A 46,593-nucleotide genomic window follows, 5' to 3' on the forward strand; every position below is an offset into this window, starting at 1 on the left:
CGGTCGGTAACGATATTGAAACACGTAGCAATATACAGTGTGGTTCTGTATTACTGCCGGAAATGAAAATTGCCGGCCAGTAATACCCGAAAAGCGTTTTAATAATAAAAAAGGAAGTGAGCAATGCGTAAACACCTGTTAGCGATCGTCGCGGCTTCAACGCTGGTTCTTGGCTCTTCTGCGTTTGCTGCCGATCTCGAAGACAACATGGACATCCTCAGTCAAAACCTGAAGGTCGTGCAGAAAACGGACAATGCGGCAGAAATGAAAAGCGCATTGACCAAAATGCGTGAAGCGGCGCTGGACGCGCAAAAAGCGACGCCGCCAAAGCTGGAAAGCAAAGCGGCAGACAGCGCAGAGATGAAGGACTATCGCCACGGCTTTGACGTGCTGGTCGGTCAGATTGACGGCGCGCTGAAGCTCGCTAACGAAGGCAAAGTGAAGGAAGCCCAGGCGGCAGCCGACCAGTTTGTCGCGACGCGTAACACGTATCACAAAAAGTATCGTTAATTGGGTGCCTGAGCTGTACGTCCTTTCCCGTATGCGGGGGCGCAGTTAGCGCCCCCGCATCTTTGCTCCCTACTGGCCGGAGCGACACTCCATCCGCGCTGTCACTTCAAGCGAGCCGTTTCGAAAACGGATCTCGCACAGTGTTTTCCTCGTCACCAGCGTTAAGATGATTATTGTCAAAGCAATAATCATCAAAACCCGGATAATTGGGGATTGGCGTTTCATGGATGCCTCCTTGCTTTAAAGCGGGCGAGGTAGCGAACTCCACGGTCCGACGTGTCGTTTCGAGCCCCCGCCCTGATTTTTTATCAGGCGGGGCTTTCCACTTTCCGTCCCATGCCTGAGACGGTCAGTCTCAAGCACCCGCCGCCACTCTAGCGAATCCCCATAAGAAAACCTTATCCACGTCACATTTCTACGAGTCGGCTCGTAATCTTTTCCGCTTCGCTCTTCCCATATTTGCCGTCAGATAACGTGATATTCATCACGCAAATACAGCGATTTATCCAGATTCAGCCTATTTATGTGGCACAGATCACTGCTGCGGCTCGCCTTTCCACTTCGAAGTGGAAAACAACTCGCTACAAACCCGCCATCGCCAACGTTAGTTTTATTCCAGAGCCATTAACGGGGTAAGACCAGTGAGTAACGGAGCGGTAATGAACGACGTTGGGGATCAGGCGGAGCAAACAGAAAAGCTCGCGAACACCATGCTACAGCAGGTTTATGCCCTGCTGGCCCGGCACAACATCATCCCCAATGCAGTACAGGAACAGATGCTCACCTCCCATGTCCGCGCGATGGCGCACCGGTCCGTGACCGGCGAGCCGCTGCCGGAAGTGGAGGCAGAGCTGTTCGACGAAATTTCACCGGATTCAATGCGGCTCGCCCGTGAAGTGGTAGCGCAGTTTGGCAACCTTCCTGATGAAGAAGCCTGGCTGCTCTCCGTTCACTTTGAAGTCGCGAAAGACAACCTTTAAGGAGCAACACATGGAACAGATTACAGTCGTGATTGGCGATCGCCTGGGTAAAGGCCAGAAAGTGGCTGCCGGTGTGGAAAAAGCGGGTGGACGTGCGGTTGTCGTGCCGGGTATGGCGGCAGATATGAAACTCGGCGACGTCATGAAAGCGGAAAACGCCACCTTCGGCATCTCCTTCTGCGGCAGCGGCGGCGCGGGTGCCATCACGGCGCAAACCAAATATGGCTACAAAGCGAAATACGGCATGCGCTCCGTGGATGAGGGGGTGACCGCCATCAACGAAGGCTGCAACGTGCTGGGCTTTGGCTTTATGGATAAAGAAGAGCTGGGCGAGCGTCTGGTGCAGGCGTGGCAGAAGAAGCACGGCGCATAAGCATGAAAGAACAGTTCACAACCACGGTGAGAGTGAAGGGGAAGGGCGACGCCAAAGCGCGCGCCTTTGCCGACGCACTCAACCACGTTCAGGCCGCGGTGATGAAAGCCTCACCGCATATCTTACTGCGTATGGAGCCACAGGATGTGCAGGTCGTTCAGGCGCAAGAAGCGGTGCGTAAAGAAGCGTTTCTGTTCTTCTTTTTGCGCCGGGAAAGACGCACCTACAGCGTGGAGCTGGATGTGACCGTCAACGTGACCGCCATCAATCTCGACCAGGTGGATTTCGTCACGCAACGCTGATTATTCATAAAAGGGCAGACTGATGTTCTTAATTATATTAATAAAATCGCTCATCATTGGCGGCCTGGTAGGCGTCGGTGTTGGAGCCGGGGCTGCACGCATGTTTCATGCGCCTACCACTCAGGGTATGGGCGCGTTTCGTACGTTGGGGGAACTGAACTCCTGCGAAGGGGATCCGGCTTCTCACTTCTCCTTTGGGTTAGGCTTCTTCTTTAACGCCTGGGCCTCTTCCGTGGCCGCAGGTGCCTTCACACAGGACGTAGACCACCGCATCATCCCAAACTGGGGTGCTGCAGCCTTGATGATCAAAAACCGTAACGTCGGCGAAACGCTGCACGATCCCCGCAAGATGGCGATTGCCTGCGGCATCATCGGCATGATTGTTGTCACCTTCCTTAACCTCACTGCCTCGTCTGTTCCGGCCGCACTGCAGGTCACCGCCGTGAAGGTGCTGGTACCGGCGGCAAACCTGCTGGTGAACACCGTGATGCCGGTGATCTTCTGGCTGGCGGCCATCGACGCGGGTAAAAAATCCGGCTTCTGGGCCACCATCTTCGGCGGCGCGGCGCAGCTGATTATGGGTAACGCCGTACCGGGCCTGGTACTGGGGATCCTGATCGGTAAAGGCGTGGAAGAGAGCGGCTGGAACCACGTCACCAAAGTGATGATGGCGGCCATCGTTCTGCTCTTCGTGCTGAGCGGCTTCTTCCGCGGCTTCGACATGAAGATGATTGAATCCTTCCATCTGACCGTGCCGAACTGGCTCGACATGATCCACAACTCGCTCAGCGGTAAATAACAGGAGCCTCTACATGGAACAGAATAAAGGTTTTTGGTATGCCGACTGGTCGTTCCCGATCTTCGTTGGCCTGCTCTCCTCCGGCGTGTTTGCCGGGACGCACATGTACTACCTCTACGGCATCGGCGCGTTTAACGAAGTGGCCTTCGTGGCGATGCTGAAGGCGGGAATTGATACCGGTGTATACGGCGCAGTGGCGGCGTTCGGCGCAAGCTTCCTGTTCGCCCGTATTATCGAAGGATCGCTGGTAGGGATCCTCGACATCGGCGGGGCTATCCAGACCGGCGTGGGTCTGGGTGTGCCAGCACTGCTGCTGGGCGCGGGGATCATGTTCCCGGTGACCAACTTCATTGCCTCGCTGATTACCGGCCTGGTGATTGGTCTGGCGATCGGCTACGTCATCATCCTGGCGCGTAAGTTCACCATCAACCAGAGCAACTCCACCTACGGGGCGGACGTGATGATGGGCGCGGGCAATGCCTCCGGTCGTTTTCTGGGGCCGTTGATTATCCTCAGCGCCATGACCGCTTCTATTCCGATTGGCGTCGGTTCGCTGCTGGGCGCGCTGCTGTTCTACATCTGGCAGAAGCCGATCACCGGCGGTGCCATCCTTGGCGCCATGATTTTAGGCTGGTTGTTCCCGGTCGCCCTTTAATACCTGCGGGCGCGCTGGCGCCCGCCTTATCAGGAGAACCCCATGTTTGATTTACTCCTGCGCCGTGCGCGCCTTAGCGACGATACCCTGACCGATATCGCCATTCTGGACGGGAAAATTGCCGCAACAGGCGACATAGACGCTCCCGCCCGCAAAACGGTGGAGCTGAACGGTGACGTATTCGTCAGCGCAGGCTGGATCGACTCCCACGTCCACTGCTACCCGAATTCCCCTATTTACCACGACGAACCGGACAGCGTGGGTATTGCCACTGGCGTCACCACCGTGGTGGATGCGGGCAGTACCGGTGCCGACGACGTGGACGATTTCTACGAAATCACCCGCAAAGCCTCAACCGAGGTCTTTGCCCTGCTGAATATCTCCCGCGTGGGGCTGATTGCCCAGAACGAGCTGGCCAATATGGCGAATATTGATGCCGATGCCGTGAAGCAGGCGGTGAAACGGCATCCTGATTTTATCGTCGGGCTGAAAGCGCGCATGAGCAGCAGCGTGGTGGGTGAAAACGGTATTACGCCGCTGGAGCGCGCGAAAGCCATTCAGAAAGAGAACGGCGACCTGCCGCTGATGGTACACATCGGCAATAACCCGCCGAATCTGGATGAAATTGCCGAGCTGCTGAGCTCGGGCGACATCATTACCCACTGCTACAACGGCAAGCCAAACCGCATTCTGACGCCCTCCGGCGAGCTGCGCGCCTCCATTACCTCTGCCCTGAAACGCGGTGTGCGGCTGGACGTAGGCCACGGTACGGCGAGCTTCAGCTTTGAAGTGGCGAAACGCGCTATCGCGATGGGCATTCTGCCGCACACCATCAGCTCGGATATCTACTGCCGCAACCGCATCAACGGCCCGGTGGGCTCGCTTTCGAGCGTGATGTCGAAATTCCTCGCCATCGGCATGTCATTGCCGCAGGTGATTGACTGCGTCACCGCCAACGCCGCCGACGGCCTGCGCCTGACGCGCAAAGGGCGTATCGAACCCGGCCTCGACGCCGACCTGACGCTGTTCACCCTTAAACGTCAGCCGACGGTGCTGACGGATGCTGAAAACGACAGCCTGCAGGCTGAACACATTCTGGTGCCGCTTGCCGCGATCCGCGCGGGCAAGGGCTACATGACCGAACAAGGGAGCACGGAACATGCCTTCGATTTATGAGAAGTACCACTTAAAGCAGGTTATCAACACCTCCGGCCGCATGACGGCGCTGGGTGTCTCCACGCCACGCCCGGAAGTGGTGCAGGCGGCGATGGACGGCATGAATCACTATTTCGAGATGAAAGATCTGGTCAATAAAACCGGGGAATACATCGCGAAGCTGCTGGACGTGGAAGGCGCGACGGTGGTCTCCTGCGCATCCGCGGGCATCGCCCAGTCCGTTGCGGCGGTGCTGGTGAAAGACAGCGACTGGCTGCTGGAAAACCTGCACGTCACTCCAGTTGAGAACAACGAAATCGTGCTGCCGAAAGGCCACAACGTTAACTTTGGCGCGCCGGTGGGCACCATGGTAGCGCTTGGCGGCGGCAAGCTGGTGGAAGCGGGCTACGCTAACGAATGCTCAGCCGATCAGCTGGCGGCGGCCATCACCCCGCGCACCGCGGCGATCCTTTACATCAAATCGCACCACTGCGTGCAGAAAAGCATGCTCAGCGTTGAGCAGGCGGCGGTTGTGGCGCGCAAACACGATCTGCCCCTGATCGTCGATGCCGCAGCGGAAGAAGATCTGCATACCTATTACCGCTCCGGCGCCGATCTGGTGATCTACAGCGGCGCGAAAGCGATCGAAGGGCCCACCAGCGGCCTGGTGATCGGCAAGACCCAGTACGTTGAGTGGGTGAAGCGCCAGACGGCGGGCATTGGCCGCGCCATGAAGGTGGGTAAAGAGGGGATCCTCGGCCTGACCTGCGCCATCGAACACTACCTGACGGCGACTAAAGAGAGCGGGGCGGAGATGGTGGCGAAGATGACGCCGTTTATCGACGCGCTCAACACCCTGAACGGCGTTACCGCGCGCGTGGTCTGGGACAGCGCCGGTCGCGATATCGCGCGTACCGAGATTAAGTTTGACGAAGCCGTAACCGGCATCGGCACCGGCGAGCTGGTGAATGCCCTGAAGCAGGGGGAATACGCCATTTATTTCCGCGGCTACAAGGCCAACGAAGGGATTATCGAAGCGGACGTGCGCAGCGTGAGCGCTGACCAGCTGAACATTGTGTACCGCCGCATAAGCGAAGTGTTAGGACAGGAGAAAAAGGCATGAAACTGACCCCCAATTTTTACCGTGACCGCGTCTGCCTGAACGTGCTGGCAGGCTCAAAAGCGAACGCCAGCGCCATTTACGAGGCGGCGGAAGGTCATGTGCTGGTGGGCGTGCTCTCCAAAAATTACCCGGACGTGCCCAGCGCGGTTGCTGATATGCGCGAGTACGCGGCGCTGATTGATAACGCGCTCTCGGTAGGCCTGGGGGCGGGTGACCCGAACCAGTCGGCGATGGTGAGCGAAATCTCCCGTCAGGTGCAGCCGCAGCACGTTAACCAGGTTTTCACTGGTGTAGCCACCAGCCGTGCGCTGCTGGGGCAGAATGATTCGGTGGTCAACGGTCTGGTCTCCCCGACCGGCACCGTCGGGATGGTAAAAATCTCCACCGGCCCGCTGAGCAGCGCGGCACCGGACGGCATTGTGCCGGTTGAAACGGCGATCGCCCTGCTGAAAGATTTTGGCGGCAGTTCAGTCAAATACTTTCCGATGGGCGGCCTGAAGTGCCGTGACGAATACCTGGCCGTGGCGGAAGCCTGCGCCCGTCACGACTTCTGGCTGGAGCCGACCGGGGGAATCGATCTGGAAAACTACGAGGCGATCCTGCAGATCGCCCTGGACGCGGGCGTGAGCAAAATCATTCCGCATATTTATAGTTCGATTATCGATAAAGCCAGCGGCGATACGCGTCCGGAAGATGTGCGTACGCTGCTTGCGATGACGAAGAAGCTGGTGAAGTAAAACAAAACCTTACCCCTCACCCCAGCCCTCTCCCCAAAGGGGAGAGGGTGTAATCGTCCCCTCTCCCCTTTGGGGAGAGGGTTAGGGTGAGGGGGGAACACACCGCATAACCCCAAAGGAGCCATCATGCACACCCGTACCCTGCTTGTCGCTTCACTCTCTTTACTGGCTAACGCCGCTATCGCCCAGCCGCAGTACGCCTGGGTGGGCACCTATAACCCCAACGGGGAAGGGCTGTACCGCTTTACCGTCGACCCGAACACCGGTGCGCTCGGCGATAAAACGCTGGTGAGTCAGCTGCCGAACGCCGCGCAGCTGGCCGTCTCGCACGATGGCAAAACGCTGTATCTGGCAAGCGAAGTGGAGCAGGGCGTGGTGCAGGCGCTGCGGATAGATGATAACGGCGAGCTGAGCGAGCTGAATCAGGTCTCCTCCGGCGGTGCGGGGCCGGTGTATCTTTCGCTCACGCCGAACGGTCAGCATCTGCTGGTGGCGAACTACGTAAGCGGATCGATCGCAGTGCTGCCGATCAAAGCCGATGGCAGCCTGGGTGACGCCACGGATCGGCACCAGGATCAGGGTGAGCCAGGCGCTGCGAAACCGGAGGCGGCAGCAGAAGGCAGTTTTGCCATCAGCGATCATAATGGTCCTCATGCGCACATGATCGCCGCCGATCCGAGCGGGAAATATGTGTTTTCCACCGATCTGGGGTTGGATCGTATCTATCAGTACCGCTTTGACGATCGAACCGGCAAGCTGACGCCGAACGATCCGCCGTTTATCAGCGCCTCCTCAAAAGGGGCCGGGCCGCGGCACTTTGTCTTTACGCCGAAGGGGGATGCGCTGTGGCTGATTAACGAAGAGGCGTCTACGCTCACCCATTATACGCTGGACAGCAACGGCAGGCTGAAAGAGGGCAAAACGCTCTCCGCGTTGCCAGAAGGTTACAAAGGCACCTGTTTTGCGGCCGGACTGGCGCTGAGTGCAGATGGTAAACAGCTGTACGTGGCTAACCGTTTGCATAACAGCATCGGGCACTTTACCGTAACAGCGGAGGGCACGCTGACGCATCAGGACGATGTCTGGACGCGTGGCGACTACCCGCGCACCCTGACGCTCGATAAACAGGGGCGCTGGCTGTACGTCATGAACCAGCGCAGCGACAACATTACCCGTTTCCGCGTCGGTCAGGACGGCAAGCTAAGCTTTGAGTCAGACTATACCCCGGTCGGCAGCCCATCCCAGATGGTCATTTCACCCTGAGCAGTAAGAGGTCAACGACGTGCGATTTCCGAACCAACGTTTAGCGCAACTTTTCGATCTGTTGCAAAACGAGACGCTGCCGCAGGACGAGCTGGCGCAGCGGCTGTCGGTCTCCACGCGAACCGTCCGGGCGGATATTTCCGCCCTGAACGCGCTGCTGGCAAGCCACGGCGCGCAGTTTATTCTCAGCCGCGGCAATGGCTACCAGCTCAAAATTGACGATGCGGTACGTTATCAGCAGCTACAGGCTTCCCATCCGCGCGCGCTGCGCATTCCCCGTACCGGGCCGGAGCGCGTGCATTATCTGGTGGTGCGTTTTCTCACCTCGGCGTTTTCACTCAAACTGGAAGACCTGGCCGATGAGTGGTTCGTCAGCCGCGCCACGCTGCAGAGCGACATGGTGGAGGTGCGGGAGTGGTTCCACCGCTACAACCTGACGCTGGAAACGCGTCCACGTCACGGCATGAAGCTGTTTGGCAGTGAGATGGCGACCCGCGCCTGTCTGACCGATCTGCTCTGGGAGCTGGCCCAGCAGGACAGCCTGAACCCGCTGGTGACCGACGTGGCGCTCAATGCCGGAGTAGCAGAGCAGATGGTGCCCGTACTGCACGAGGCACTGACGCGGCATCACATCCGCCTGACCGACGAAGGCGAGCTGTTCCTGCGACTCTACTGCGCGGTGTCGGTGCGCCGCATCAGCGAGGGGTACCCGCTGCCGGAATTCCACGCCGAAGATGTGGAAGAGAACGTGCGTGACGCGGCGAAAGATATCGCGGTGACCATTCAGCAACTGGCGGGCAAAGCGCTTTCCCCTTCGGAAGAGAGCTGGCTGTGCGTGCATATCGCCGCGCGGCAGATCCAGGATATCGCGCCGAGTGCCATCAATGCGGATGACGACGAAGCGCTGGTCAACTACATCCTGCGCTATATCAACACCCACTATAACTACAACCTGCTCAGCGACGAGCAGCTGCATGCGGATCTGCTTACCCATATTAAAACCATGATCACCCGCGTGCGGTATCAAATCATGATCCCGAATCCGCTGCTGGATAACATCAAGCAGCACTATCCGATGGCGTGGGATATGACGCTGGCGGCAGTCTCAAGCTGGGGCAAATACACGCCGTATGTGATCAGCGAAAACGAGATTGGCTTCCTGGTGCTGCATATTGGCGTCGGGCTGGAGCGCCACTACAACATTGGCTACCAGCGCCAGCCGCGCGTGCTGCTGGTGTGCGATGCCGGTAATGCCATGGTACGCATGATTGAGGCGGTGCTGCAGCGCAAATACCCGCAGATTGAGGTCACACGCACGCTTACGCTTCGCGAGTACGAGCAGACGGAATCCATTAGCGAAGACTTTGTGATCTCGACTGCCCGCGTCAGTGAAAAGTCTAAGCCGGTGGTGATGATCGCCCCGTTCCCGACGGACTACCAGCTGGAGCAGATTGGCAAGCTGGTGCTGGTGGACAGAACCCGTCCGTGGATGCTGGATAAATACTTCGACGCTGCGCATTTCCGTATTCTCAACGCCCCTGTGGACCAGCAAACGCTGTTCCGCGAGCTCTGCGTCCAGCTTGAAGAGGAGGGCTTTGTGGGGGCTGAGTTCCTCGACTCGGTCGTTGAGCGTGAAGCCATCGTCAGCACCATGCTCGGCGACGGCATCGCGCTGCCGCACTCCCTTGGCCTGCTGGCACAGAAAACGGTGGTCTATACCGTGCTCGCCCCGCACGGCGTCCAGTGGGGCGACGAAACTGCCCACGTTATCTTCCTGCTCGCCATCAGCAAAAGCGAATACGAAGAGGCGATGGCGATCTACGATATTTTCGTTACCTTCCTGCGCGAACGTGCGATGTCACGGCTGTGTAACTGCGGAGATTTTGCCGAGTTTAAGGCGGTGGCGATGGAGAGTTTGAGCCGGTTTTGAGAGGCGTTATCCAGAATTCGATGTAATGCGAATGTAATGCTAAACTGCATTACACATTCGATTCGCCTGGAGGCATAATGGCTACGCTTAACGTCCGTCTGGATGACAAACTCAAAAACGAGGCTTATGCCGTGCTGGAAAAACTCAATATCACCCCAACAGAAGCCGTGCGACTCCTTTTTCAGTACGTTGCGGAGACGGGGCGCATGCCGGTGAAAACGGTCACGATTAGCGACAGCGAAGATGCGCTGATACAGACAGTCCGGGAGCGACTGGCTAATCCGCAAAAGGGAATTAAGGTTAGTCTGGATAACTTATGAACTGGAATTTGACCCGAGGGCGTTAAAAGAGTGGAGCAAGCTGGGGGAGACTGTAAAAAAGCAGTTCAGGAAGAAACTTGCCGGGGTGTTGGTAAACCCCCGGATCGAATCGGCCCGTCTGCATAATCTGCCTGATTGCTACAAAATAAAACTCAGATCCCAGGGTTACCGTTTGGTCTATCAGGTTCAGGACAACGTGGTAACGGTAGTTGTCATCGCTATTGGGAAAAGAGAGAAATTAACCGTGTATCACGATGCTAACAAACGGCTATAGCGTTCAGCGCAAATGATGCACAACCTGGTTACTGCTGCCGCGCCAGATAAGCGCCGGGTCTTTTAAATCCTGTACAAATTTGCCGTCGACCAGCACGTTAATCAGATCCACCACTTCCCTTTGCTGCGCGTTCAGCTCGTTCAGCTTATAGCCCGTCCAGACCCAGATATCTTTTCCTGCGCACTCGCGGCGAATGCGTTTTACCAGCTTCAGGATCTCCGGCACGTTTTGCGGATGCAGCGGATCGCCGCCGGAGAGCGAAATTCCCTGGCGTTTGATGCGGGTGTCGTTGAGGTCGTTAATGATCCGGTCTTCCACCTCGGCAGTAAACGGCATGCCGGAATTGAGCCGCCAGGTGCTTTTGTTGTAGCAGCCAGGGCATTCGTGCACGCAGCCTGAGACAAAAAGAGTGCAGCGGGTGCCGGGGCCGTTAACGATGTCGACGGGGTAGTACTGGTGATATCGCATAGAAATGTCCAGAGAATGTATGCGCGCTGATGCCCTCACCCCGGCCCTCTCCCACGGGGAGAGGGGGAAGAGTTCCCTCTCCCTTGAGGGAGAGGGCTAGGGTGAGGGGGAGAACACGGAACTTACCCGATCTGCCCATTCCCTAAATGCTTCACGCGGCGTTTCACCTCTTCCTGCTTACCGGCGTTGAACGGACGCGCATCCGGGCTGCCAAGATAGCCGCACACGCGGCGGGTTACCGATACGCGGGCCGCATCGTGGTTGCCGCATTTCGGGCAGGTAAAGCCTTTACTGGTACACTCAAACTCGCCGGTAAAGCCGCACTCGTAGCACTCGTCGATAGGCGTGTTGGTGCCGTAATACGGCACGTGCTGATAGCTGTAATCCCACACGTCTTCCAGCGCTTTAAGGTTGTGCTGGATGTTCGGGTATTCGCCGTAGCAGATAAAGCCGCCGCTGGCGATAGGGGGATAAGCCGCTTCAAAGTCAATCTTGTCGTACGGGTTAACCTTTTTCTCCACGTCCAGGTGGAAGCTGTTGGTGTAGTAACCTTTATCAGTCACCCCTTCCACAATACCGAACTCGGCGGTGTCCAGACGGCAGAAACGGTCACACAGGTTTTCGCTCGGCGTGCTGTACAGGCTAAAGCCGTAGCCGGTCTCTTCTTTCCACTGGTCAACGGCATCGCGCAGGCGCTGAACAATGGCGATGCCTTTCTCGCGCAGCGCGTCGCTGTCATACATATGCGTGTTGCCAAACAGGGCGTTGATGGTTTCGTGAATGCCGATATAGCCCAGCGAGATCGACGCACGACCGTTTTTGAAGATCTCAGACACGTCGTCGTCTGCTTTCAGACGCACGCCGCAGGCCCCTTCCATATAGAGGATCGGTGCCACGCGTGCCTTGACCCCTTCCAGACGGGCGATGCGGGTCATCAGCGCTTTACGCGCCAGCTGTAAACGCTCATCCAGCAGCGCCCAGAAGGCGTCTTCATTTCCTTTAGCTTCCAGCGCGATGCGCGGCAGGTTCAGGCTGATCACGCCCAGGTTGTTGCGGCCGTCATGCACCTGCTCACCATTTTCGTCCTCATACACGCCGAGGAAGCTGCGACAGCCCATCGGGGTTTTAAACGAACCGGTGACTTTCACCACCTGGTCGTAGTTCAGAATGTCCGGATACATGCGCTTGCTCGCGCATTCCAGCGCCAGCTGTTTAATGTCGTAGTTCGGGTCACCAAACTTATGGTTCAGGCCGTCGCGGATGGCGAACACCAGTTTCGGGAACACCGCCGTTTTGCGGTTTTTGCCAAGACCGGAGATACGGTTACGCAGAATGGACTGCTGAATCAGACGCGACTCCCAGCTGGTTCCCAGACCAAAGCCGAACGTGACAAACGGCGTCTGACCATTCGCGGTATGCAGCGTGTTTACCTCGTACTCCAGCGACTGGAACGCGTCATAGCACTCTTTCTCGGTGCGGGAATGGGCGTAGCCGTCAGCATCGGGGATCTGCCACTCTTCCGCCGTTTTACGGTGCTTCTTAAAGCTGGCGGTAACAAACGGGGCCAGCACTTCATCAATGCGGTTAATGGTGGTGCCGCCGTAAATGTGGCTCGCGACCTGGGCGATAATCTGCGCCGTGACGGCCGTCGCCGTGGAGATAGACTTCGGCGGCTCAATCTCGGCGTTACCCATTTTAAAACCGTGGGTCAGCATGCCTTTGAGGTCGATCAGCATGCAGTTAAACATCGGGAAGAACGGCGAGTAGTCGAGATCGTGGTAGTGGATCTCTCCGCGCTCGTGCGCCGACACCACGTCGCGCGGCAACAGATGCTGACGGGCGTAGTGTTTAGCCACGATACCGGCCAGCAGGTCGCGCTGGGTCGGGATCACCTTGCTGTCTTTATTGGCGTTTTCATTGAGCAGGGCGGAGTTGGTCTGCTCGACCAGACCCCGGATTTCCTGATTCAGACGACCGCGCTTCTCACGCTGGACGTCGCGGTCGTGGCGGTACTCAATATAAGCGCGCGCTAACTGCTTGTAAGGACCAGACATCAGCTGGTTCTCAACCGCAGTCTGGATCTCGCTGATATCCACCTGGCTGCGTTCGTTCATCTGGCGGCTAACGACGTCTGCGACGGTGGCGCAGTAATCTGCGTCATCGACTCCCGCTGCTTTAGCTGCACGCAGAATGGCTTCCTGAATGCGCTCTGATTTAAACGGCACTTTACAGCCATCACGTTTCATCACATGCGGTGTCATGATCACTCCATTTTAAAAACAGGTTATCCACAGAGGTGGGGAAGTATGCACCGGGTGGATTATCAGCCAGCCCAATGACTTCCCGCGTTCCCGACCCTTGTTATCCACAATCCCGGAGAGCGGAGTCGCCGTGTTGTTGTTGGAATAGTAGACGATAAATACAAGATGTTGGGTCGGCCAGCATTTTAAGTGCTACATATAGTGATTTGCATCAAACATGTTTGCGATTTTTTTGATTCAGAACAAAGTAAAAAGACGAGAGTACAAACGGCGGGCGCTGGAGCGAATGTAAATCCGCAAAGGAAAAATCTGATTAATTATTCAACAAAAACAGTAAAGTAAGCCGGGCGCTGCTGTCGCGCCCGGCGGGAGATTACGCCTGTAGCCACCAGACGGCTTCAAACGGACGTAGCGTGGCGGTATGTGGGGCCGGGTAATTACTCATGACGGCCTGCCACTCACCGCTGAGAACATCAGATTCCCATTCATGAGACTGATGGCTGAGGTTAGCCACCACCACCAGGGTTTTCCCCTGCCACTGGCGGCGATAACACCACAGGGACGGATGTTCCGGCAGCAGATCCTGATAATCGCCCCACGTCAGCACCGGCAGGGTTTTGCGCAGGCGAATCAGCGACTGGTAGGTATAAAACACCGAATCAGGATCGTCCAGCGCCGCGCGGGCGTTGACCGTCTCGTAGTTGTCGCAGACGCCAATCCACGGCTCACCTTCGGTAAAACCCGCATTGTGCGAGGCATCCCACTGCATCGGCGTGCGCCCGTTATCGCGCGACTTACTCGCCAGAATCGCCAGGAGTTCGTTCGGATCGCGGCCGTTAGCCCGCAGTTCGGCGAACATGTTCAGGCTTTCCACGTCGCGGTAATCGGTGATGCGGCTGAAGTGCGGGTTGGTCATGCCAAGCTCTTCACCCTGATAGATATACGGCGTGCCCTGCATCCCGTGCAGCACCATGCCCAGCATCTTCGCCGCCGGTGCGCGGTATTCGCCTTCATCGCCAAAGCGCGACACAATGCGCGGCTGATCGTGGTTACACCAGAACAGCGCGTTCCACGCTTTGTTATGCATCCCCTGCTGCCAGTGGTTGAAGAGGGTTTTCAGCGCCACGAAATCCGGTTTTGCCAGCGTCCATTTTTCGCCGCCGGGGTAATCCACCTTCAGATGATGGAAGTTAAAGGTCATCGACAGCTCGCGCCCGTCGAGAGACGCATACTGCTGGCAGTTCTCCAGCGAGGTGGAGGACATCTCGCCCACCGTCATCAGATTACGCGGCGTAAAGACGTCGCGGCTCATCTCCTGGAGATATTCATGAATGCGCGGCCCATCGGTGTAGAAGCGGCGACCGTCGCCAATATCGTCATTCGGGAAAGCCTGGTCTTTCGAAATCAGGTTAATCACATCCAGACGCAGGCCGTCCACGCCGCGATCGGCCCAGAACTCGCACACCTTTTTCAGTTCAGCGCGCACGGCCGGATTCTCCCAGTTGAGATCCGCCTGCTCCGGGGCGAAGAGGTGCAGATAATACTGCTCGCTCTCGGCGTGCCAGCGCCAGGCGTTGCCGCCGAATTTGGAGCGCCAGTTGTTGGGAAGCTGCTCCGGCGTGCCGTCGCGCCAGATATAAAACTGGCGGTACGGGCTGGCTTTATTCAGTGATTCACGGAACCAGGCGTGCTGGGTTGACGTGTGGTTAAACACCATATCCAGCACGATGCGAATGCCGCGTTCATGCGCCCGGGCGACCAGCTCGTCAAAGTCATCCAGCGTGCCGTACGCCGGGTCGATGGCGGTGTAATTCGCCACGTCGTAGCCGTTATCCACCTGCGGGGAGATGTAAAACGGCGTCAGCCAGATGGCGTCAATACCGAGGGTTTTCAGGTAGTCCAGCCGCTGCGTCACGCCGCGCAAATCGCCGGTGCCGCTGCCGGTCGTGTCCTGAAAACTTTTTGGGTAAATCTGATAGATGACTCCGTTCTGCCACCAGTGAGGAAGGGTATTCATAATGCGTTCCTGCAAATGCGAAGGGGCGCAACTGCGCCCCGAAAGATGAAGTTAAACAATCTGCAGCGCGCCCTGACGGAACTTACGCTGGTAAACCACGGTGGTGAGCGCCATAGGGACGATGATCGCGATGGCCATCGCCAGGGCAAACACCTGCCAGAAGGCGGGCTGAATGGAGAGAATACCCGGCAGGCCACCAACGCCGATGCCGTTTGCCATCACGCCGTTGAGACCACACACCAGACCCGCCAGACCCGAGCCGATCATGGCGCAGAGCATCGGGAAGCGGTATTTCAGGTTGATACCGTACATCGCCGGTTCGGTGACCCCGAGATACGCGGAGATGGCGGCCGGAACGGAAATTTCACGCTCGTTATGCTTACGGCTGACCAGAATAATGCCCGTTACGGCAGATGCCTGAGCGATGTTAGACAGCGCGATAATCGGCCAGACCGGCGTGCCGCCAAGGCTCTGGATCATCTGCATATCAATCGCCAGCGTGGTCTGGTGTACGCCGGTGATCACCAGCGGGGCGTACAGGAAGCCGAACAGCGCGGCACCAATCGGCGCGAAGCTGCCGGTCATCAGGTGACGGACGGCAAAGGCCACACCGTCGCCGATCATGCGGCCAAACGGACCGATAAAGGCGTGCGCCAGGAACACCGCCAGGATCAGCGAGCAGACCGGCACCACTACCAGATAGAGGTAATCTGGCACGATGCGTTTCAGGCGCGTCTCAATAAAGCCCAGCGCCAGACCCGCCAGCAGTGCCGGGATAACCTGCGCCTGATAGCCCACTTTGGCGATGGTGAACAGGCCAAAGTTCCACACTTCCGGCGCCTGCTGGCCAAGTAAGTAAGCGTTCATTAACTGCGGAGAGACCAGCGTTACGCCGAGTACGATACCCAGAATCGGGGTACCGCCCATTTTACGCACGGCGGACCAGCAAATCCCCACCGGCAGATAGAAGAAGATCGCTTCGCCAATCAGCCACAGGAAGTCGTAAATGGTTTTCAGCGCCGGGTACATCTGCGCCAGGGTTTTGCCGTCGCTCATCGGCACATCACCGATGACGTTACGGAAGCCTAAAATTAAGCCCCCGCTGATCAGCGCCGGCAGCAGCGGGAAGAAGATCTCTGCGAAGTGGGAGATAAGCTGCTCGTGCCATTTCATATTCTGGCGCGCGGCCTTTTTGGCCTGCTCTTTATCTGCCGCGTTGTGCCCGGTAGTGGCGAGCAGAGCCTGATAGTAATCGCCCACTTCGGTACCAATAACCACCTGGAACTGCCCGGCGTTGGTGAAGCAGCCTTTCACCATCGAAAGCGCTTCAATCGCTTTCGGATTGGCTTTGGCCGGATCGTTCAGCACGAAGCGCAGGCGGGTAATGCAATGGCTGACCGTCGCGATGTTTTCGCGACCGCCCACCAGGACGATCAGCTGATCGATATCTGCTTGTTTGACTTTACTCATCATGAAACCTCATGACAGATGGGAGGGGTGTAATGACCTGAGCGCAAGCCTACTCCTTCAGCGGGACGGCGAAAATGGGAACGTTCCCGAAATCGGGCGAAGATCACAATAAACCGATTTATGGCGGTTATGAAAGATGGACGGGAATGACGATTTGGCGGGGTTCTGCGCGCCCGTTGATCTGCTCAATCAGCTGTGCGGCGGCCTGACGGCCGGACTCAGCGTAGCCCGGATCGACGGTGATGATCTCCGGGTGCAGGAACTTCATCAGCGGGGTACTGCCTACGCTGGCAACCTGCAGCTCGTCGATGCGCTGTTCCTGTAAATATTTGCTCGCACCCAGCGCCAGGGTATCGGTCGCGCACACCAGCGCGGTGGTCTGCGGGGTCAGCACGCTGGCGACCTGTTCATATCCCTGCTTCATGCCAAGCCCGGGCAGGGAAGCCACGGCAGAGAGGTTGTGCTTTTTGCAAAACGCCAGATAGGCTTCGTGACGGCGTTTGCCGGTGGTGACGTCCGCGTGCGGTACGCCAAGATAGCTGATATGACGATGGCCTTTATCGTACAGGCGCTGCATCAGGGTAATAATCGCCCCTTCATCGTCATAGCAGACGGACGCAAATCCGTGGGCATCGCGTGCCAGCAAGACCAGCGAGGGTTGCCAGGGTTTGAGCATCTCCTCTTTAATGCCGGTAAAGCCAAACAGGACCACCCCGTCGATGTTGCGTCGCGCCAGCATCCCCAGATGCTCTTCCACCAGCTGTGGCGAGAACTGGCTCTCCATCATGATTGGATCGTAACCCTGCTCATAGAAGGCGGGCAGCATGGTCTGTACGGCGAGGTTTTCAGAGAGGGAATCCAGACGCGAGACAATAATGGCGACCACTTTATCGCTCTGTCCGCGCATGGCCCGTGCGGAACGGGAAGGGGAAAACCCGTGCTGATTCATCACCGCCTCGACGCGCTCGCGCGTGCGTTCGCTGACACCGCTCTCGTTGTTCAGCACGCGCGACACGGTGGATTTCCCCACGCCGCTTAAACGCGCAATGTCTTTAATCGTAAGGCGGTTTTGCATGCTGTATTCCCTGTAACAACGATAACGGTGTCAAATGAGCCTAATGCTATAGCGCTAATTCGCTATGGGCAAAGTCTGGTTTACGTTCGGTTTATTTGAGGGTGGGTATAATACCGCCCGACGCGCCGCTTAGGGTACGGTTAAATCCTTATACTGCGCGGCGTACCCCTTATTTTTACTTACCGGAGGCGACATGGATCCCGATCCCACACCTCTCCTGACCAGGAGAACCCCTTCTTTCCGGTAAGCCAGCCTTGTGCTGTCTCACCGGTGATGTGAGGCAGCAACGTTCTGAACGTTCCTGCTTGAAAATTTAAGTGCCTGTCAGGTACGGCTTTGCCACGCCTGCAGGAATGACTGCGTCCGCCCTGGCGGATGCGGGGGAATGACTATGTTTAAAAATATCACCCGGCAGTTGCAGGCGCTGCTGAGCCGCCATCTGCCACACCGTCTGGTTCAGCGCGATCCACTGCCAAACGGCAAAAATTTCTCCGGCGCCACTATTCCCGCCAGCCTGACCGAGCGTTGCCTCAACGTGGCGGCGATGGATGAGAACGAAGTCTGGCGTGCCTTTAACGGACACCCGGAAGGGCTGAATGCGGCTGAAGTGCAAAAAATCCGGGCCGTGCATGGTGATAACCTTATCCCGGCGCAAAAACCGGCGCCGTGGTGGGTGCATCTGTGGATCTGCTACCGCAACCCCTTCAATCTGCTGCTGACGGTGCTGGGCATTATCTCTTATGCCACTGAAGATCTGTTTGCCGCGGGCGTTATCGCCCTGATGGTGGGGATCTCCACGCTGCTGAACTTTATCCAGGAAGCGCGCTCCACCAAAGCGGCGGATGCCCTGAAGGCGATGGTCAGCAACACCGCGACCGTGTCGCGAGTCATTAACGATCTGGGTGAAAACGCCTGGGTCGAACTGCCCATCGACCAACTGGTGCCGGGCGATCTGGTGAAGCTCGCCGCCGGGGATATGATCCCGGCGGATTTACGCATCATCCAGGCGCGCGATCTGTTCGTGGCCCAGGCCTCGCTCACCGGGGAGTCCCTGCCGGTGGAAAAGGTGGCGCGGAGCCGCGATCCGCAGCAGATGAACCCGCTTGAGTGCGACACCCTGTGCTTTATGGGCACCACGGTGGTCAGCGGCACGGCGCAGGCGATTGTCACCGCCACCGGCGGCAATACCTGGTTTGGTCAGCTTGCCGGACGTGTGACAGAGCAGGAGAGCGAGCCGAACGCGTTCCAGAAAGGGATTGGCCGCGTCAGCATGCTGCTGATCCGCTTTATGATGGTGATGACGCCGATTGTGCTGCTGATCAACGGCTACACCAAAGGCGACTGGTGGGAAGCCGCGCTGTTTGCGCTCTCCGTGGCGGTTGGCTTAACGCCGGAAATGCTGCCGATGATTGTCACCTCCACCCTGGCGCGCGGGGCGGTGAAGCTGTCAAAACAGAAGGTAATCGTCAAACACCTCGACGCCATTCAGAACTTTGGCGCGATGGACATTCTCTGCACCGACAAAACCGGCACGCTGACGCAGGATAAAATCGTGCTGGAGAACCACACCGATATCGCCGGTAAAACCAGCGAACGCGTGCTGCACAGCGCCTGGCTGAACAGCCACTACCAGACCGGGCTGAAAAATCTGCTCGATGTTGCGGTGCTGGAAGGGGTGGATGAAGAGTCTGCCCGCTCACTCTCTGGCCGCTGGCAGAAGGTGGATGAGATCCCGTTCGATTTTGAGCGCCGCCGGATGTCGGTGGTGGTCAGCGAGCAGCCGGATGTGCACCAGCTGATCTGCAAAGGCGCGTTGCAGGAGATCCTCAATGTTTCCACCCAGGTGCATTACAACGGCGACATCGTGCCGCTGGACGACACCATGCTGCGCCGCATCAAACGCGTCACGGATAACCTGAACCGTCAGGGGCTGCGGGTGGTGGCGGTGGCGAGCAAATTCCTGCCTGCGCGCGAGGGGGACTATCAGCGTATCGACGAATCCGATCTGATCCTCGAGGGTTATATCGCATTCCTCGATCCGCCGAAAGAGACCACCGCTCCGGCGCTGAAAGCGCTGAAGGCCAGCGGGATCACCGTGAAAATTCTTACCGGCGACAGCGAGCTGGTGGCCGCCAAAGTATGCCACGAAGTGGGGCTGGACGCGGGTGACGTGGTGGTAGGCAGCGATATCGAACACCTCAGTGACGACGAGCTGGCTCAGCTTGCCCGGCACACCACGCTGTTTGCCCGCCTGACGCCGATGCATAAAGAGCGTATTGTCACCCTGCTGCGTCGCGAAGGGCACGTGGTGGGCTTTATGGGCGACGGCATCAACGACGCGCCCGCGCTGCGTGCGGCGGATATTGGCATCTCCGTGGACGGGGCGGTGGACATCGCCCGCGAAGCGGCAGACATCATCCTGCTGGAAAAGAGCCTGATGGTGCTGGAAGAGGGCGTGATCGAAGGGCGTCGGACTTTTGCCAACATGCTGAAATACATCAAAATGACCGCCAGCTCCAACTTCGGTAACGTCTTCAGCGTGCTGGTGGCGAGCGCGTTTCTGCCGTTCCTGCCGATGCTGCCGCTGCATCTGCTGATCCAGAACCTGATGTACGATGTCTCTCAGGTCGCCATCCCGTTTGATAACGTCGATGACGAGCAGATCCAGAAGCCGCAGCGCTGGAACCCGGCGGATCTGGGGCGTTTTATGCTCTTCTTTGGCCCGATCAGCTCCATCTTTGACATCCTGACCTTCTGCCTGATGTGGTTTGTGTTCCACGCCAATACGCCGGAACATCAGACCCTGTTCCAGTCCGGCTGGTTCGTGGTGGGGCTGCTGTCGCAAACGCTGATTGTGCATATGATCCGCACCCGTCGTATTCCGTTCATCCAGAGCCGTGCCGCCTGGCCGCTGATTGTGATGACGGGGATTGTGATGGCGCTCGGCATTGCGCTGCCGTTCTCACCGTTGGCCAGCTACCTGCAGCTGCAGGCCTTACCGCTGAGCTACTTCCCGTGGCTGGTGGCGATCCTCGCGGGCTATATGGTGCTGACGCAGATGGTGAAAGGGTTTTATGCGCGTCGGTATGGGTGGCAGTAAAAACATACCCTCACCCTAACCCTCTCCCCTTTGGGGAGAGGGCCGGGGTGAGGGGACTGGCTTTCCTCTCAAATTCAACAACCTGTGATCTCCGTCGGCGCATTCGCTTGACGACAAATTGAGCGCATGTTACCAGAATGTTTTGCCTTTATACCCTAAATAATTCGAGTTGCATGAAGGCGGCAAGGGAGTGAATCCCCGGGAGCTTACATAAGTAAGTGACCGGGGTGAACGAGTGCAGCCAACGCACAGGCAACTTGAAGTATGACGGGGATATTTGGCCCGTCAGATAAGGAACATTCATGTTACGGTACAGCCTCTTAACCGCCGGGCTGCTGTTCGGCGCGTCTGCGTTTGCCGCCCCGGCAGGCGATCTTCCCCTGATGCCCTGGCCTGCGAAGGTTGAACGCCCGACCACTCAGGGCGCGCTGGTGCTTAATAATCAACTCTCCGTAAGCGTCAGCGGAGACGATCTCGGTGACGCCGTTAACCGCCTGCGCCAGCGCATTGCCCTGCAAACCGGCTGGACGCTGCAGCCGCAGGCCGACAAACCCGAAAAACCGACCATCCGCATTGCCATCGCCATAAAAGTGAAGCCGCAGCCGCTGCCGGACAGCGACGAAAGCTACAAGCTGACGGTGGATGCCAACGGGGTGGATATCTCCGCCAATACCCGTTTCGGCGCGCTGCGTGCCATGGAAACGCTGCTCCAGCTGGTGCAAAACGGCGCGGAAAACACCTCTGTACCGTGGGTGACCATTGAAGATTCCCCGCGCTTCCCGTGGCGCGGGCTGCTGCTGGACTCGGCGCGCCACTTTATCCCGCTGGCGGATATCAAACGCCAGATCGACGGTATGGCCGCGGCAAAACTCAACGTGCTGCACTGGCATTTAACCGACGATCAGGGCTGGCGTTTCAGCTCAAAGCGCTATCCTAAGCTGACCCAGCTTGCCAGCGACGGGCTCTTCTACACGCCAGAGCAGATGCGCGAGATTGTCCGCTATGCTGCCGAGCGCGGCATTCGCGTGGTGCCGGAGATCGATATGCCGGGCCACGCCTCGGCCATTGCCGTGGCCTACCCGGCGCTGATGAGCGCGCCGGGGCCGTACGAAATGGAGCGCCACTGGGGAGTCTTAAAGCCGGTGCTGGATCCGACCAAAGAGGCCACTTACGCCTTTGCTGACGCGATGGTCAGCGAACTGGCGGCGATCTTCCCGGATCCTTATCTGCACATCGGTGGCGATGAGGTGGACGACAGCCAGTGGAAAGCGAATCCAGCCATTCAGCAGTTTATGCGCGACCACAAGCTGGCGGACAGCCACGCGCTGCAGGCGTATTTCAACCGCAAGCTGGAAACGATCCTTGAAAAACACCACCGGCAGATGGTGGGCTGGGATGAGATCTACCATCCCGATCTGCCCAAAAGCATTCTGATCCAGTCCTGGCAGGGGCAGGATGCGCTGGGGGAGGTGGCGCAGAACGGCTACAAAGGGATCCTCTCGACGGGCTTCTATCTCGATCAGCCGCAGTCCACCGCTTACCACTACCGCAATGAGATCGTGCCGCAGGCTTTAAACGGCGTGGACGTGATAGCCGACACCGATAGCGCCCAGAGCTGGGCCTTCTCCATGCCGCGTCTGAAAGGCAAGCCGGTCGAAGGCAGCTTTACGCTGGTGAAAGGGGAGTCCGGCTGGCGCGGATTTATTGATTTTGCCGGCAAGTCCCGCCGCGCGGTGGATAACATTGCGTGGCGCGATGACAATCAGGTGACGTTTACCGTTGATACCTGGATGGGCGAAACGCGCCCGGTGGTGTCGGTTGATAACGATAAGCTCACGGGTTATTTCCTGGTGGGGAATGTCCGCTACCCGATCAGCGGCACGCGTCTGGATGAGGTCCCTAAAGGCACTCCGCCGGTGGTGCCGGATATCGCGCATCAGGTTAATCTGCTTGGCGGAGAAGCCGCGCTGTGGGCGGAAAACGTGGTGGCGCCGGTGCTGGATATCCGTCTGTGGCCGCGTACCTTTGCGGTGGCGGAGCGGTTATGGTCCGCGCAGGATGTTACCGATGTCGACAACATGTACACCCGCCTGCAGGCGATGGACAGCTGGTCGACGGTCTCGGTCGGGCTGCAGCAGCACACCCAGCAGCAGGTGCAGTTCACGCGCCTTGCCGGGAATGCCGATACGCTGCCGCTGCAAATCCTCGCCCAGGCGGTGGAGCCTGCGCAGTATTACACCCGTCAGCATCTCAAATTCCAGGCCGGAAACTACCATCAGTTTGAGCCGCTCAACCGCTTCGCGGATGCGCTGAACGCTGAAAGCGCCACCGTGCGCCAGATGAACAAATGGGCCGACCTTCTGGTGAGCGACGCCGAGGATACCGAAAGTGCCGACGCGCTGCGCCATGTGTTTAACCGCTGGCAGAGCAATACCAGCGACGCGCTGGCACTGAGTGAAAACAGCTATCAGCTGAAGGCGATCAAGCCGGTGATTCAGGAGGTGGACAAGCTGGCCTCGATTGGCCTGAGGCTCACCGATCTGGTGGCGCGTCAGGGCACGCTGGACGATAAAGAGATCGCCTCAATTCAGAGCGAGCTGGATAACGCGGCGAAGGTTCAGGACGAAGTGGTGATTGCGGCGGTGTACCCGCTGGAGACGCTGCTGCGCGCGACGCGGAATCAGTAGACCCCCTCACCCTAACCCTCTCCCAGGGGGAGAGGGAATTAATACACCCTCTCCCTTTGGGAGAGGGCCGGGGTGAGGGATCAGACGACTCAGTGCTTAAGCACCCACGCCTCTTTCCAGTGTGAACCGGTGCCCGGCTCAAACTGGGTCGCATACTTGCTCCACTGCACGCAGTAGCCGCTGTACGGGAAAGGCTTACACTGGTAGGTCTTACCGTCTTTTGGCTGCAGCACCACGGTGCCTGCTTTGTACGACGCGATGTTATCCGGGAAGATGTAATCATGCTGACCGGTGCTGTTGTCCGCCGCGGCTTCCTCTTCCAGCATCAGGTTCAGCACATCCTGCGCAAACAGCGTGCCGTCTTTATTGGTGGCGTAGTACTTCAGCATGAGGTGACCCGCCTCAACGCCGGTCAGCGTCAGGGTGACGTCCTGATTCGCGTTGTTCATCTCCTGCTTCAGGTACCCTTTTTCCGCCCCGTGATGGTTCATGACGTGGGCTTCGAAATCGACGTTACCGTGAGTATTCACATGGAAGGTGACGGTCGCATTGCCGTTCTCGATTTTGCTGTAGTGCAAATTGCTGACGGCGATGGTTTCATTGACCTCTGCCTTCTGCTCTTCGTACGAAATCGCAACGGACTGCAGGGCGCTGCCCTCTTTGACGAAGACGCTGTTCGCGCCATGGACCGGGCTAATCTCGCCGCCCTCATCCTTCACGCCGACGCGAATGTCCTGGTGCGCGGTGTTAATTTTCTGCGCCAGATCGTACGACCACTGGTTGGCATCCCCCTGCGCGGCCGTGGCGATCGTTATTTCTGTGCGCAGGGACGTCACTTCACCGTGCGCATCGAAGAAGCGGGCAATGACCTTATCGCCGACGTTCAGGTTATTTCCTGCAATCTGGCCGCTGAGGACCTTGCTCCACTCTGATTCGATGCTGGCACCGTCATCCGGGGTAACATTGCCGCCGTTACCAAAATCAACGTCAATGGCCTGGTAGAAACTGTTCGAGGTATCCGCTATTTCCCAGACGCCATAAATCACCTGGTAACCCGTTCGCGCAGGTACATTACAGGTCATGGCTTTGCGCATCGCGGGGGCCTGTCCATTTCCATTCACGGTACAGAACGGGGTTAATTCAAACTGATCGCGGGTCAGGGGTTTATTCGGATCCCAGTTTTGTTTGGTGATGTAGTAACGCCAGTTGGTGGTTTTGTGCGGCGCGGTGTGATACCAGACAAACTCATGCGGGCCAGCGGTCATGGGGCTTTTCGTCCACGCGTTCAGGCTCTGTTTATCCAGCTGGGAGTAATTCGCAATCCCCGCGCTGGCAAGCTGGCCGTCTGGCGGCATCGCACCGCCCGGGAAGCCGGAGGTTTTCTCCACGCTCTGCGGTTCATACTGAACGGAGCCACAGTCAATGTTTTGACCGAGCTTGCACATATAAGCGCGGCTGGCAGGAGACTCAATATATCCGTGCGCTAAAGCGGATGAGGCAACGGTCAGGGTCGCCATCGCAAGGGCAATCTTTGATAATTTCATTGTTAGTCCATTAATAATAAATACGCAGGGTGATGTTATTAATGGCGGGTGGGGAAGGTCATGCTGTGGTGAGAGGAAAAATAACCAAAAAAAATGGACAGCCGAAGCCGCCCATTCTCTGCTGCTATCAATCAGCGACGTACGGCAATCGCTTCGATTTCAATTTTCACGTCTTTTGGCAGACGAGCCACTTCCACGCAGGAGCGCGCCGGGAAAGAGGCGTTATGCTCGGTGAAGAATGCTTCATAAGTAGCGTTAACGGTGGCGAAATCGTTCAGATCTTTCACGAAAACGGTGGTTTTCACGATGTCGCCCACTTTCAGGCCTGCGGATTCCACGATCGCCTGCACGTTTTCCAGCGACTGACGCGCCTGCGCCGCTACGTCGGCTGGCACTTCACCGGTCTTCGGGTTCACCGGGATCTGGCCAGAGGTAATAATCATGCTACCCAGATCAACGCCCTGAACGTATGGGCCGATAGCCGCTGGTGCATTTTCCGTCGCGAGTACTTTGGTCATGATTTCTCCAGAATAACAGCTGATTTAAGAGTCCCGGCCATTATAGGGAGGCCGGGATCCTTTACCAACCTCAATTAGTTGGCCAGCACCACATAATGAGAAAACTCTTTTTCGCAGTATTTGCATTTGAGTGCGATGTCATCGGCGCGTTTTTTCACTGCGAAGCTGGAGGAGACCGGCTCCGCGTGGCTGATGCAGTTGCTGTTCGGGCAAACCAGCACGCTCTCAATCCGCTCCGGCAGGCTTGGGCGTGATTTGCCCACCACGTCGTAATTGTCGATGCGGTTAACGGTGGCGTCCGGCGCGTACAGCGACAGCTGGTTAACCTGCTCGTCGGTCAGGAAGGTATTCTCGATCTTGATCAGGTCCTTGCGGCCCATTTCGCCTGACGGCAGGTTCAGGCCAATGGTGATGCGCTGGTCGGTTTCGGTCAGTTTGAACAGCGTCAGCAGCTTAAAGCCGACCTGCGCAGGGATGTGGTCAATCACGGTGCCACGTTTGATGGCTTCAACCTGGAGTTTGTTATCGTGTGTCATTGTCGTTTCCCCTTACAGAGCCAATTCGCGATTCAGAACCAGTGCCAGTAACGCCTGGCGGGCGAAGATGCCGTTTCCGGCCTGCTGGAAGTACCAGGCGTGCGGCGTTTTATCCACGTCTGTGGTGATCTCATCGATGCGCGGCAGCGGGTGCAGCACCTTCATGTTGTCGCGCGCGCCCTCGAGGTCGCTGGCGCGCAGCACAAACTGCGCCTTCACGTTGGCGTACTCGGACGGATCCAGACGCTCTTTCTGCACGCGGGTCATATACAGAATATCCACGTTGCCCATCACCTCTTCGATGCTGGCGTGCAGGCTCCACGGAATGCCTTTTTCATCCAGCATGTCGAGAATGTACTGTGGCATCGCCAGCGCGTCCGGAGCGATGAAGAAGAAGCGGTTGCCGTTGAATTTCGCCAGCGCCTGGGTCAGGGAGTGAACCGTGCGGCCATATTTCAGGTCACCTACCATGGCGATGTTCAGGTTTTCCAGACGGCCCTGGGTCTCCTGAATGGTGAACAGATCCAGCAGGGTTTGCGTCGGGTGCTGGTTGGCACCGTCACCGGCGTTCAGCACCGGAATACCGCCGGAGAACTCGGTCGCCAGACGGGCCGCGCCCTCCTGCGGGTGGCGCATTACAATCGCGTCAACGTAGGTGCTGATCACTGAAATGGTATCCGCCAGGGTTTCGCCTTTTTTACCCAGCGACGTGTTGCTGCTGTCTGAGAAGCCCACCACGCTCGCGCCCAGGCGGTGCATGGAGGTTTCAAAGGAGAGGCGGGTGCGGGTCGACGCTTCAAAGAAGCAGCTCGCAATCACCTTGTGCTTCAGCAGCTCCGGTTGCGGATTGGCCTTCAGTTTTGCCGCGGTTTCCAGAACCAGTTCCAGCTCTTCGCGGCTGAGGTCGTTTATGGAAATGATGTGTTTTTGATAAAGCGGATTCATGTTTATCTCCTGACGCCGGGCAAAAAAAAGCCCCTCAAATGAGGGGCTCTGGGAATAGGTTTAGCAACGGGAAGAAAAACGGCAGGCCAGCGTCTGATTTCAGACGCGGTAAGACGTTATGTCGAACACGCTTGACCATGCTTCCTCCCGGCAAATTGTCGGGCATTATACGCACCCCGATGTCCGGATCAAGCAATTTAATGCACGCTTTACTCAATGCAAACGGTTCTTTATGAATATTTATGCGTTCTGAGTAAATAATTAATTTGCTTATGCACCAGCGCGGTACGTTTCACCACCCGGGGGGCGACCCAGACAATACTGCTTCCGGCAACCACGCCTAAAATTTCCGGTAACTGGTGATAATCCAGAATGCGCGCCACCGCGCGGCCATATCCGGCCACGGTATGAATAAGGATAAATTCGCTATTATGCTCCACGCTGACCACCATTTCGGAAACGGTACGCGCGGCGTCGGGGGCAGGGCGCAGAAGAGGATTCAACGAATAAATCTTTAGCCCTTTGGCATTTCGAATTTTTATGACACCAAGCAACTTGAGCAGACGTGAAACGGTGGACTGGCTGATGGTCTCAAAACCACGCTCCTGCAAATCGCGGCGAATCTCTTCCTGGGAGAGATAGCTCTTTTCTGCGATCAGGCGCTGACAGACCGTCAGCTGTAGCTGTTCTTTTGGAGAGTAATCACCATATTCCGTCATAACTATTTCCCATGTAAGTGGCTGAAACAAAACGCCCGGTGGCGCTACGCTTACCGGGCCTACAACGTCAAAACATCACAACACTGCCCCCAGGCTTAACGCCACCATGATCACCACCGTGAGTATCCCCAGCAGCGGCGCCACCCATTTCAGGTAGCGCACATAGGGCACGCGGGCGATAGCCAGCCCGCCCATAACCACCGCGGAGGTGGGCGTCACCAGGTTAACGATACCGGAGGCTGACTGGTAAGCCGTGACTACCAGGTCGCGGTTGACGTTAGCGAAATCGGCAAGCGGTGCCATGATCGGCATCGTCAGAACGGCCAGGCCGGATGAAGAAGGCACAAGAAACGACAGCACCACCTCCAGCCAGTACATCACGTTGATAAACGCCACCGTGGATAACCCGCTGACCAGCCCTTCCGCGCTGTGCAAAATGGTGTGGGTAATCATGCCCTTATCCATGATGACTACGATACCGCGGGCGATGCCGATAATCAGCGCGACGCCCAGCAAATCTCGTGCGCCGTTAATAAACGTTGAGGTCAGCTCCTCTTCGCTCATGCGGGCGATAAGCCCCACGATAATAGCGCTGGCGAGAAACACCGCCGAGATCTCCGCCATCCACCAGCCCAGCACCGCCACGCCGTAAATCATCACCGCGAAGGCGAGGGCGAAAATGACCAGGATGATTTTGCGTACCGGGGTAAATTCCAGCGTCTGTGCGTCTTTGTTACCGAGGAAATGGGCACGGTTCTCTTCCTGTTTGTCTGCGACGATGGAGAGAGACGGATCCTGGCGCACCTTACGGGCGTAACGCATTACCCAGGCCACGCAGATGATCCAGCCGATGACCAGCAGCGCCACGCGCAGGGCGATCCCGTTGGTGAAGGGGATCCCGGCGGCGTTGGCGGCGATCACCGTGGCGAAGGGGTTGATGGTAGAGCCGAGCGTGCCGATCCCCGCGCCGAGCAACACGGTGGAGGCCGCGACAACCGGATCAAAACGGGCGGCCAGCATTACCGGCACCAGCAGGGTGTAGAACGGCAGTGACTCTTCGGCCATGCCGTAGATGGTGCCGCCTGCGGCGAACAGCGCCATCAGGATCGGGATCATCCACTCTTCACGCCCGCGTAATCGCGTGGTGACGCGCTCGATCCCGGCGTCGATCGCCCCGGTTTTGGTGACGATCCCGAGAAATCCCCCGATGATCAGGATAAACAGCGCTACGTCGATCGCCCCGGCCTGGCCGGACTCCGGATCGTACAGCCCGGCAATGGGAGCCATCAGTACGGAAACCAGCCCCTGCGGGTGGGCCGCCACGTGCGCGTAGGTCCCGGCAACCGGCACGTCCTTGCCGAGCGCCTCGTTCATTGCCATATGGTACTGTCCGGCCGGAATAATCCATGTCAGCACGGCCACGACGGCAATCAGAAAAAAGAGAATGGTGTAAGCGGAGGGAAACTTAAACTTGCCCATGATGTTCTCCTGAACCCCGGCGCACCCCGTGGCGCGCCGGGCGGTGATTAGTCGCCGAGTGTCGCCACCATGACGGCTTTTATGGTGTGCATACGGTTTTCTGCTTCGTCGAAGACAATAGAGTTTGGTGATTCAAAGACCTCTTCCGTCACCTCCAGCCCTTTCAGGCCGCAGGCCATCTCAATTTCGCGGCCCACTTTGGTGTGTTCGTTGTGAAACGCCGGCAGGCAGTGCATAAACTTGACGTTCGGGTTGCCGGTGGCCTTCATCACCTGCGCATTGATTTGATACGGCTTCATCAGGCTGACGCGCTCGGCCCATGCTTCCTTCGGCTCGCCCATGGAGACCCACACGTCGGTGTAGAGGAAATCGGCTCCCTGCACACCTTCTTCTACGTCGTCGGTAAGGGTGATGCGTGCGCCCGTTTCTTTGGCGATGGCGCGGCACTGCTCAACCAGCCCCGCTTCCGGCCAGAAGGACTTTGGTGCCACCAGGCGGATATCCATCCCCATCTTGGCCGCACCGACCATCAGCGAGTTGCCCATGTTGTTGCGCGCGTCGCCCAGATAGGCAAAGCTCAGCTCCGGCAGGGTTTTGCCCGGCGAGTGCTCCAGCATGGTCATCAGATCGGCGAGGATTTGAGTGGGGTGGAACTCGTCAGTCAGGCCGTTCCATACCGGCACGCCCGCGTACTCGCCCAGCTCTTCGACGATGGCCTGGCCGTAGCCGCGATACTCGATGCCGTCATACATGCGGCCCAGCACGCGGGCGGTGTCTTTCATCGACTCTTTATGGCCAATCTGCGAGCCGCTTGGGCCGAGGTAGGTGACCTGCGCGCCCTGGTCAAATGCGCCCACTTCAAAGGCGCAGCGGGTGCGGGTGGAGGTTTTTTCAAAAATCAGGGCGATATTTTTCCCGACCAGGGTTTGCTTCTCACGTCCGGCTTTTTTGGCGGCCTTCAGTTCGATGGCGAGGTCGATCAGGTACTGGATCTCCGCCGGGGTATAGTCCAGCAGTTTGAGGAAGTTGCGGTTTTTCAGGTTGATGGTCATGCGGGAAATCCTTTTTAAAATTTTGCTGTCTGGTGCCCTCACCCCGGCCCTCTCCCACGGGGAGAGGGAGAGTCGGGTGAGGGGGAAGTTATTCAGTTACGAATCAACGTGCCTTTCTCGCCCGCGAGGATCTCCGCGCCGTCAGCCAGCGCGCCGATCCCGGCAATCCCGTTGCAGGCCTCAACAAACTCGCGGCAGGCGGCCACTTTCGGCCCCATTGAACCGGCGTCGAACGCCATGCCCTTGAGCAGTTCCGGCGTCACCTGTGCCAGCGGACGCTGGGTTGGTTTGCCCCAGTCGAGGTACACCGCGTCGGCATCGGTGAGGATCAGCAGGGCATCCGCCTCAATCTGGCGCGCCAGCAGGGCGGCGGAGAGGTCTTTGTCGATCACCGCCTCAATGCCGTGATAGCCGTTGGCGTTTTCCACCACCGGTACGCCGCCACCGCCGTTGCAGATCACCAGGTGGTCGCGCTGGATCAGCGCCGCGATGGCGTCGCTCTCAACGATGCGTTTCGGCTGCGGAGAGGGCACCACGCGGCGGAAGTAGCTGCCGTCGGCCTTGAACACCCAGCCTTTCTCTGCCTGTAGCGTTTTTGCCTGGGCTTCGCTGTAGACCGGGCCGATGTACTTGGTCGGGTTGCTGAAGGCCGGGTCGGCGGCGTCCACCTCCACCTGGGTGAGCAGGACGCTCACCTCGCGCTGGGGCAGGCTGTTTTTTAGCGCCTGCTGGAGCATGTAGCCGATCATCCCCTGGCTTTCGGCGCCGAGAACGTCCAGCGGGTAGGGGGCGACTTTGTCGTAGGCGCTGTTCTGCAACGCCAGCAGCCCGACCTGCGGCCCGTTGCCGTGCACCAGCACCACGCGCCACTGCTCCGTCAGCCCGGCGATGGTTCGGGCCGCGAGGTCGATATTTTTACGCTGGATCTCGGCTTCTAGCGGTTCGCCGCGTTTGAGCAATGCGTTGCCGCCCAGGGCCACAACCAGAGTGGGTTTTCGTTCCATAGTGGCTCCTTAAATTCCGTCGCGTTCCAGTGGGCAGCTCATGCAGCGCGCGCCGCCGCGACCGCGTCCCAGTTCGTCGCCCGGGATAGGCAGCACGGTGATCCCCGCTTTGTCGTATTTCTCGTTGGTCCAGACGTTGCGCTCATAGCCGATCACCACGCCCGGGCGGATGGTGAGCACGTTGTTGGCGTCGTTCCACTGCTCGCGCTCGGCTTCAAAGGCGTCGCCGCCGGTGGTGATCAGGCGTACCTGATTAATACCGAGCGCTTTCTCGATGGCGTGCAGCAGGTCGGTTTCCTGGGTGCGCAGCAGGCCGCCGCGTCCGTCCGGGGTGAGCGTCCAGCACTGGGCGTCTTTACGCACCACTTCCGGGTAGACGGAGAAGGTGTCCACGTCGATGTGGGTCATGACGGTGTCGAGGTGCATGCAGGAGCGGTGTTTTGGCAGCTCAACGGCAATCACACGCTCGGCCTGGCGATGTTTAAACAGGCTGTTAGCGAGGAACTCCACGCCCTGCGGGGTGGTGCGTTCAGACATGCCAATTAATACCGCACCGCGGCCAATCACTAATACGTCGCCGCCCTCCAGGGTGGCGTGGTCATAATTAATATTCTCGTCGCCGAAATACTTAATAAATTCGCCATCGGCGAATGCCGGGTGCCAGCGATATATGGCTCGCAGGTTATTGGTTTCACGCTGGCGGGCCGGTTTGGCCATCGGGTTAATAGAGACGCCGTTATAAATCCAGCACGAGGTATCGCGGGTAAATAAATGGTTTGGCAGCGGCTTCATAATAAAATCATTCGCCGTGTGGGTATCCACCACCATATTTTTAATCGCCGCCGGAATTTCACCGTAGGTTAATCCGCCGCTCAGTCTGCGCGCCAGTTCCCGGTGCGGCATATCTGCCAGCCAGCCGCGCACGTCGCTGGCAAAGGTTGGCCCGAGACGGTAGTCGGAGATTTGCGTCTCCAGCAGCCAGGCTTTCGCCTCTGCAATATCAAGCGTTTGAGTGAGAAGGTCGGTCAACAGCAGGACTTCCACACCCTGCTCGCGCAGCGTGTTTGCGAAAATGTCATGCTCCTCACCCGCCCGCTCAACCGAGAGCACATCATCAAATAACAGCTCCTGACAGTTTGATGGCGTTAAGCGCTTAAGACTTAAATTAGGGCGGTGCAGCATCACGCTACGCAATTGACCAATTTCAGAACCGACATAATGCTTTTCCATAATTATTCCTTTAACTGTTTTTCAGAATAAAAAGGGCATGCGCCATATTCGTGTAATGATATGGCGGCTAAGCTCAATTGATTTCGTGGTCAATAGTAGGCGCTTAAATAAACCGTATTGTGATGTTGCTCACGTGAAATTAGGTATTGAGTAGTTTGTTTTCATTTGCATGATTCGCATCAGATAATGATTAATTTGATATTATTGGCCGGTGAATAGCTAAGCAGGATCCGTTGGCATTATTTGAGGTTGTTATTATTTTGTAGAATTTAATGTTTTGACATATTTGATTATGCTATTGATTTTAAATGATTTTATTTGATGTGCGGAATGACTATGCACAATAGCCAATTAACTATTTTTGACTTAAGAAAAATCAATAAATAATTATGGAATTTAATAGCAAATAATCAAAATGATAAAGTGTGAAGCTGGCGCGAGTTTTATGATGAAGGCAGTACAATCAGTGAGTTAGCGACACGGCATCGTCACGACGCGCTGAGGTTATGCATAACAACTGCATAAATGCCTGTGAGGGATTAACAGCAGATTAACACCTTTCCCGATAAACATGCGTTCGCGCAACTCTCCGCGAAAAAGGGCTGGTATGGCAGTTTGAATTCTCGTATAAAAGATGAAAATGAAACAGTGTTTTATTATGAGGGTTTAATTATGATTATCGGCAACATCCACCATCTGCAAGCCTGGCTACCGGAACCCCTGCGTCTGGCCATCGAGCACGTTAAGGCCCACGTCACCGACGCCACCCCGCCGGGCAAGCATGACATCAACGGCAGCAACCTGTTTTATCTGGTCTCCGAAGACATGACCCAGCCGTTTGCCGAGCGCCGCGCGGAGTACCATGCTCGCTATCTGGACATTCAGATTGTGCTCAAAGGGCAGGAAGGGATGACGTTCAGTACCTTGCCACACGGCACGCCGGACACCGACTGGCTGGCGGATAAAGACATCGCGTTCCTGCCGGAAGGCGAGCAGGAGAAAACTGTGGTGCTGAGCGAAGGGGATTTCGTGGTGTTCTGGCCGGGTGAAGTACATAAGCCGCTGTGCGTGGTGGGGGCGCCTGCTAAGGTCAGGAAAGTGGTTGTTAAGATGTTGGTGGAGTAACCCCTTACCCCTTACCCCTCACCCTAACCCTCTCCCCGTGGGAGAGGGAACTTTTACACCCTCTCCCCGTGGGAGAGGGCCGGGGTGAGGGCACCAGACCGCACCCACGCATAATGTGATCCAGCTTAAACTTCCCACACTCCCTCCTCATCTCTCATTTACCTGCGCTTTTTCTGCGTCATAGTATGATCGTTAAATTAATGAACGCTGTTCTATAATGTAGAACAAAATGATTCAGCAAGGAGATCTCATGCCGCAGTCCGCGTTGTTCACGGGAATCATTCCCCCTGTCTCCACCATTTTTACCGCCGATGGCCAGCTTGATAAGCAGGGCACCGCCGCGCTGATCGACGATCTGATCGCGGCAGGCGTTGACGGCCTGTTCTTCCTGGGCAGCGGCGGTGAGTTCTCCCAGCTCAGCGCCGAAGAGCGTAAAACCATTGCCCGCTTTGCTATCGATCACGTCGATCGTCGTGTGCCGGTGCTGATCGGCACCGGCGGCACCAACGCCCGGGAAACCATTGAACTGAGCCAGCACGCCCAGCAGGCGGGGGCGGACGGTATCGTGGTGATCAACCCCTACTACTGGAAGGTGTCTGAAGCGAACCTGATCCGCTATTTCGAGCAGGTGGCCGACAGCGTCACGCTGCCGGTGATCCTCTATAACTTCCCGGCGCTGACCGGGCAGGATCTGACGCCGGCGCTGGTCAAAACCCTGGCCGACTCGCGCAGCAACATCGTCGGCATTAAAGACACGATCGACTCCGTGGCCCATCTGCGCAGCATGATCCACACCGTCAAAGCCGCCCATCCGCACTTCACCGTGCTGTGCGGCTACGACGATCATCTGTTTAATACCCTGCTGCTCGGCGGCGATGGGGCGATCTCGGCCAGCGGCAACTTTGCTCCGCAGGTGTCGGTGAATCTTCTGAAAGCCTGGCGGGATAAAGACGTGGCGAAAGCGGCTGAGTATCATCAGACCTTACTGCAAATACCGCAGATGTATCAGCTGGATACGCCGTTTGTGAATGTCATTAAAGAGGCGATTGTGCTCTGCGGCCGCCCGATTTCTACCCACGTGCTGCCGCCCGCCTCTGCGCTGGACGAGCCGCGTAAGGCGCAGCTGAAAACCCTGCTGCAACAGCTCAAGCTCTGCTGAGCCGGACGATAACCATGACCATCGAGAAAATTTTCACCCCGCAGGATGATGCGTTTTATGCGGTGATCACCCATGCGGCGGGGCCGCAGGGCGCGCTGCCGCTGACTCCGCAGATGCTGATGGAATCCCCCAGCGGCAATCTGTTCGGTATGACCCAGAACGCCGGGATGGGCTGGGACGCCAACAAGCTGACCGGCAAAGAGGTGCTGATTATTGGCACCCAGGGCGGCATCCGCGCCGGGGACGGACGACCGGTTGCGCTGGGCTACCACACCGGGCACTGGGAGATCGGCATGCAGATGCAGGCCGCGGCGAAGGAGATCACCCGCAACGGCGGGATCCCGTTTGCGGCCTTCGTCAGCGATCCGTGCGACGGGCGCTCGCAGGGCACGCACGGGATGTTCGACTCCCTGCCGTACCGCAACGATGCGGCGATCGTGTTTCGTCGTCTGATCCGCTCCCTGCCGACGCGCCGGGCGGTCATTGGCGTGGCGACCTGCGATAAAGGGCTGCCTGCCACCATGATTGCGCTGGCCTCGATGCACAATCTTCCGACCATTCTGGTGCCGGGCGGGGCGACGCTGCCGCCGACCGTGGGGGAAGACGCGGGCAAGGTGCAGACCATCGGCGCGCGCTTTGCTAACCACGAACTGTCATTGCAGGAGGCCGCCGAGCTGGGCTGTCGCGCCTGCGCGTCGCCGGGCGGCGGATGTCAGTTCCTCGGCACGGCGGGCACCTCGCAGGTGGTGGCCGAAGCGCTGGGTCTGGCGCTGCCGCACTCCGCGCTGGCGCCGTCCGGTCAGGCGGTGTGGCTGGAAATTGCCCGCCAGTCGGCGCGGGCGGTGAGCGAGCTGGATAACCGCGGCATCACCACGCGCGATATCCTCACCGATAAAGCCATCGAAAACGCCATGGTGATCCACGCGGCGTTCGGCGGCTCCACCAATTTACTGCTGCACATCCCGGCCATCGCCCACGCGGCGGGCTGCACGATCCCGGACGTAGAGCACTGGACACGCGTCAACCGCAGGGTGCCGCGCCTGGTCAGCGTGCTGCCCAACGGCCCGGACTATCACCCGACCGTGCGCGCCTTCCTTGCGGGCGGTGTGCCGGAGGTGATGCTCCACCTGCGCGATCTCGGCCTGCTGCATCTGGATGCCATGACCGTCACCGGCCAGACGGTGGGCGAGAACCTCGACTGGTGGCAGGCGTCCGAGCGCCGTAAGCGCTTCCGCCAGTGCCTGCGCGAGCAGGACGGCGTGGATCCGGATGATGTGATCCTGCCGCCCGAGAAGGCAAAAGCGAGAGGGCTGACCTCGACGGTCTGCTTCCCGACGGGCAACATCGCGCCGGAAGGATCGGTGATCAAGGCCACGGCCATTGACCCGTCGGTGGTGGGTGACGATGGCGTTTACCGTCATACGGGCCGGGCAAGGGTGTTTGTCTCGGAAGCACAGGCGATTAAGGCCATCAAGCAGGAAGAGATTAAACAGGGCGATATCATGGTGGTGATCGGCGGTGGGCCGTCCGGTACCGGCATGGAAGAGACCTACCAGCTCACCTCTGCGCTGAAGCATATCTCATGGGGCAAGACGGTGTCGTTAATCACCGATGCGCGCTTCTCGGGGGTGTCGACGGGCGCCTGCTTCGGCCACGTGTCGCCGGAAGCGCTGGCAGGCGGGCCGATTGGCAAGCTGCGCGACAACGACATCATCGAGATTGCCGTGGATCGCCTGACCCTGACGGGCAGCGTCAACTTTATCGGTACCGCAGAAAACCCGCTGACGCCGGAAGAGGGCGCGCGCGAGCTGGCAGTAAGACAGACGCACCCGGACCTGCACCCTCATGACTTTTTGCCGGACGATACCCGCCTGTGGGCGGCATTACAGTCGGTGAGCGGCGGCACCTGGAAAGGCTGTATTTATGACACCGATAAAATTATCGAGGTAATTAACGCCGGTAAAAAAGCACTCGGACTTTAATTATTTTCTGAGCGATACCGTCTACGGGAAATATCCCGTGGACGGTTTTCGCGCATCTTAAATTTATCAATTTAAACAATGCGTTGCGATATATCGGTGGCGTCACAAAAGCAAAATATCGTAATTCGGAAATAAGATATGACCATTGCTGGTTAATTGAACAGCTCATTACACTCCATTAACACGATGTTGTGAAATCAGCATACGAAAATAAAGGTGCGATGATGATGCAATTAACCATGAAAGATAAAATTGGCTACGGGCTGGGTGACACCGCCTGCGGCTTTGTCTGGCAGGCCACCATGTTCCTGCTGGCCTACTTTTATACCGACGTGTTTGGCCTGTCGGCGGGCATTATGGGCACGCTGTTTTTGGTCTCCCGCGTGCTCGACGCCGTGACCGACCCGCTGATGGGGCTGCTGGTGGACCGCACCCGCACGCGCTACGGCCAGTTCCGCCCGTTCCTGCTGTGGGGGGCGATCCCGTTTGGCATCGTCTGCATGCTGACCTTCTACACGCCGGATTTCTCTGCGCAGGGCAAAATCATCTACGCCTGCGTAACCTACATTCTGCTGACCCTGGTCTACACCTTCGTTAACGTGCCGTACTGCGCCATGCCGGGCGTGATTACCGCCGACCCGAAAGAGCGTCACGCCCTGCAGTCGTGGCGTTTCTTCCTGGCGGCGGCGGGCTCGCTTGCCATTAGCGGCATCGCGCTGCCGCTGGTGAGCATCATCGGCAAAGGGGACGAGCAGGTGGGCTATTTCGGCGCCATGTGTGTGCTGGGGCTGACCGGCGTGGTGCTGCTCTACGTCTGCTTCTTTACCACCAAAGAGCGCTACACCTTTGAGGTGCAGCCGGGCTCGTCGGTGGCGAAAGACCTTAAGCTGCTGCTGGGCAACGGCCAGTGGCGGATCATGTGCGCGTTCAAGATGATGGCGACCTGCTCTAACGTGGTACGCGGCGGGGCCACGCTCTACTTCGTCAAATACGTGATGGATCACCCGGAGATGGCGACCCAGTTTTTACTCTACGGCAGCCTCGCCACCATGTTCGGCTCGCTCTGCTCCTCCCGTTTGCTGGGCCGCTTTGACCGGGTAAAAGCCTTCAAGTGGATCATCGTCGCCTACTCGCTGATCAGCCTGCTGATTTTCGTCACCCCGGCGGAGCATATTGCCCTGATTTTCGCCCTCAACATCCTGTTCCTGTTCGTCTTCAACACCACCACGCCGCTGCAGTGGCTGATGGCCTCTGACGTGGTGGATTACGAGGAGAGCCGCAGCGGGCGACGCCTCGACGGGCTGGTGTTCTCCACCTATCTGTTCAGCCTGAAGATTGGCCTGGCAATTGGCGGGGCGGTGGTGGGCTGGATCCTGGCGTACGTCAACTACTCCGCCAGCAGCAGCGTGCAGCCGGTTGAGGTGCTGACCACCATCAAAATTCTGTTCTGCGTGGTGCCGGTGGTGCTCTACGTGGGCATGTTCATCATGCTGTCGTTCTATAAGCTCACCGATGCCCGCGTGGAGGCCATCAGCCAGCAGCTGATCAAGCACCGCGCGGCGCAGGGCGAGGCCGTTCCCGACGCTGCGACAGCCGCATCCCATTAACCGGAGGCAATATGGAAATCACCAACCCAATACTCACCGGCTTCAACCCGGACCCGTCTTTATGCCGTCAGGGCGAGGACTACTACATCGCCACTTCGACCTTCGAGTGGTTCCCGGGCGTGCGCATCTATCACTCCCGTGACCTGAAAAACTGGTCGCTGGTCAGCACCCCGCTGGACCGCGTGTCGATGCTGGACATGAAGGGCAACCCGGACTCCGGCGGCATCTGGGCACCGTGCCTGAGCTATGCCGACGGCAAATTCTGGCTGCTCTATACCGACGTGAAGATCGTCGATTCGCCGTGGAAAAATGGCCGCAACTTCCTCGTCACTGCGCCGTCCATCGAGGGGCCGTGGAGCGATCCGATCCCGATGGGCAACGGCGGGTTTGACCCATCCCTGTTCCACGACGACGATGGCCGTAAATACTACCTCTACCGTCCGTGGGGGCCGCGCCACCACAGCAACCCGCACAACACCATTGTGATGCAGGAATTCGATCCGCAGACCGGCACCCTCTCGCCCGAGCGCAAAACGCTGTTTACCGGCACGCCGCTCTGCTACACCGAAGGCGCTCACCTGTATTGCCACGCGGGATGGTACTACCTGATGGTGGCCGAAGGTGGCACCAGCTACGAGCACGCGGTTGTGGTGCTGCGTTCAAAAACCATCGACGGGCCGTACGAGCTGCACCCGGAGGTGACGATGATGACCAGCTGGCACCTGCCGGAGAACCCGCTGCAGAAGAGCGGCCACGGCTCGCTGCTGCAGACCCACACCGGAGAGTGGTACATGGCCTACCTAACCAGCCGCCCGCTGCGCCTGCCCGGCGTGCCGCTGCTGGCCTCCGGCGGACGCGGCTACTGTCCGCTGGGCCGCGAGACCGGTATCGCCCGCATTGAATGGCGCGACGGCTGGCCATACGTGGAAGGCGGCAAGCACGCGCAGCTGACCGTGAAAGGCCCGCAGGTGGCGGAACAGCCTGCATCCGTTCAGGGCAACTGGCGGGAGGACTTCGACGGCAGCACGCTTGACCCGGAACTGCAGACCCTGCGCATCCCGTTCGACGACACCCTCGGCTCGCTCACCGCGCGCCCCGGCTATTTACGGCTCTACGGCAACGACTCGCTCAACTCGACCTTTACCCAGTCGACCGTGGCGCGCCGCTGGCAGCACTTCGCCTTCCGCTCCGAAACACGGATGCAGTTCTCGCCGGTCCACTTCCAGCAAAGCGCGGGGCTGACCTGCTACTACAACAGTAAAAACTGGAGCTACTGCTTTGTGGACTACGAGGAGGGGCAGGGGAGAACCATCAAGGTTATTCAGCTCGACCACAACATGCCGTCATGGCCGTTGCACGAGCAGCCGATTCCGGTGCCGGAGAGTGCGGAGAGCGTCTGGTTGCGGGTGGACGTGGATACGCTGGTCTACCGCTACAGCTACTCGTTTGACGGCGAGACGTGGCACACCGTGCCGGTAACGTATGAGGCGTGGAAACTGTCGGATGACTACATCGGCGGGCGCGGCTTCTTCACCGGCGCGTTTGTGGGGCTGCACTGCGAGGACATCAGCGGCGACGGCTGCCACGCGGACTTCGACTACTTCACCTACGAGCCAGCATAACGGCTCAGGCCGGGTAGCCCAGCGCGCGTGAAAGCTGGAGCCCGGCCTGCTGAAGCTGCTCGCGGAAATCAGCCAGCCCGGCATCGTCCACGCGCGAGGTCAGCGTCGACAGGCTCAGGGCGGCAATCACGCGGGATTCATGGTTCCACACCGGCACCGCCACGCAGCGCACGCCCTGCTCGTTCTCTTCGCTATCCAGGGCATAGCCCTGCTCGCGGGTCTGCGCCAGAGCGGCCATTAATGCTTCGCGAGAGGCGAGGGTGGAAGGGGTGTAGGTGGTGTACTGATAGCCCTCAAGCAGGGCGTTCAGCTCGGTCTCGCCCAGCCAGGCAATCAACACCTTGCCGATGGCGGTGGCGTGAACCGGCAGGCGGCGGCCAATGCGCGAATAGGCGATGGCGGCCAGCTTGCCTTCAATCTTCTCGATATAAACCCCTTCACGCCCGTCGAGGATCCCCAGATGGGTGGTCTGCCCGGTCCGTTGGGACAGCTCCGTCAGCCAGCCTTTCGCCTTCTGACGAATATCGATGGAGCCCACAACGAAATGACCGCGCTCAACCAGCTTCATGCCGAGGCGATATTTGCCGTTCTCCGGGTTCTGATCGATATAGCCATGAAGCTGCAGGGTTTTCAGCAGTGAGTGGAGGGTACTCTTGCTCAGCCCCATCAGTTTGCTGATGTCGGTGATCTTAAGCTCGGTGGCCTGCTCGTTGAACAGGTCGAGGATCTGCAACGCACGTTCAACAGACTGAATAATCGGCATAATGCTGGTATGTCCACGCTGGAATTAAGGCGAAAACGTACCTTTTTCGGGGTGAAAAATCAATGAAATGGAGGTAAAAGCAAAAACGACAACAAGGTTGTCGTTTTTTAGTGTTTTCCCCCTCTCCCTGTGGGAGAGGGCCGGGGTGAGGGCACCAGCGCGCAGAGGATCCAATCAACCCCCAAGCGTCGCCACCATCACCGCCTTAATCGTATGCATCCGGTTTTCCGCCTGGTCAAACACGATGCTCGCCGCCGACTCAAACACCTCGTCCGTCACTTCCATCCCGCCGTGCAGATCGAACTCCTTCGCCATCTGCTTGCCGAGCGTGGTCTGGTCGTCATGGAACGCCGGCAGACAGTGCAGGAACTTCACGTTCGGGTTGCCGGTCAGCGCCATCATCTGCGCGTTCACCTGATACCCGCGCAGCAGCGCAATCCGCTCCGCCCACTTCTCTTTGGCTTCGCCCATCGACACCCACACGTCGGTATAGATAAAGTCCGCACCCTTCACGCCCGCCGCTACGTCTTCCGTCAGGGTGATCTTCCCGCCGTGCTTCTCCGCCAGCGCGCTGCACTCCGCCACCAGGCTCTCTTCCGGCCAGCAGGCCTTCGGGGCCACCAGACGCAGATCCAGCCCGGTCAGCGCTGCCGCTTCCAGCATTGAGTTGCCCATGTTGTTGCGCGCGTCGCCCGCGTAGACCAGCGTCATCTCGTTAAACGCCTTGCCCGGCAGGTGCTCTTGCATGGTCAGCAGGTCCGCCAGCAGCTGCGTTGGGTGGAACTCGTTGGTCAGCCCGTTCCACACCGGCACGCCCGCGTACTGCGCCAGCGTTTCGACCACTTCCTGCCCGTGGCCGCGATACTGAATGCCGTCGTACATCCGCCCGAGCACGCGCGCGGTGTCCTTAATTGACTCTTTATGCCCAATCTGGCTGCCGCTCGGCCCTAAATAGGTAACGCGCGCGCCCTGGTCAAATGCGGCAACTTCGAAAGAGCATCGTGTACGGGTTGAGTCTTTTTCGAAGATGAGCGCGATGTGTTTACCGGTAAGCTTTTGTACTTCCTTGCCATTTTTTTTATCGGCTTTGAGCTGTGCGGCAAGAGTCAGCAGAGAAGTGAACTGTGCAGGGGTAAAGTCGAGCAATTTCAGAAAGTGTTTCTTGTACAGATCAGACATTTTATCCTCACATGGCGAACGCCACTTATTGAATTAAAATTCACTTTATATGTTTAATTATTCATTTGCAACCCCGTTTAACAAATCTTTCTCACAAAGGTGGAGGCAAACACGTCCGTGTGTGAAAATAGAAGTATCTGCCGCACTTTAAAGAGGAATGACCCATGGCAAACCCGGAACACCTGGAAGAACAACGCGAAGAGACGCGTCTGATTATTGAAGAGCTGCTGGAAGACGGTAGCGATCCGGACGCGCTGTACACCATCGAGCACCATTTCTCTGCGGATGATTTCGACGCGCTGGAAAAAATGGCGGTGGAAGCTTTTAAACTGGGTTACGAAGTGACCGAGCCGGAAGAGCTGGAAGTGGAAGAGGGCGATACCGTCATCTGCTGCGACATCCTGAGCGAAGGCGCGCTGAAGGCGGAGCTGATCGACGCGCAGGTAGAACAGCTGATGAACCTGGCCGAGAAGTTTGACGTGGAGTACGACGGCTGGGGAACCTACTTCGAAGATCCGAACGGTGAAGACGGCGAAGAGGGCGACGACGAAGATTACGTCGACGAAGACGACGACGGCGTGCGTCACTAAGCGTTTCAGGCGGTGGCACGCGCCACCGCTTTTTCAAGGCAGAACCATGGATTACCCGCAGATACTCTCCCCCGTACTTAACTTCCTCCAGTGCCCGACCCCGCAAGCATGGATTGATAAAGCCCGCGACCCGGCGAACCTGCCGCTGCTGCTCACCGACCACATGGTGTGCGAGCTCAAGGCCGCCCAGACCGCGCTGCTGCTGGTGCGTAAATACGTCGCCGACGAAAGCGGTGCCGACGCGCTGCTCGATTGGCTCAAACCCTACGAACTGTTCACCTTCCGCGACGGCCCGGAGCCGGACTTCATCGCCCTGCACAGGCAGATAGGCAAAAGCGTGATGCCCAAAACCGACGACCCGTGGGGCCAGGCGCTCATCGACAGCATGGTGCTGCTGATTAAAGAGGAGCTGCACCACTTCTGGCAGGTGCGCGAGGCGATGCTGGCCCGCGACATTCCGTACGTCAAAATCACCGCCAGCCGCTACGCCAAAGGGATGCTGAAGGATGTGCGCACCCACGAGCCCCTGACGCTGATCGACAAGCTCATCTGTGGTGCCTACATCGAAGCCCGCTCCTGCGAACGCTTCGCCGCGCTGGCCCCGTTCCTCGACGACGACCTGCAGAAGTTCTATCTCTCGCTGCTGCGCTCGGAAGCGCGCCATTATCAGGACTACCTGACGCTGGCCCGGCAGGTGAGCGACGACGATATCTCACCGCGCATAAAGCTTTTTGGCGAAATTGAAGCCACACTTATCTCGACACCGGACAACGAGTTTCGCTTCCACAGCGGCGTGCCGGTGTAAACCGGCATAACTCAAGGATAAGGATGCGAGATGAATAAAACGTGGACCCGTATTGTGATTGTCGTCATTGCGGCTGCCGCCGTGGCGTTCTGGGTGTTTTTCGACAGGCAGCGCGCCCCGGAACGGCAGATGGATAACGCCCTTAACGCGATGCCCGCCTGGCAGGTGATTAAGGAGCAGGAGCCCGCGCTGCATCAGCGCATCCTCGACCAGATGGCCGCCCTGCAAAAAGCGGGCGAGCCGGAGCAGCAGATTATCGACACCATCCAGCCTCAAATCCTGCATCTGCAGATGTCGCGCCTGCAAAACGCCCCGGACGCCAATGTGGTGAACTACATGACCATCAACATGGAGCAGACCGCCGCCATCCAGAAGGTGAGCGACGACGCCTGCTTCCGCTTCCTCTACCCGATGGTCAAGGGCGGCATCAACCCGATGCGCATGCTGGATAAAGATCTGATGGCGCGGCGCATGCAGGCCGACGCCGACATGATGCGCGCGGCCTACGGCAAAAACCGCCACACCGTGACCCCGGCCGAACGCGAGTCGGCTGTCGAGGATGTGCGGCCGATTATGAAAGAACTTGCCGATAAGTACGGCGAGGACATCCAGCTGCTGCAGACGCCGGAGAAGGCGGCGGGCAAAGAGAAGCTCTCCTGCGATATGGTGCAGGAGATGTGGGCCAAGGTGCTGGCGCTGCCGGAGCAGAAGGCGGCGAGGGTGATTCGGCTGGCGGTGTCTGAGCTGGACTGACGAAGGGCGCTGGTTTTTTGGGCACTTAGCGCGGGTTTCGCGCGTCGTCGCTTGCATGGCGGCGCGCGACAGGTATAATCCACAACGTTTCCGCATCCCCTTCAGTGCCGAAGTGGCGAAATCGGTAGACGCAGTTGATTCAAAATCAACCGTAGAAATACGTGCCGGTTCGAGTCCGGCCTTCGGCACCAAGTCACTAAATTTCTTATAAATCAATGAGTTAGCGTGAAAAATCCATCTCATTTGCATGTAAGAAATACCAGTTTCTCATCAAGTACAAAAGCCACTGTGAATGTTAATGGCTTTGGTATGTTATCACGCAGTGGCAAGTAGTTACCAGGCTCAACCTTGTACAGCTTTTCCCTTTGAAGCCGGAAGACGTGCCACCGTCTCTAAACTCTATACCAAAACAGATTGATCATACGCATTCAAGCCCGATGTGCGGCCTTATGAGCCACGTAAACAGGTTTATGGTGATAACGTACCTACAAACGACATGTAGGCTCTATCAGCGCTTCAGCCACGCTCCCGCAAGGGTACACGGTTATCCTGATAAGGTATGATCCCTCTGACAATCTGATGAAGTCGCTACGCTCCGCTTGTTGCTGTATCACCAACGGGGCTTTATGGCTTCTATTCCCTTAATTTAAATATGGTATCATGTAGAGGAAATCTTAAAAGAAGGGTGGTTTATGGGCTGGTCTTCGTTGGTTAGGATAACCATTGGTACATTTCTATTGGCTGGGTTGTCATTCTCTGCACACGCTAAGAACTGCAAGAAAGGTATTCCATGCGGTAATTCGTGCATTGCGGTTGGAAAAACATGCCGGATTGGATCAGGCACCTCATCTACGTATAAAAATTATTCATACTCTTACCCGTCATCTTCTCTTCATAGTTCAATCCCTAAATCCTCTTCCCCTTCCTCATCAGCTAAGGTTGACGGAAAAAATACGTCTTCAACTGCTAAAACGTATCTCTGTCAGTATGCTATTGCAGCGATACAGAATGGAAGAATCGGTGCTTTACGTGTGTTGGGTAGTGCCGAGGTAACGTTGTATGTCGATAGCTTCAAAGCTAACCGTTTAAATGGTACGTACCTGCTCTCACCAAAGCTGAAAGCTAACGGTAAGTTGATGATGGCAGATGATAAAAGCAAGGTGTACGCCTATGATCCGTCGCTGGGAAACTTTGCAATTAGTGACCGCATCGCAAGAAGCACTGAGCAATGGGATCATTGTAAACTGGTTCATAATTAATAAACTCAATTCGTGGGGATGGAATGAAAAAATTACTAATGGCTTTCGTGATTCTAACTTTACCTCTGCTCTCGTTCGCTAAAGGTATTGGTTACGGAAACACTAAATGGGACATGAATCCATCAGAAGTTGTTGCTGCTCAGGGCAATGGTGCACATCTCATCTCACCAGAAAAATATAAGGATAACTTTGGGAAAGTGCGGATTGATAATGTATCGATTGGTAGCGGTCTCTATACAGTGACATTTTTGTTCGACAGCGCTGATCGTCTTGTCCAAACGAACGTAGCCAGCAATGAGAAGAAAAATGAAGGCATCGCAGCACGTCAATTTGGCACATTAAATCAATTACTAACTCAGAAGTATGGAAAGCCTGAATTTTCTGATCCAAGTAAAGTAAACTGGAAACTTCCTGACACAACGGTTGAGTTAAGTCAGATGGTCATTAATGGGATTATGGCACAGACAATTGTTCGGTATATTCCAAACAGTAGGGTGGCAAGCGATACTTCAAACCTTTAGCCTATGATTCTTTTTTAGCGGATGTGAGATTGTTTCCATAATCAGCGCTGCCAATACGAGAGCGCCGATAGTTAACTACCCTTGTCCAGGAACAATCTGACCGCTAAGATAGCTTAAAAAACAAACTATTGTCGGTGGATCATGCGTATTAAGGGATTATCTCTGTTCTTCTGTGCCGTTTGCGTTGGTTGTAGTGGGTACTCGCAGCGGCAAGAGCACTTAGATGTGCCGACTTACTCGGAGAGCTACGATCAAGCACTGGGGTGGTTAGTGACTGCTCGTTATCGGGATTCAGAAAATGCAGAAATCGTTATGTCACTGGTTGGAGACTTTTGCAGGAGCAAAGGGAAGGAGGCGACTCTCTATAAGACGACTGCTGGCAACACATCCACTATTCAAGAAGTTTGGGCTTGTCAGACTCCCCCAATGCTAAATGATACTGACATACTTAGCGCGGTTTATTGCCATTTTATTGCTAACGCGCCTCGCTACTCTGTGGATTTTTCAAACCGTCAGAAGGAAGTAGCAGAGCAAATATTTGTAACGGCTTTCTTGAAAAAAAGGATCGAATACCCTGTCGGCGGTTTTTACGATAAGTGACCTGCTCCCCGTTGATTAGTACACCCCGATGTTAGTAATGTCTTCATAAGCCACATGAGGACATCCCCATGAAGAAGCGTTTTTCCGACGAACAGATCATCA

46 protein-coding genes and 1 tRNA gene (1 of these 47 cut by a window edge) are annotated in these 46,593 nt (G+C 57.5%); 28 read left to right on the forward strand and 19 right to left on the reverse strand.

From position 1 onward, the window contains the following. Together pmbA and cybC are read left to right on the forward strand one after the other, a co-directional pair. Positions 1 to 83 carry the final stretch of a metalloprotease PmbA gene (pmbA, locus tag ACOTX3_RS09615; RefSeq protein ID WP_032618803.1) on the forward strand. 1,270 nt of this gene lie to the left of the window's left edge, so the window shows 83 of its 1,353 coding nt (coding positions 1,271–1,353); the start codon falls outside the window, past its left edge; its stop codon occupies positions 81 to 83. Between the two features lie 40 nt (positions 84 to 123). Next, on the forward strand, positions 124 to 510 hold the full coding sequence (cybC, locus tag ACOTX3_RS09620; RefSeq protein ID WP_013095348.1) for a cytochrome b562: 387 nt from the start codon (positions 124 to 126) through the stop codon (positions 508 to 510). A 69-nt stretch (positions 511 to 579) separates the two neighbouring features. Here cybC and ACOTX3_RS09625 read toward each other — a convergent pair whose 3' ends face one another. Then, positions 580 to 735: a Hok/Gef family protein gene (locus ACOTX3_RS09625; RefSeq protein WP_020688727.1), complete on the reverse strand. Its 156-nt coding sequence runs from the start codon at positions 733 to 735 to the stop codon at positions 580 to 582. 416 nt (positions 736 to 1,151) lie between these two features. Between ACOTX3_RS09625 and ACOTX3_RS09630 the strand changes: the two genes are divergently transcribed. The 12 genes from ACOTX3_RS09630 (at position 1,152) to ACOTX3_RS09685 (ending at position 10,421) form a co-directional block, all read left to right on the forward strand. Next, complete coding sequence (locus ACOTX3_RS09630; protein ID WP_028027887.1) at positions 1,152 to 1,490, forward strand: glycine dehydrogenase; 339 nt, start codon at positions 1,152 to 1,154, stop codon at positions 1,488 to 1,490. 10 nt (positions 1,491 to 1,500) lie between these two features. Continuing rightward, the gene (locus ACOTX3_RS09635; protein WP_006179053.1) at positions 1,501 to 1,863 is read left to right on the forward strand and encodes an SFCGS family glycine-rich protein; all 363 of its coding nucleotides are present in this window, start codon (positions 1,501 to 1,503) and stop codon (positions 1,861 to 1,863) included. A 2-nt stretch (positions 1,864 to 1,865) separates the two neighbouring features. Continuing rightward, positions 1,866 to 2,165 carry a DUF4312 family protein gene (locus ACOTX3_RS09640; protein WP_127869102.1) on the forward strand — a complete coding sequence of 100 codons (300 nt, stop codon included), beginning with the start codon at positions 1,866 to 1,868 and terminating at the stop codon, positions 2,163 to 2,165. A 22-nt stretch (positions 2,166 to 2,187) separates the two neighbouring features. Beyond that, a complete protein-coding gene (locus ACOTX3_RS09645) occupies positions 2,188 to 2,964 on the forward strand; it encodes a DUF4311 domain-containing protein (RefSeq protein ID WP_006810337.1) in 777 nt (258 codons plus the stop codon). A gap of 13 nt (positions 2,965 to 2,977) precedes the next feature. Next, entirely contained in the window at positions 2,978 to 3,619 is a 642-nt protein-coding gene (locus tag ACOTX3_RS09650; RefSeq protein WP_013095350.1) for a DUF4310 family protein, read from the forward strand. Between the two features lie 42 nt (positions 3,620 to 3,661). After that, complete coding sequence (locus ACOTX3_RS09655) at positions 3,662 to 4,795, forward strand: amidohydrolase/deacetylase family metallohydrolase (RefSeq protein WP_038418558.1); 1,134 nt, start codon at positions 3,662 to 3,664, stop codon at positions 4,793 to 4,795. Continuing rightward, positions 4,779 to 5,897: a DgaE family pyridoxal phosphate-dependent ammonia lyase gene (locus tag ACOTX3_RS09660; RefSeq protein ID WP_127869101.1), complete on the forward strand. Its 1,119-nt coding sequence runs from the start codon at positions 4,779 to 4,781 to the stop codon at positions 5,895 to 5,897. Before ACOTX3_RS09655 ends, ACOTX3_RS09660 begins: the two co-directional genes overlap by 17 nt. Then, entirely contained in the window at positions 5,894 to 6,634 is a 741-nt protein-coding gene (gene dagF, locus ACOTX3_RS09665; RefSeq protein ID WP_013095353.1) for a 2-dehydro-3-deoxy-phosphogluconate aldolase, read from the forward strand. Before ACOTX3_RS09660 ends, dagF begins: the two co-directional genes overlap by 4 nt. A 126-nt stretch (positions 6,635 to 6,760) precedes the next feature. Next, positions 6,761 to 7,897, forward strand: coding sequence for a lactonase family protein (locus ACOTX3_RS09670; protein WP_421631607.1), 1,137 nt, complete (start codon positions 6,761 to 6,763; stop codon positions 7,895 to 7,897). 19 nt (positions 7,898 to 7,916) lie between these two features. After that, positions 7,917 to 9,827 carry a BglG family transcription antiterminator gene (locus tag ACOTX3_RS09675; RefSeq protein ID WP_040020451.1) on the forward strand — a complete coding sequence of 637 codons (1,911 nt, stop codon included), beginning with the start codon at positions 7,917 to 7,919 and terminating at the stop codon, positions 9,825 to 9,827. A 77-nt stretch (positions 9,828 to 9,904) separates the two neighbouring features. Further along, positions 9,905 to 10,147 (forward strand): type II toxin-antitoxin system RelB/DinJ family antitoxin, encoded by a 243-nt coding sequence (locus ACOTX3_RS09680; RefSeq protein ID WP_058651171.1) that lies wholly within the window; start codon positions 9,905 to 9,907, stop codon positions 10,145 to 10,147. Next, positions 10,137 to 10,421, forward strand: a complete 285-nt coding sequence (locus tag ACOTX3_RS09685) for a type II toxin-antitoxin system RelE family toxin (protein ID WP_038985641.1) — start codon at positions 10,137 to 10,139, stop codon at positions 10,419 to 10,421. Before ACOTX3_RS09680 ends, ACOTX3_RS09685 begins: the two co-directional genes overlap by 11 nt. 3 nt (positions 10,422 to 10,424) lie before the next feature. Here ACOTX3_RS09685 and nrdG read toward each other — a convergent pair whose 3' ends face one another. The 5 genes from nrdG to treR form a co-directional block, all read right to left on the reverse strand. After that, entirely contained in the window at positions 10,425 to 10,889 is a 465-nt protein-coding gene (gene nrdG, locus ACOTX3_RS09690) for an anaerobic ribonucleoside-triphosphate reductase-activating protein (protein WP_058651169.1), read from the reverse strand. Between the two features lie 122 nt (positions 10,890 to 11,011). After that, the gene (nrdD, locus tag ACOTX3_RS09695) at positions 11,012 to 13,150 is read right to left on the reverse strand and encodes an anaerobic ribonucleoside-triphosphate reductase (protein WP_013095357.1); all 2,139 of its coding nucleotides are present in this window, start codon (positions 13,148 to 13,150) and stop codon (positions 11,012 to 11,014) included. A gap of 373 nt (positions 13,151 to 13,523) precedes the next feature. Further along, on the reverse strand, positions 13,524 to 15,167 hold the full coding sequence (gene treC, locus ACOTX3_RS09700) for an alpha,alpha-phosphotrehalase (RefSeq protein ID WP_058678894.1): 1,644 nt from the start codon (positions 15,165 to 15,167) through the stop codon (positions 13,524 to 13,526). A gap of 51 nt (positions 15,168 to 15,218) precedes the next feature. Further along, complete coding sequence (treB, locus tag ACOTX3_RS09705) at positions 15,219 to 16,637, reverse strand: PTS trehalose transporter subunit IIBC (RefSeq protein ID WP_038420863.1); 1,419 nt, start codon at positions 16,635 to 16,637, stop codon at positions 15,219 to 15,221. A 127-nt stretch (positions 16,638 to 16,764) separates the two neighbouring features. Then, positions 16,765 to 17,712 carry a trehalose operon repressor TreR gene (treR, locus tag ACOTX3_RS09710; RefSeq protein ID WP_048971362.1) on the reverse strand — a complete coding sequence of 316 codons (948 nt, stop codon included), beginning with the start codon at positions 17,710 to 17,712 and terminating at the stop codon, positions 16,765 to 16,767. A gap of 391 nt (positions 17,713 to 18,103) precedes the next feature. Here treR and mgtA point away from each other — a divergent pair, with 391 nt between their 5' ends. Together mgtA and ACOTX3_RS09720 are read left to right on the forward strand one after the other, a co-directional pair. Then, complete coding sequence (gene mgtA, locus ACOTX3_RS09715) at positions 18,104 to 20,812, forward strand: magnesium-translocating P-type ATPase (RefSeq protein WP_045292444.1); 2,709 nt, start codon at positions 18,104 to 18,106, stop codon at positions 20,810 to 20,812. Positions 20,813 to 21,114: 302 nt separating this feature from the next. Beyond that, positions 21,115 to 23,499 (forward strand): beta-N-acetylhexosaminidase, encoded by a 2,385-nt coding sequence (locus tag ACOTX3_RS09720; protein ID WP_421631606.1) that lies wholly within the window; start codon positions 21,115 to 21,117, stop codon positions 23,497 to 23,499. Positions 23,500 to 23,588: 89 nt separating this feature from the next. On the opposite strand, the gene gbpA is transcribed toward ACOTX3_RS09720, so the two are convergent. The 10 genes from gbpA to arcA all read right to left on the reverse strand — a co-directional run bounded on the left by gbpA (position 23,589) and on the right by arcA (position 32,526). After that, positions 23,589 to 25,043: an N-acetylglucosamine-binding protein GbpA gene (gene gbpA, locus ACOTX3_RS09725; protein WP_058678892.1), complete on the reverse strand. Its 1,455-nt coding sequence runs from the start codon at positions 25,041 to 25,043 to the stop codon at positions 23,589 to 23,591. Between the two features lie 131 nt (positions 25,044 to 25,174). Further along, positions 25,175 to 25,561, reverse strand: coding sequence for a 2-iminobutanoate/2-iminopropanoate deaminase (ridA, locus tag ACOTX3_RS09730; RefSeq protein WP_006810315.1), 387 nt, complete (start codon positions 25,559 to 25,561; stop codon positions 25,175 to 25,177). 74 nt (positions 25,562 to 25,635) lie between these two features. Beyond that, complete coding sequence (pyrI, locus tag ACOTX3_RS09735) at positions 25,636 to 26,097, reverse strand: aspartate carbamoyltransferase regulatory subunit (RefSeq protein ID WP_013095364.1); 462 nt, start codon at positions 26,095 to 26,097, stop codon at positions 25,636 to 25,638. A 12-nt stretch (positions 26,098 to 26,109) separates the two neighbouring features. After that, positions 26,110 to 27,042 carry an aspartate carbamoyltransferase gene (gene pyrB, locus ACOTX3_RS09740; RefSeq protein ID WP_014830458.1) on the reverse strand — a complete coding sequence of 311 codons (933 nt, stop codon included), beginning with the start codon at positions 27,040 to 27,042 and terminating at the stop codon, positions 26,110 to 26,112. Positions 27,043 to 27,076: 34 nt separating this feature from the next. Beyond that, positions 27,077 to 27,181, reverse strand: a complete 105-nt coding sequence (locus tag ACOTX3_RS09745) for a pyrBI operon leader peptide (RefSeq protein WP_022646880.1) — start codon at positions 27,179 to 27,181, stop codon at positions 27,077 to 27,079. Positions 27,182 to 27,272: 91 nt separating this feature from the next. Further along, positions 27,273 to 27,761 carry an arginine repressor gene (locus ACOTX3_RS09750; protein ID WP_058678891.1) on the reverse strand — a complete coding sequence of 163 codons (489 nt, stop codon included), beginning with the start codon at positions 27,759 to 27,761 and terminating at the stop codon, positions 27,273 to 27,275. A 75-nt stretch (positions 27,762 to 27,836) separates the two neighbouring features. Then, entirely contained in the window at positions 27,837 to 29,240 is a 1,404-nt protein-coding gene (locus ACOTX3_RS09755; RefSeq protein ID WP_029883481.1) for a YfcC family protein, read from the reverse strand. A gap of 47 nt (positions 29,241 to 29,287) precedes the next feature. Continuing rightward, positions 29,288 to 30,292, reverse strand: a complete 1,005-nt coding sequence (gene argF / locus ACOTX3_RS09760) for an ornithine carbamoyltransferase (RefSeq protein WP_421631605.1) — start codon at positions 30,290 to 30,292, stop codon at positions 29,288 to 29,290. Between the two features lie 92 nt (positions 30,293 to 30,384). Beyond that, complete coding sequence (locus tag ACOTX3_RS09765) at positions 30,385 to 31,296, reverse strand: carbamate kinase (RefSeq protein WP_013095370.1); 912 nt, start codon at positions 31,294 to 31,296, stop codon at positions 30,385 to 30,387. Positions 31,297 to 31,305: 9 nt separating this feature from the next. Further along, positions 31,306 to 32,526 (reverse strand): arginine deiminase, encoded by a 1,221-nt coding sequence (gene arcA / locus ACOTX3_RS09770; RefSeq protein ID WP_013095371.1) that lies wholly within the window; start codon positions 32,524 to 32,526, stop codon positions 31,306 to 31,308. A 672-nt stretch (positions 32,527 to 33,198) separates the two neighbouring features. On the opposite strand from arcA, the gene ACOTX3_RS09775 reads away from it, so the two are divergent. The 5 genes from ACOTX3_RS09775 to ACOTX3_RS09795 all read left to right on the forward strand — a co-directional run bounded on the left by ACOTX3_RS09775 (position 33,199) and on the right by ACOTX3_RS09795 (position 40,021). Then, entirely contained in the window at positions 33,199 to 33,651 is a 453-nt protein-coding gene (locus ACOTX3_RS09775) for a YhcH/YjgK/YiaL family protein (RefSeq protein WP_058678920.1), read from the forward strand. A 250-nt stretch (positions 33,652 to 33,901) separates the two neighbouring features. Then, positions 33,902 to 34,810, forward strand: coding sequence for a 2-keto-3-deoxygluconate aldolase (gene yagE / locus ACOTX3_RS09780; protein WP_058662016.1), 909 nt, complete (start codon positions 33,902 to 33,904; stop codon positions 34,808 to 34,810). Between the two features lie 14 nt (positions 34,811 to 34,824). Continuing rightward, a complete protein-coding gene (gene yagF, locus ACOTX3_RS09785; protein WP_058678890.1) occupies positions 34,825 to 36,792 on the forward strand; it encodes a xylonate dehydratase YagF in 1,968 nt (655 codons plus the stop codon). Positions 36,793 to 37,016: 224 nt separating this feature from the next. After that, positions 37,017 to 38,399 carry an MFS transporter gene (locus tag ACOTX3_RS09790; protein ID WP_013095375.1) on the forward strand — a complete coding sequence of 461 codons (1,383 nt, stop codon included), beginning with the start codon at positions 37,017 to 37,019 and terminating at the stop codon, positions 38,397 to 38,399. 11 nt (positions 38,400 to 38,410) lie between these two features. Further along, positions 38,411 to 40,021, forward strand: coding sequence for a glycoside hydrolase family 43 protein (locus ACOTX3_RS09795; protein ID WP_058678889.1), 1,611 nt, complete (start codon positions 38,411 to 38,413; stop codon positions 40,019 to 40,021). Positions 40,022 to 40,025: 4 nt separating this feature from the next. Here the strand turns inward: ACOTX3_RS09795 and xynR are convergent, their stop codons facing one another. From xynR to argL, 3 genes are all read right to left on the reverse strand, one after another. Continuing rightward, on the reverse strand, positions 40,026 to 40,784 hold the full coding sequence (xynR, locus tag ACOTX3_RS09800) for a DNA-binding transcriptional repressor XynR (RefSeq protein ID WP_040020432.1): 759 nt from the start codon (positions 40,782 to 40,784) through the stop codon (positions 40,026 to 40,028). A gap of 174 nt (positions 40,785 to 40,958) precedes the next feature. Further along, complete coding sequence (gene argF, locus ACOTX3_RS09805) at positions 40,959 to 41,963, reverse strand: ornithine carbamoyltransferase (protein ID WP_058678888.1); 1,005 nt, start codon at positions 41,961 to 41,963, stop codon at positions 40,959 to 40,961. After that, positions 41,933 to 42,007 (reverse strand): putative translational regulatory protein ArgL, encoded by a 75-nt coding sequence (argL, locus tag ACOTX3_RS09810; RefSeq protein ID WP_231103407.1) that lies wholly within the window; start codon positions 42,005 to 42,007, stop codon positions 41,933 to 41,935. Before argL ends, argF (ACOTX3_RS09805) begins: the two co-directional genes overlap by 31 nt. A gap of 120 nt (positions 42,008 to 42,127) precedes the next feature. On the opposite strand from argL, the gene rraB reads away from it, so the two are divergent. The 7 genes from rraB (at position 42,128) to ACOTX3_RS09845 (ending at position 46,491) form a co-directional block, all read left to right on the forward strand. Then, positions 42,128 to 42,553 (forward strand): ribonuclease E inhibitor RraB, encoded by a 426-nt coding sequence (gene rraB / locus ACOTX3_RS09815; RefSeq protein WP_006810300.1) that lies wholly within the window; start codon positions 42,128 to 42,130, stop codon positions 42,551 to 42,553. Positions 42,554 to 42,599: 46 nt separating this feature from the next. After that, positions 42,600 to 43,358, forward strand: a complete 759-nt coding sequence (miaE, locus tag ACOTX3_RS09820; protein WP_058678887.1) for a tRNA isopentenyl-2-thiomethyl-A-37 hydroxylase MiaE — start codon at positions 42,600 to 42,602, stop codon at positions 43,356 to 43,358. A gap of 30 nt (positions 43,359 to 43,388) precedes the next feature. Further along, positions 43,389 to 44,111, forward strand: coding sequence for a hypothetical protein (locus tag ACOTX3_RS09825; protein ID WP_058678886.1), 723 nt, complete (start codon positions 43,389 to 43,391; stop codon positions 44,109 to 44,111). A gap of 106 nt (positions 44,112 to 44,217) precedes the next feature. After that, positions 44,218 to 44,302: transfer RNA gene (locus ACOTX3_RS09830), tRNA-Leu, on the forward strand. 501 nt (positions 44,303 to 44,803) lie between these two features. Then, positions 44,804 to 45,370, forward strand: coding sequence for a hypothetical protein (locus ACOTX3_RS09835; RefSeq protein ID WP_114506852.1), 567 nt, complete (start codon positions 44,804 to 44,806; stop codon positions 45,368 to 45,370). Between the two features lie 23 nt (positions 45,371 to 45,393). Then, the gene (locus tag ACOTX3_RS09840) at positions 45,394 to 45,891 is read left to right on the forward strand and encodes a hypothetical protein (protein WP_127869317.1); all 498 of its coding nucleotides are present in this window, start codon (positions 45,394 to 45,396) and stop codon (positions 45,889 to 45,891) included. Between the two features lie 270 nt (positions 45,892 to 46,161). Beyond that, entirely contained in the window at positions 46,162 to 46,491 is a 330-nt protein-coding gene (locus ACOTX3_RS09845) for a hypothetical protein (protein WP_127869318.1), read from the forward strand. Positions 46,492 to 46,593: the final 102 nt, after the last annotated feature.

The sequence above is a fragment of the Enterobacter cloacae complex sp. IR5384 genome, from assembly GCF_049237265.1.
Lineage (GTDB): Bacteria > Pseudomonadota > Gammaproteobacteria > Enterobacterales > Enterobacteriaceae > Enterobacter > Enterobacter cloacae.

Coding starts and splice junctions, on each gene's coding strand:
- treR (WP_048971362.1), bottom strand. CDS start 17,712: ATGCAAAACCGCCTTACGATTAAAGACATTGCGCGTTTAAGCGGCGTG.
- miaE (WP_058678887.1), top strand. CDS start 42,600: ATGGATTACCCGCAGATACTCTCCCCCGTACTTAACTTCCTCCAGTGC.
- ACOTX3_RS09635 (WP_006179053.1), top strand. CDS start 1,501: ATGGAACAGATTACAGTCGTGATTGGCGATCGCCTGGGTAAAGGCCAG.
- ACOTX3_RS09755 (WP_029883481.1), bottom strand. CDS start 29,240: ATGGGCAAGTTTAAGTTTCCCTCCGCTTACACCATTCTCTTTTTTCTG.
- ACOTX3_RS09625 (WP_020688727.1), bottom strand. CDS start 735: ATGAAACGCCAATCCCCAATTATCCGGGTTTTGATGATTATTGCTTTG.
- nrdD (WP_013095357.1), bottom strand. CDS start 13,150: ATGACACCGCATGTGATGAAACGTGATGGCTGTAAAGTGCCGTTTAAA.
- ACOTX3_RS09650 (WP_013095350.1), top strand. CDS start 2,978: ATGGAACAGAATAAAGGTTTTTGGTATGCCGACTGGTCGTTCCCGATC.
- ridA (WP_006810315.1), bottom strand. CDS start 25,561: ATGACCAAAGTACTCGCGACGGAAAATGCACCAGCGGCTATCGGCCCA.
- treB (WP_038420863.1), bottom strand. CDS start 16,637: ATGAGTAAAGTCAAACAAGCAGATATCGATCAGCTGATCGTCCTGGTG.
- ACOTX3_RS09655 (WP_038418558.1), top strand. CDS start 3,662: ATGTTTGATTTACTCCTGCGCCGTGCGCGCCTTAGCGACGATACCCTG.
- ACOTX3_RS09790 (WP_013095375.1), top strand. CDS start 37,017: ATGATGCAATTAACCATGAAAGATAAAATTGGCTACGGGCTGGGTGAC.
- gbpA (WP_058678892.1), bottom strand. CDS start 25,043: ATGAAATTATCAAAGATTGCCCTTGCGATGGCGACCCTGACCGTTGCC.
- ACOTX3_RS09670 (WP_421631607.1), top strand. CDS start 6,761: ATGCACACCCGTACCCTGCTTGTCGCTTCACTCTCTTTACTGGCTAAC.
- rraB (WP_006810300.1), top strand. CDS start 42,128: ATGGCAAACCCGGAACACCTGGAAGAACAACGCGAAGAGACGCGTCTG.
- ACOTX3_RS09835 (WP_114506852.1), top strand. CDS start 44,804: ATGGGCTGGTCTTCGTTGGTTAGGATAACCATTGGTACATTTCTATTG.
- pyrI (WP_013095364.1), bottom strand. CDS start 26,097: ATGACACACGATAACAAACTCCAGGTTGAAGCCATCAAACGTGGCACC.
- ACOTX3_RS09680 (WP_058651171.1), top strand. CDS start 9,905: ATGGCTACGCTTAACGTCCGTCTGGATGACAAACTCAAAAACGAGGCT.
- ACOTX3_RS09775 (WP_058678920.1), top strand. CDS start 33,199: ATGATTATCGGCAACATCCACCATCTGCAAGCCTGGCTACCGGAACCC.
- dagF (WP_013095353.1), top strand. CDS start 5,894: ATGAAACTGACCCCCAATTTTTACCGTGACCGCGTCTGCCTGAACGTG.
- mgtA (WP_045292444.1), top strand. CDS start 18,104: ATGTTTAAAAATATCACCCGGCAGTTGCAGGCGCTGCTGAGCCGCCAT.
- cybC (WP_013095348.1), top strand. CDS start 124: ATGCGTAAACACCTGTTAGCGATCGTCGCGGCTTCAACGCTGGTTCTT.
- ACOTX3_RS09660 (WP_127869101.1), top strand. CDS start 4,779: ATGCCTTCGATTTATGAGAAGTACCACTTAAAGCAGGTTATCAACACC.
- yagE (WP_058662016.1), top strand. CDS start 33,902: ATGCCGCAGTCCGCGTTGTTCACGGGAATCATTCCCCCTGTCTCCACC.
- argF (WP_421631605.1), bottom strand. CDS start 30,292: ATGACCATCAACCTGAAAAACCGCAACTTCCTCAAACTGCTGGACTAT.
- xynR (WP_040020432.1), bottom strand. CDS start 40,784: ATGCCGATTATTCAGTCTGTTGAACGTGCGTTGCAGATCCTCGACCTG.
- ACOTX3_RS09825 (WP_058678886.1), top strand. CDS start 43,389: ATGAATAAAACGTGGACCCGTATTGTGATTGTCGTCATTGCGGCTGCC.
- nrdG (WP_058651169.1), bottom strand. CDS start 10,889: ATGCGATATCACCAGTACTACCCCGTCGACATCGTTAACGGCCCCGGC.
- ACOTX3_RS09795 (WP_058678889.1), top strand. CDS start 38,411: ATGGAAATCACCAACCCAATACTCACCGGCTTCAACCCGGACCCGTCT.
- ACOTX3_RS09640 (WP_127869102.1), top strand. CDS start 1,866: ATGAAAGAACAGTTCACAACCACGGTGAGAGTGAAGGGGAAGGGCGAC.
- argF (WP_058678888.1), bottom strand. CDS start 41,963: ATGTCTGATCTGTACAAGAAACACTTTCTGAAATTGCTCGACTTTACC.
- arcA (WP_013095371.1), bottom strand. CDS start 32,526: ATGGAAAAGCATTATGTCGGTTCTGAAATTGGTCAATTGCGTAGCGTG.
- pyrB (WP_014830458.1), bottom strand. CDS start 27,042: ATGAATCCGCTTTATCAAAAACACATCATTTCCATAAACGACCTCAGC.
- ACOTX3_RS09720 (WP_421631606.1), top strand. CDS start 21,115: ATGTTACGGTACAGCCTCTTAACCGCCGGGCTGCTGTTCGGCGCGTCT.
- yagF (WP_058678890.1), top strand. CDS start 34,825: ATGACCATCGAGAAAATTTTCACCCCGCAGGATGATGCGTTTTATGCG.
- ACOTX3_RS09645 (WP_006810337.1), top strand. CDS start 2,188: ATGTTCTTAATTATATTAATAAAATCGCTCATCATTGGCGGCCTGGTA.
- ACOTX3_RS09840 (WP_127869317.1), top strand. CDS start 45,394: ATGAAAAAATTACTAATGGCTTTCGTGATTCTAACTTTACCTCTGCTC.
- ACOTX3_RS09750 (WP_058678891.1), bottom strand. CDS start 27,761: ATGACGGAATATGGTGATTACTCTCCAAAAGAACAGCTACAGCTGACG.
- treC (WP_058678894.1), bottom strand. CDS start 15,167: ATGAATACCCTTCCTCACTGGTGGCAGAACGGAGTCATCTATCAGATT.
- ACOTX3_RS09745 (WP_022646880.1), bottom strand. CDS start 27,181: ATGGTCAAGCGTGTTCGACATAACGTCTTACCGCGTCTGAAATCAGAC.
- ACOTX3_RS09765 (WP_013095370.1), bottom strand. CDS start 31,296: ATGGAACGAAAACCCACTCTGGTTGTGGCCCTGGGCGGCAACGCATTG.